This is a genomic window from Floridaenema flaviceps BLCC-F50, from assembly GCF_041929275.2.
Lineage (GTDB): Bacteria > Cyanobacteriota > Cyanobacteriia > Cyanobacteriales > Aerosakkonemataceae > Floridanema > Floridanema flaviceps.
In genome coordinates this window covers 1284784-1342454 of record NZ_JBHFNR020000002.1, presented here as the reverse complement: position 1 = coordinate 1342454, position 57671 = coordinate 1284784, and the positions used below count along the sequence as shown (strand labels likewise).

At 42.0% G+C, this 57671-nt stretch carries 49 protein-coding genes, 1 tRNA gene and 1 pseudogene (2 of these 51 only partly in view); 22 read left to right on the top strand and 29 right to left on the bottom strand.

From position 1 onward, the window contains the following. Positions 1-152, bottom strand: the 5' end (the start) of a protein-coding gene (gene murG / locus ACE1CI_RS26085; RefSeq protein ID WP_413263009.1) for an undecaprenyldiphospho-muramoylpentapeptide beta-N-acetylglucosaminyltransferase. 961 nt of this gene lie to the left of the window's left edge; only the first 152 of its 1113 coding nucleotides appear in the window; it begins with the start codon at positions 150-152; the stop codon falls past the left edge of the window. A gap of 45 nt (positions 153-197) precedes the next feature. Between murG and ACE1CI_RS26080 the strand changes: the two genes are divergently transcribed. Together ACE1CI_RS26080 and ACE1CI_RS26075 are read left to right on the top strand one after the other, a co-directional pair. Continuing rightward, complete coding sequence (locus tag ACE1CI_RS26080) at positions 198-1064, top strand: DUF8623 domain-containing protein (RefSeq protein ID WP_413263010.1); 867 nt, start codon at positions 198-200, stop codon at positions 1062-1064. 164 nt (positions 1065-1228) lie between these two features. Beyond that, entirely contained in the window at positions 1229-2002 is a 774-nt protein-coding gene (locus ACE1CI_RS26075; protein ID WP_413263011.1) for an SDR family oxidoreductase, read from the top strand. A 190-nt stretch (positions 2003-2192) separates the two neighbouring features. Here ACE1CI_RS26075 and ACE1CI_RS26070 read toward each other — a convergent pair whose 3' ends face one another. Beyond that, complete coding sequence (locus ACE1CI_RS26070; RefSeq protein WP_413263012.1) at positions 2193-2573, bottom strand: hypothetical protein; 381 nt, start codon at positions 2571-2573, stop codon at positions 2193-2195. Positions 2574-2793: 220 nt separating this feature from the next. On the opposite strand from ACE1CI_RS26070, the gene ACE1CI_RS26065 reads away from it, so the two are divergent. Further along, on the top strand, positions 2794-3294 hold the full coding sequence (locus ACE1CI_RS26065) for a CAP family protein (RefSeq protein ID WP_413263013.1): 501 nt from the start codon (positions 2794-2796) through the stop codon (positions 3292-3294). A gap of 98 nt (positions 3295-3392) precedes the next feature. Here the strand turns inward: ACE1CI_RS26065 and ACE1CI_RS26060 are convergent. The 6 genes and pseudogenes from ACE1CI_RS26060 to ACE1CI_RS26035 all read right to left on the bottom strand — a co-directional run. Then, positions 3393-3947 (bottom strand): annotated as a pseudogene (locus ACE1CI_RS26060) (group II intron maturase-specific domain-containing protein); the annotation flags it as partial. Between the two features lie 103 nt (positions 3948-4050). Further along, a complete protein-coding gene (ltrA, locus tag ACE1CI_RS26055; RefSeq protein WP_496615825.1) occupies positions 4051-5691 on the bottom strand; it encodes a group II intron reverse transcriptase/maturase in 1641 nt (546 codons plus the stop codon). A gap of 1344 nt (positions 5692-7035) precedes the next feature. Then, positions 7036-8673 (bottom strand): group II intron reverse transcriptase/maturase, encoded by a 1638-nt coding sequence (gene ltrA, locus ACE1CI_RS26050; protein ID WP_496615352.1) that lies wholly within the window; start codon positions 8671-8673, stop codon positions 7036-7038. Positions 8674-9393: 720 nt separating this feature from the next. Then, positions 9394-10518, bottom strand: coding sequence for a glycosyltransferase (locus tag ACE1CI_RS26045; protein ID WP_413268309.1), 1125 nt, complete (start codon positions 10516-10518; stop codon positions 9394-9396). Between the two features lie 271 nt (positions 10519-10789). Beyond that, entirely contained in the window at positions 10790-11779 is a 990-nt protein-coding gene (locus ACE1CI_RS26040) for a GDP-mannose 4,6-dehydratase (RefSeq protein WP_413268310.1), read from the bottom strand. A gap of 161 nt (positions 11780-11940) precedes the next feature. Next, positions 11941-13572 (bottom strand): serine/threonine-protein kinase, encoded by a 1632-nt coding sequence (locus ACE1CI_RS26035; RefSeq protein ID WP_413268311.1) that lies wholly within the window; start codon positions 13570-13572, stop codon positions 11941-11943. A 599-nt stretch (positions 13573-14171) separates the two neighbouring features. Between ACE1CI_RS26035 and pheT the strand changes: the two genes are divergently transcribed. After that, positions 14172-16613: a phenylalanine--tRNA ligase subunit beta gene (gene pheT / locus ACE1CI_RS26030; RefSeq protein ID WP_413268312.1), complete on the top strand. Its 2442-nt coding sequence runs from the start codon at positions 14172-14174 to the stop codon at positions 16611-16613. 81 nt (positions 16614-16694) lie between these two features. Beyond that, positions 16695-16964: a YciI family protein gene (locus ACE1CI_RS26025; protein WP_413268313.1), complete on the top strand. Its 270-nt coding sequence runs from the start codon at positions 16695-16697 to the stop codon at positions 16962-16964. 286 nt (positions 16965-17250) lie between these two features. Here ACE1CI_RS26025 and ACE1CI_RS26020 read toward each other — a convergent pair whose 3' ends face one another. Both ACE1CI_RS26020 and ACE1CI_RS26015 read right to left on the bottom strand, forming a co-directional pair. Further along, positions 17251-17811: a single-stranded DNA-binding protein gene (locus ACE1CI_RS26020; RefSeq protein ID WP_413268314.1), complete on the bottom strand. Its 561-nt coding sequence runs from the start codon at positions 17809-17811 to the stop codon at positions 17251-17253. Positions 17812-17952: 141 nt separating this feature from the next. Beyond that, the gene (locus tag ACE1CI_RS26015) at positions 17953-20493 is read right to left on the bottom strand and encodes a sugar phosphate nucleotidyltransferase (protein WP_413268315.1); all 2541 of its coding nucleotides are present in this window, start codon (positions 20491-20493) and stop codon (positions 17953-17955) included. 923 nt (positions 20494-21416) lie between these two features. Between ACE1CI_RS26015 and ACE1CI_RS26010 the strand changes: the two genes are divergently transcribed. The 3 genes from ACE1CI_RS26010 to ACE1CI_RS26000 are packed head-to-tail and all read left to right on the top strand — an operon-like array spanning position 21417 to position 22873. Further along, positions 21417-21605 carry a hypothetical protein gene (locus ACE1CI_RS26010; protein WP_413268316.1) on the top strand — a complete coding sequence of 63 codons (189 nt, stop codon included), beginning with the start codon at positions 21417-21419 and terminating at the stop codon, positions 21603-21605. A 14-nt stretch (positions 21606-21619) separates the two neighbouring features. Further along, positions 21620-22438 (top strand): cobalt-precorrin-6A reductase, encoded by an 819-nt coding sequence (locus ACE1CI_RS26005; RefSeq protein WP_413268317.1) that lies wholly within the window; start codon positions 21620-21622, stop codon positions 22436-22438. Positions 22439-22450: 12 nt separating this feature from the next. Beyond that, a complete protein-coding gene (locus ACE1CI_RS26000) occupies positions 22451-22873 on the top strand; it encodes a DUF29 family protein (protein WP_413268318.1) in 423 nt (140 codons plus the stop codon). Positions 22874-22965: 92 nt separating this feature from the next. Here the strand turns inward: ACE1CI_RS26000 and ACE1CI_RS25995 are convergent, their stop codons facing one another. The 4 genes from ACE1CI_RS25995 to ACE1CI_RS25980 all read right to left on the bottom strand — a co-directional run bounded on the left by ACE1CI_RS25995 (position 22966) and on the right by ACE1CI_RS25980 (position 25490). After that, positions 22966-23193: a type II toxin-antitoxin system HicA family toxin gene (locus ACE1CI_RS25995; protein ID WP_413268319.1), complete on the bottom strand. Its 228-nt coding sequence runs from the start codon at positions 23191-23193 to the stop codon at positions 22966-22968. After that, positions 23186-23413 carry a type II toxin-antitoxin system HicB family antitoxin gene (locus ACE1CI_RS25990; RefSeq protein ID WP_496615824.1) on the bottom strand — a complete coding sequence of 76 codons (228 nt, stop codon included), beginning with the start codon at positions 23411-23413 and terminating at the stop codon, positions 23186-23188. The genes ACE1CI_RS25995 and ACE1CI_RS25990 overlap by 8 nt, the downstream gene beginning before the upstream one ends. A 59-nt stretch (positions 23414-23472) precedes the next feature. Then, positions 23473-25065, bottom strand: coding sequence for a gamma-glutamyltransferase family protein (locus ACE1CI_RS25985; protein WP_413268321.1), 1593 nt, complete (start codon positions 25063-25065; stop codon positions 23473-23475). Between the two features lie 119 nt (positions 25066-25184). Next, positions 25185-25490 (bottom strand): small RNA NsiR4-regulated ssr1528 family protein, encoded by a 306-nt coding sequence (locus ACE1CI_RS25980; RefSeq protein WP_413268322.1) that lies wholly within the window; start codon positions 25488-25490, stop codon positions 25185-25187. A 126-nt stretch (positions 25491-25616) separates the two neighbouring features. On the opposite strand from ACE1CI_RS25980, the gene ACE1CI_RS25975 reads away from it, so the two are divergent. The 4 genes from ACE1CI_RS25975 to uvsE are packed head-to-tail and all read left to right on the top strand — an operon-like array spanning position 25617 to position 27490. Further along, on the top strand, positions 25617-25832 hold the full coding sequence (locus ACE1CI_RS25975; protein ID WP_413268323.1) for a hypervirulence associated TUDOR domain-containing protein: 216 nt from the start codon (positions 25617-25619) through the stop codon (positions 25830-25832). Positions 25833-25834: 2 nt separating this feature from the next. Beyond that, positions 25835-26164 (top strand): DUF3140 domain-containing protein, encoded by a 330-nt coding sequence (locus ACE1CI_RS25970; protein WP_413268324.1) that lies wholly within the window; start codon positions 25835-25837, stop codon positions 26162-26164. 19 nt (positions 26165-26183) lie between these two features. Continuing rightward, positions 26184-26570 carry a nuclear transport factor 2 family protein gene (locus ACE1CI_RS25965; protein WP_413268325.1) on the top strand — a complete coding sequence of 129 codons (387 nt, stop codon included), beginning with the start codon at positions 26184-26186 and terminating at the stop codon, positions 26568-26570. After that, on the top strand, positions 26567-27490 hold the full coding sequence (gene uvsE / locus ACE1CI_RS25960; RefSeq protein ID WP_413268326.1) for a UV DNA damage repair endonuclease UvsE: 924 nt from the start codon (positions 26567-26569) through the stop codon (positions 27488-27490). The genes ACE1CI_RS25965 and uvsE overlap by 4 nt, the downstream gene beginning before the upstream one ends. 135 nt (positions 27491-27625) lie before the next feature. On the opposite strand, the gene ACE1CI_RS25955 is transcribed toward uvsE, so the two are convergent. Beyond that, complete coding sequence (locus ACE1CI_RS25955) at positions 27626-28405, bottom strand: class II glutamine amidotransferase (RefSeq protein WP_413268327.1); 780 nt, start codon at positions 28403-28405, stop codon at positions 27626-27628. 84 nt (positions 28406-28489) lie between these two features. Further along, positions 28490-29719, bottom strand: a complete 1230-nt coding sequence (locus ACE1CI_RS25950; protein WP_496615823.1) for an aminotransferase class I/II-fold pyridoxal phosphate-dependent enzyme — start codon at positions 29717-29719, stop codon at positions 28490-28492. An 80-nt stretch (positions 29720-29799) separates the two neighbouring features. On the opposite strand from ACE1CI_RS25950, the gene ACE1CI_RS25945 reads away from it, so the two are divergent. Continuing rightward, a complete protein-coding gene (locus ACE1CI_RS25945; RefSeq protein WP_413268329.1) occupies positions 29800-30612 on the top strand; it encodes an acyl-CoA desaturase in 813 nt (270 codons plus the stop codon). 127 nt (positions 30613-30739) lie between these two features. On the opposite strand, the gene ACE1CI_RS25940 is transcribed toward ACE1CI_RS25945, so the two are convergent. The 6 genes from ACE1CI_RS25940 to psbZ all read right to left on the bottom strand — a co-directional run bounded on the left by ACE1CI_RS25940 (position 30740) and on the right by psbZ (position 34478). Next, positions 30740-32011, bottom strand: coding sequence for a glutamate-5-semialdehyde dehydrogenase (locus ACE1CI_RS25940; protein WP_413268330.1), 1272 nt, complete (start codon positions 32009-32011; stop codon positions 30740-30742). 4 nt (positions 32012-32015) lie between these two features. Continuing rightward, the gene (locus ACE1CI_RS25935) at positions 32016-32426 is read right to left on the bottom strand and encodes a hypothetical protein (RefSeq protein ID WP_413268331.1); all 411 of its coding nucleotides are present in this window, start codon (positions 32424-32426) and stop codon (positions 32016-32018) included. Positions 32427-32594: 168 nt separating this feature from the next. Then, on the bottom strand, positions 32595-33398 hold the full coding sequence (locus ACE1CI_RS25930; RefSeq protein ID WP_413268332.1) for a thioesterase II family protein: 804 nt from the start codon (positions 33396-33398) through the stop codon (positions 32595-32597). Between the two features lie 26 nt (positions 33399-33424). Next, positions 33425-33496: transfer RNA gene (locus ACE1CI_RS25925), tRNA-Gly, on the bottom strand. A gap of 90 nt (positions 33497-33586) precedes the next feature. Then, a complete protein-coding gene (gene ribH / locus ACE1CI_RS25920) occupies positions 33587-34174 on the bottom strand; it encodes a 6,7-dimethyl-8-ribityllumazine synthase (protein ID WP_413268334.1) in 588 nt (195 codons plus the stop codon). A gap of 115 nt (positions 34175-34289) precedes the next feature. Then, the gene (gene psbZ / locus ACE1CI_RS25915; RefSeq protein WP_496615822.1) at positions 34290-34478 is read right to left on the bottom strand and encodes a photosystem II reaction center protein PsbZ; all 189 of its coding nucleotides are present in this window, start codon (positions 34476-34478) and stop codon (positions 34290-34292) included. Positions 34479-34893: 415 nt separating this feature from the next. Here psbZ and ACE1CI_RS25910 point away from each other — a divergent pair, with 415 nt between their 5' ends. The 4 genes from ACE1CI_RS25910 (at position 34894) to ACE1CI_RS25895 (ending at position 44361) form a co-directional block, all read left to right on the top strand. After that, positions 34894-37632 (top strand): CBS domain-containing protein, encoded by a 2739-nt coding sequence (locus ACE1CI_RS25910; protein WP_413261224.1) that lies wholly within the window; start codon positions 34894-34896, stop codon positions 37630-37632. A 125-nt stretch (positions 37633-37757) separates the two neighbouring features. Then, positions 37758-38657 carry a DUF928 domain-containing protein gene (locus ACE1CI_RS25905; RefSeq protein ID WP_413261223.1) on the top strand — a complete coding sequence of 300 codons (900 nt, stop codon included), beginning with the start codon at positions 37758-37760 and terminating at the stop codon, positions 38655-38657. Positions 38658-38754: 97 nt separating this feature from the next. Further along, the gene (locus ACE1CI_RS25900; RefSeq protein WP_496615821.1) at positions 38755-41499 is read left to right on the top strand and encodes a two-partner secretion domain-containing protein; all 2745 of its coding nucleotides are present in this window, start codon (positions 38755-38757) and stop codon (positions 41497-41499) included. Between the two features lie 108 nt (positions 41500-41607). After that, positions 41608-44361 (top strand): CHAT domain-containing protein, encoded by a 2754-nt coding sequence (locus ACE1CI_RS25895; protein ID WP_496615820.1) that lies wholly within the window; start codon positions 41608-41610, stop codon positions 44359-44361. 47 nt (positions 44362-44408) lie between these two features. Here the strand turns inward: ACE1CI_RS25895 and ACE1CI_RS25890 are convergent, their stop codons facing one another. Then, the gene (locus ACE1CI_RS25890; RefSeq protein WP_413261220.1) at positions 44409-44555 is read right to left on the bottom strand and encodes a hypothetical protein; all 147 of its coding nucleotides are present in this window, start codon (positions 44553-44555) and stop codon (positions 44409-44411) included. A 156-nt stretch (positions 44556-44711) separates the two neighbouring features. Here ACE1CI_RS25890 and ACE1CI_RS25885 point away from each other — a divergent pair, with 156 nt between their 5' ends. Next, on the top strand, positions 44712-47684 hold the full coding sequence (locus tag ACE1CI_RS25885) for a lamin tail domain-containing protein (protein ID WP_496615819.1): 2973 nt from the start codon (positions 44712-44714) through the stop codon (positions 47682-47684). 62 nt (positions 47685-47746) lie between these two features. Here the strand turns inward: ACE1CI_RS25885 and ACE1CI_RS25880 are convergent, their stop codons facing one another. Together ACE1CI_RS25880 and ACE1CI_RS25875 are read right to left on the bottom strand one after the other, a co-directional pair. Beyond that, complete coding sequence (locus ACE1CI_RS25880) at positions 47747-48643, bottom strand: alpha/beta fold hydrolase (RefSeq protein WP_413261218.1); 897 nt, start codon at positions 48641-48643, stop codon at positions 47747-47749. Between the two features lie 426 nt (positions 48644-49069). Beyond that, complete coding sequence (locus tag ACE1CI_RS25875; RefSeq protein ID WP_413261217.1) at positions 49070-49753, bottom strand: phosphoribosyltransferase; 684 nt, start codon at positions 49751-49753, stop codon at positions 49070-49072. A 501-nt stretch (positions 49754-50254) separates the two neighbouring features. Here ACE1CI_RS25875 and ACE1CI_RS25870 point away from each other — a divergent pair. Next, positions 50255-50956, top strand: a complete 702-nt coding sequence (locus tag ACE1CI_RS25870) for a uracil-DNA glycosylase (RefSeq protein ID WP_413261216.1) — start codon at positions 50255-50257, stop codon at positions 50954-50956. A 63-nt stretch (positions 50957-51019) separates the two neighbouring features. On the opposite strand, the gene ACE1CI_RS25865 is transcribed toward ACE1CI_RS25870, so the two are convergent. From ACE1CI_RS25865 to tyrS, 3 genes are all read right to left on the bottom strand, one after another. Beyond that, positions 51020-51586, bottom strand: a complete 567-nt coding sequence (locus ACE1CI_RS25865; protein WP_413264122.1) for a hypothetical protein — start codon at positions 51584-51586, stop codon at positions 51020-51022. 186 nt (positions 51587-51772) lie between these two features. Continuing rightward, positions 51773-52492, bottom strand: a complete 720-nt coding sequence (gene pyrF / locus ACE1CI_RS25860; protein ID WP_413264121.1) for an orotidine-5'-phosphate decarboxylase — start codon at positions 52490-52492, stop codon at positions 51773-51775. Between the two features lie 2 nt (positions 52493-52494). Continuing rightward, positions 52495-53727: a tyrosine--tRNA ligase gene (gene tyrS, locus ACE1CI_RS25855; RefSeq protein ID WP_413264123.1), complete on the bottom strand. Its 1233-nt coding sequence runs from the start codon at positions 53725-53727 to the stop codon at positions 52495-52497. Positions 53728-54067: 340 nt separating this feature from the next. Between tyrS and ACE1CI_RS25850 the strand changes: the two genes are divergently transcribed. Then, on the top strand, positions 54068-55984 hold the full coding sequence (locus tag ACE1CI_RS25850; protein WP_413264120.1) for a transglycosylase domain-containing protein: 1917 nt from the start codon (positions 54068-54070) through the stop codon (positions 55982-55984). Between the two features lie 124 nt (positions 55985-56108). Here ACE1CI_RS25850 and ACE1CI_RS25845 read toward each other — a convergent pair whose 3' ends face one another. Continuing rightward, positions 56109-56432 (bottom strand): DUF1825 family protein, encoded by a 324-nt coding sequence (locus ACE1CI_RS25845; protein WP_413264119.1) that lies wholly within the window; start codon positions 56430-56432, stop codon positions 56109-56111. Between the two features lie 348 nt (positions 56433-56780). Here ACE1CI_RS25845 and ACE1CI_RS25840 point away from each other — a divergent pair, with 348 nt between their 5' ends. Together ACE1CI_RS25840 and ACE1CI_RS25835 are read left to right on the top strand one after the other, a co-directional pair. Further along, the gene (locus tag ACE1CI_RS25840; RefSeq protein ID WP_413264118.1) at positions 56781-57152 is read left to right on the top strand and encodes an NINE protein; all 372 of its coding nucleotides are present in this window, start codon (positions 56781-56783) and stop codon (positions 57150-57152) included. Between the two features lie 180 nt (positions 57153-57332). Continuing rightward, positions 57333-57671, top strand: the 5' portion of a protein-coding gene (locus ACE1CI_RS25835; RefSeq protein ID WP_413264117.1) for a ComEA family DNA-binding protein. Its footprint extends 222 nt past the window's final position; only the first 339 of its 561 coding nucleotides appear in the window; it begins with the start codon at positions 57333-57335; the stop codon falls past the right edge of the window.

The window sequence follows — 57671 nt, the reverse complement described above, 5'->3', positions numbered from 1 at the left end:
ATTTGGTAATCTGGCAATTGTTCTGCCAAAGCAAGCGCCGGAAACAAATGTCCCCCAGTACCACTAGCAGCAATTAACAGTCGTCGTGGTGCTGAAGCATTACCTTCTAGGGAAGCAGCTTGGCGATCTAAATTCTGTTTCTCAGTTAACATCTAAACAAATCTGGTGTTTTAGGCTGATTCTCAAAATATCAAAATATGCCACATCCTCTGAAATTTCGACCCACCTCTTTACCCATAGCATTCCTGTTAACATTGGGATTATCCTCTGGGTGGACAACTGCTAAAGCTGCTACTCCTGACACCGCGCCACCGGAATTGAAAAACACCATAGCGCAAATCGATGCCGCAGCAAATAGCCGCAATGTTCAAGCAGTAATGCAGTTTTATGGTGCTAATTTTAGCAACAGCGACGGCTTAAATCGCGCTGGAATGGAAAAAACCCTCACTCAACTTTGGCAACGTTATCCTCAGTTGAAATACCGCACCGAATTAAAATCTTGGCAAAATCAAGGTAATGGCATAGTCGCCGAAACAGTCACAAATATCACAGGAACTCAGCCAGTAGATGGCAGAACTTGGAGTTTTAACGCCACAATTAATTCCAAACAACGCTGGGAAAATCAAAAAATTGTTAACCAAGAGATTTTGAGTGAAAAAACTCAATTAACCTCTGGAGAAAAACCCCCCACAGTTGATTTTAAATTACCCGAACAAGTAGGCACAGGTCAGGAATTTAATTTCGATGTAGTAGTCAAAGAACCACTAAAAGATAACTTGTTAGTAGGTACAGCTTTACTCGAACAAATCAACCCAAATAACTATCTTAATTCGCCAAAAATTCAATTAGAACCACTAAATGCAGGAGGCATTTTTAAAGTAGGTCGTGCCCCAAATGATCCTGGTAAATATTGGATTTCCGCAGTCTTAGTTCGGTCAGATGGTATTACTATTGTTTCCCAAAGATTACCAGTAGTTCCTGGTGGAAGAAACAATTCTAGACCAACTCGTTCTAATTCCCCTGCACCTGCACGTCCCTCTCGTCCCGGCAGAACTTCAGGTTAATTGTTTGCAGAGTATAGATATTTCAATCTGGCAACAGAGGAGGTAGAACCTCCTTTCATCTCGTCATCTCGTTCCCAGGTTCAACCTGGGAACGAAAATAGAGGCTGGAGCCTCTTTTAATTGCTGAGAAAAAAGCTAAGATTACATCTAAAATTGCTTAAATTATGATTTCAATTGAAAACGAAATTGTTTTAATTACTGGCGCAAGTAGTGGAATTGGTGCATCCTGCGCTAAAGTGTTTGCTCAAGCTGGTGCCAAGCTAATTTTAGCAGCGAGACGCAAAGAAAAACTGCAAGAAATTGCCGATCGACTCAACAAAGAGTTTGCTACTGAAATTTACTTGATAGAATTAGATGTGCGCGATCGCCAAGCCGTAGAAACAGCCATAAACTCTCTCCCAGAACCTTGGCAAAACATCGATATTTTAATCAATAACGCTGGCTTAAGTCGCGGTTTAAGCAAACTTCACGAAGGCGACTTCCAAGACTGGGAGGAAATGATTGATACTAACGTCAAAGGTTTACTTTATCTTACCCGTTATGTAGTTCCCGGAATGATCGATCGTGGTAAAGGTCATGTAGTAAATATTGGTTCAATTGCAGGTCGGCAAACTTATCCAGGTGGTAATGTATATTGTGGTTCCAAAGCAGCAGTGAGAGCAATTTCTGAAGGCTTAAAACAAGACCTTTTAGGAACACCAATTCGCGTTAGTTGTATCGATCCTGGGTTAGTCGAAACCGAATTTAGTCAAGTAAGATTTCATGGTAATACAGAACGCGCCGAAAAAGTTTACCAAGGACTCACACCTTTAACTGGAGATGATGTTGCAGATGTGGTTTTTTTCTGCGTCACTCGCCCATCTCACGTTAATATTAGTGAAATCTTACTAGTACCAGTAGACCAAGCAACTACAACTCTCGTTCACCGTCGAAATTAAGGTTCGTTGTAAGGACTTCAGTCCTTCATTTGACAGAAGAACGACTCAAGTCGTTACAACGAACAACGACTCAAGTCGTTACAACGAACTACGACTCAAGTCGTTACAACGAACTACGACTCAAGTCGTTACAACGAACTACGACTCAAGTCGTTACAACGAACTACGACTCAAGTCGTTACAACGAACTTTAATCTTCTATTTGTTGAGTCGAAACTTCGATCGCTTGGACATCAATTGTCCCTGGTGGTGTCACCCGTTTAAAATGACCTTCTTCTATTAAGAGAGGTTCGCTACAACTAGGACAGCGCATTTGAGTTTTATTCAACCCAGTGAATTCATATCCGCAAACGGGACAATTATCTTCTACCAAATTGCGCTTTAACCACCAGCGAAACACAAAAAATGCGATCGCAGGTAGTGTCACCAAACACACCATTAGAATTAACACAGATTTCGCCAACCAGCCAAGTCCGATCGCACTTAACAGCCAAAACGACAAGAAAATACTGAGGGCGCAGCCTAAACCTGGAACATTAAACTGAAAATTTTTGATGCTCATTTCCTGCATCTCGATCTTGGTCTGAATCTAGCATAGCGAGTTCAGAGATAGTAGGTCACATCTGTTCCGATTGCCTGAGAGTAGCGTTGGGCGATCGCATCTGCGTCAAAATTGCCACCCTTATCCCTAATGTACAATCAGACTTCCTGGGCTGTTATTGAAAAATTTACTGTAACTTTTGTCACTTTATATTGTTAATATACTTATATAGTTGATTTTGGGTAACAAAATGCAGCAGACATCGATAGATTTACCCGCCTTCCGTAGTAGTGCTTTGTCTAATCACAACACATATCGAGCCACGCATCATAGCCCTAGCATGACCATCAGTGAGTCTCTCAACAGCACCGCTCAAACTTGGGCAGAACACCTAGCAGCCAATGCGGTGTTTGAACACAGTGACAGCAGTCAAAGGAACGACGCAGGAGAAAACATCTACGTTTCCTACACTACCGAAAGCTCAATCGACTCAGCCGAACTGGGCAAATCAGCGGTAGAGGATTGGTACAAGGAAGTTTCCGCCTACGACTACAACAATCCAGAGTCTTCTTCGGGTACTGGGCATTTTACACAGGTTGTCTGGAAGAATAGTACTGAATTAGGCTGTGGTGCAGCACAAGGCATCGCCACGATTGACGGTACTAAGTTTAACGCCTTCTATGTGGTTTGTCAGTATGCCCCAGCGGGTAACATGGAAGGGGAGTATGCCAGTAACGTGCTCGAACCCTAGTACAGCCTGGAACTAGATCCCGACTTCTCCCAGAAATCGGGGATCTCTTTATCTGTACTTCCCCGACGCTTAGGACTTGGTTGAGTCGAGGGAGGGAATTACCCCTCGCCCCTCTCAGTTAGATCCGGGCGTGCAGGTTTCCCAGCACCCGGCTCCCGACAATCTTGTTTGCTCATGTGGATGTAGTCGTGGCAACTTTCGTGTACAACCATCAGGTTATTGTCTTTCCAGTTGTTATGGTTGCCATCTTTGTGGTGTAAATGTACCTTTTCTTCTCCAATAAAGAAAAGTCCACAGTATCCACATTTATGGTTTTGCTTTTTCAGCATCTTAGAGGTTGTACCGTCATATAGATTGCTGTTACGTTTTGACCAGTACGTGATATCTCCATCGAAAGGCGACTTATTCCCTTTGACATTTACGAATTTATTTTCGTGGTAAGGGACAGTCGGGAAGGCTTTATTGACCAGGTTTGTAACTTGGTGTCGGTTAAGCTTCCTTTCTTTGTTGAATACCTTCCAAGTTCTTTTTTCGATGCGCCATAAACTAAACCTTGAGCCATCTAACTTACAGAACTGGTGGTAGTTTCTCCAACCTCTGACAATGGGTGCCAGCTTCTCAGCTTTGGCTTTTGTCCCATAATTCGAGTTGTTAGCTTTTGTAGTGACTTAGCTTTGTCGGGTAAGGATTGGGTATTACTACCCGCACCTCCCCTAAGAACCGTGCTTGTCAGTTTCCCAACACACGGCTCAAGCCTTACTTCAAGCCTTTCAACTTGGGTTTTGAATGTACCTGTTTGTGGCACGCTGCGTGTAAGTGCTGTAGGTTGTCTGTGTCGTCTAGACCGCCTTTAGCTACAGGTACTATGTGGTGGGTTTCGACCTCTTCCCCATTGATTAATGGTTCACCGCAGATGGGACATTTCCAATTTTGGAGAAGGGCTACTTCGTAATATTTTGAGCCTTTCTCCCAGTATGATTTTCCGTTCTTTTGGTGACGTTTATCCCAATACTCTCTCAGGGAGGGGTCGTCTGGTGATGCGCTACCTTTGACCTTTATGTGCCTTTCAATGGGTGTTTTTGCAATAGGATATAGGGTGATAACTACCCTTTTCCTACGGCGTTCACTTTCACAGGTGAACGTCCATCGATTATTTTGGATGGTCTTAAAGTAACGATTCTTGACCCACTTTTTGCCTTTGTTGGGGTGTCTACGCTTTGCCCAACGCCAAAGGTATTGCCATACTCGATATGAGATATAGCTGAAAGTTTCTTTGCTAACTCCACCTTTATAATAGTTAGCAAAACCCCTGAGAATAGGATTCAGTTTTCTAATGACTACCTCTTGCTCTTGACCATTCAGACGTTTGATTTCCTCTCCTATCCGTTTACAGAAAGCTAATACTTTCTTTTTGGATGGTTTGGTTAGCAGTTTACCGCTATAGTGTCTTAGATTAAAGCCAAGGAAGTCGAAACCATCTGACATTGACGTAATTACCGTCTTCTGGGAACTGAGTTCTAAGCCTCTTGAATTCATCCATTGCTGAATCTGGATTTGTGCTTTTTCGAGACTTCCTTTATCCCTAGCTGTGACTATGAAATCATCAGCATATCTCACCACGCCAAGTTTCGGGTTGGTGGATTTTATGTATGTTTCTAATCCATGCAATCCTATGTTGGCTAGGAGCGGAGATATTACTCCTCCTTGTGGCGTGCCTTGTTCTGTTGGGTTGATTTTCCCTTGGAACATGAATCCAGCTTTTAACCATCCTCTTATCAGTTCTTTCTGTGGAAAGTGACTAATCTGGTTGAGGATGGCTTCATGGGCAATGTTGTCGAAGAAGCCTTTGATATCAGCTTCTAAAACCCAGTTGTCCCTGCCTTTTTGCAACCTTAAGAAGGATTGCTCTATTGCGTCTTGACAACTTCTACCAGGTCTGAAGCCATAGGAATTGTCTTCAAACACGGCCTCCCATTCGGGTAAGAGTGCGTTTTTCACTACTGCCTGCATGACTCTATCCTTAATGGTTGGGATACCAAGAGGACGCTTTTTGCCGTTTGGTTTTGGAATCATCACCCGTCTTGTGGGACTGGGCTTTGTTTCCTTCCAGTTGCGTACAAATTTCACTCTCTGTGCTGGGGTGTTTATTACCTCCTTATCAATCCCTGCGGTCTTTTTACCATCATTGGTTTGAGTGATTTGTCTGACTGCTAACAGTAGGTTTGCGTAATTTCTAAGCATCAACTTTTGTAGGCTTCGTAGCTTACGAAAGTCACCAAGTTGTCTGGCACGAAAGATTCTTTGACGTAGATTTCTCACAGCTTTTCGGACTTGTCTCCAATTGATTTGGCTCCAATCCTCTAGCTGTTTCCTTTGTCCGTTTACTGTCATAAACATGGCGGTATCTAACTTGTCATCGGATTCGATTTCTTAGTCAGTTTGTCTTTCGTATAAGACCCAGATGAAGTCTGCTTTCCTTTCGGTCAGAGGCAAATTTTGTAGCCGAAGGCTTCCCGAAGGGTACCTCTATCTGATTCATTACAAACCAGCATTCGCTTTTTCATCCATCCTTTGCCCTTCAAGGGTTTCATCATTGTTACCTTTGACCTACTAGGGATTTCTCCCTAGACCTTGTAGGGTTTACCCTGTTGTATCGTCTAGTTTTCTTTTCTTGTTAGGTGCTGTCTATACTGCGATGAGGTTTGGTTGTTCACACGGTTAAAGAACTGCGAAATCTTTAACCCCCTCATAGGAACCTATCAGCCTTATTTGGTTCCTCCAATGGTCACGTAGCTTGGGACAGTTCACTTTCGTTCACCATTCAAGAATTTCCCTCTTGCTCCTAACCAGCTTAGGCTGCTAGTTTTGGCTACTTTCGTGGTCTGCATTCCGGTTGTTTCATTACTTACTGAACCGTGACCGGACTCTTACGAGTCTTTTACGTGAGGGTAGGAGGTGTGAATCTCCTAGAGGACTGGGTTCCTCATACTAGATGACCAGTTCAGGTCGCGCACGCAGGTCATTGGCTCGAATAGCTTTGAACACTCGCACTTGTAGGCGGAATAGGTTACGTCGGAATTGCTTCGAGGGTAACTTTCTCCAGAATTCACTAGCGCTAAGACTGTGCCTAATCATGCTCTACTCCTTTAAGTGTTTTCTGATTGCCTTGCGAAAGTTACTTCGCATCCTACCCGAATCTAGGGGTTTCCGCGTCTCGTCACGCCTACCTGGGGTTCGACCTTTCCCAAGACCTTAGATTCGTTTTTCTTCGTTCCCTCAAGTGATTGTCTCGTTCCTTTAGATGTAGCCAATTCAACTACTAGATACCCTTGGTAAGGCTAGTCTTTCGGGCAAAAGCTAGCGGGTATTGTCTCTAGTGAAGTCCGGGGGGTTATTCTTTTCCGTCCGGCTTTACCTTAAGTTGCTTTTCTAGGCTATGTTTCATCTTGGGAACTCCCCTAGCGCCAGTGTGCTTTCGGAACAAGCTCTGATTGCGCCCTACTGCCAGCTTCAGTCTCTAGAGTTCCGAGTCTAGTCGCTGTGGCTAGATTGGGAGTCACACCCTTACCCGGTGGAGGGGGCTTGCACCCCTATCATCTTGAGAGTTTCACATCCTTTAATGGACATGAGTCACGGTATTTCGTGGTTTTATCCACTGATTGTCGGGTAAGGTTTGGGTATTACTACCCGCACCTCCCCTAAGAACCGTGCTTGTCAGTTTCCCAACACACGGCTCAAGCCTTACTTCAAGCCTTTCAACTTGGGTTTTGAATGTACCTGTTTGTGGCACGCTGCGTGTAAGTGCTGTAGGTTGTCTGTGTCGTCTAGACCGCCTTTAGCTACAGGTACTATGTGGTGGGTTTCGACCTCTTCCCCATTGATTAATGGTTCACCGCAGATGGGACATTTCCAATTTTGGAGAAGGGCTACTTCGTAATATTTTGAGCCTTTCTCCCAGTATGATTTTCCGTTCTTTTGGTGACGTTTATCCCAGTACTCTTTTAGGGACGGGTCATCTGGTGATGCGCTACCTTTAACCTTTATGTGCCTTTCAATGGGTGTTTTTGCGATAGGATACAGGGTGATTTCTGCCTTTTTCCTACGGCGTTCACTTTCACAGGTGAACGTCCATTGATTATTTTGGATGGTCTTAAAGTAACGGTTTTTCACCCACTTTTTGCTTTTGTTGGGGTGTCTACGCTTTGCCCAACGCCAAAGGTATTGCCATACTCGGTGTGAGATATAGCTGAAAGTTTCTTTGCTAACTCCACCTTTGTAATAGTTAGCAAAACCTCTGAGAATAGGATTCAGTTTTCTAATAACTGTCTCTTGTTCTTGACCATTCAGACGTTTGATTTCCTTTCCTATCCGCTTACAGAAAGCTAATACTTTCTTTTTGGATGGTTTGGTTAGTAGTTTACCGCTATAGTGTCTTAGGTTGAAGCCAAGGAAGTCGAAACCATCTTCCATTGACGTTATTAGCGTCTTCTCAGTGCTGAGTTCTAAGCCTCTTTCTCTCATCCATTGCTGAATCTGGATTTGTGCTTTTTCGAGACTTCCTTTGTCCCTAGCTGTAACTATGAAATCATCAGCGTATCTCACCACGCCAAGTTTCGGATTGGTGGATTTTATGTATGTTTCTAACCCATGCAGTCCTATGTTGGCTAGAAGCGGAGATATCACCCCTCCTTGTGGTGTGCCTTGTTCTGTCGGGTTAATTTTCCCTTGGAACATGAATCCAGCTTTTAACCATCCTCTTATTAGTTCCCTTTGTGGGAAATTACTAATACTGTCGAGAATGGCTTCATGAGCAATGTTGTCGAAGAAGCCTTTGATATCAGCTTCTAGAACCCAGTTATGCCATCTTGATAGTTGATTAAACCCTTGTTCTATGGCATCTTGACAACTTCTGCCCGGTCTGAATCCGTATGAATTGGCTTCAAACTGTGCTTCCCATTCGGGTTCTAGTGCGTTTTTCACTACTGATTGCATGACTCTATCCTTAATGGTTGGGATACCAAGAGGACGCTTTTTGCCGTTTGGCTTGGGAATCATGACTCGTCTTGTGGGACTGGGTTTTGTTCCTTTCCAATTACGTACAAATTCCACTCTTTGTGCAGGGGTGTTTATAACCTCTTTGTCAATCCCTGCCGTCTTTTTACCGTCGTTGGTTTGAGTGATTTGTCTGACTGCTAACAGTAGGTTTGCTCCGCTTTTAAGCATTAACTTTTGTAGGCTTCGTAGCTTACGATAGTCACCAAGTTGTCTGGCACGAAAGATTCTTTGACGTAGATTTCTCACAGCTTTTCGAGTTTGCCGCCAATTAATTTGGCTCCAATCTTCTAGCTGTTTCCTTTGTCCGTTTACTGTCATAAACATGGCGGTATCTAACTTGTCATTGGATTCGATTTCTTAATCATTTCGTCTTTCGTATAAGACCCAGATGAAGTCTGCTTTCCTTTCGGTCAGAGGCAAAATTTGAACCTCTATCTGATTCATTACAAATCAGCATTTGCTTTTTCATCCATCCTCTACCCTCCAAGGGTTTACGTCATCGTTACCTTTGACCTACTAGGGTTTTCGACCTTTCCCTAGACCTTGTTGGGTTTACCCTGTTGATACATCTGTTGTTCTGTTCTCTTTTAGGTGTTATCTATTCTGCGGTGAGTTTGGTTATTCACAGGTTTTGATGATCACCGAGCATCAAAACTACCCACTTATGCCTATCAGCCTGATTTGGACATCCTTCGTATAGCGCAGTTTATCGATAATTCACGTCCGTTCACCATCAGAGAACTCCCTCTTGCTCCTAACCAGCTTAGGCTACCAGTTTTGGCTACTTTTGTGACCTGCATTCCACCTTTTCCATTACTGTACTGAGGTGTGGTCGGACTCTGTTGAGTCTTTTACATGAGGGTAAGGGCTGTGAATCCCTTAGCAGAGTTGGCTCTGCGAAACAGATGACCCTTTTACAGGTCGCGCCGGTGACAACGAATCGCACGCCCGATCCTATTAAGTCATCACCTACAAGCGTTCATCTGGCGTAGCTGAGTACTCCGAATCTCTGCGTTTCCCTCCCTTATTACTCCGGTTCGTTAGCTACTCTGTACTATCCAATAATTCTTTGAGTCTTTGGCGAAAAGCATTTCGACCAAATTTGGCTAAAGACTCCTGTCGTAACCATTTCCCGTCACAACGTTGATCTTCCCCTTGGAGAATTTCTTGACAAGCTGCTGCTACTGCTTCTGGGTTACGGTGTGGGACTCGCCAACCCAAACGCCCATCCTGTAAAGGGTCAGCTGAACCGTCAGCGTCACCAGACAACACGGGAACACCGCAAGCCATAGCTTCTAAATAGACAATGCCAAATCCTTCTTGAGAAGGCATGATATAAGCATCAGCGAGGCGGTAATGTTCTACTAATTGTTCTGTGGGTACGAAACCTGCAAAAACTACTCTGTCAGCGACACCTAAATCTTTGGCTAATTGCGCTAATCTTGGTTGGTCGTCACCACGACCGATGACTAAGTATTTTACGTTGGGGAAGGTTTGCGCGATCGCACTTAGCGCCCGAATCGTCACATCTACACCTTTATAAATATCCCCAGACCACAGTCGCGCCACAGTCATCAACACCCTAGCACCCGCCAAATTATACTTTTCCACCAAAGCTGGATTCTTCTCTCCTGGCGTAAAGGTTTCCCCATCTACACAACAAGGAAGAAATTCCACCAATTTGGGATTAATTTGATTAGCTTGACAAGCTTGGTCACGACTATAACGGCTAATTGTCCAAATTCCCGACGCTTGTTGCAAAGCTTGTTTATATTTTGGCCCTAACGGTTCCCAAACTTCTTTACCATAAGTCAAAACTGTATAGGGAATTCCCCTAATTTGGCAAAGTGTTTGAATTAAAGGTGCTAAATTAATGTGACCGCAAAATACATGATCTGGACGATATTGCCAAAGATAAATTACTAAAGCAGCAATCATCCAAACTCGCCCTAACATCGGATTTATGGTTTTAAAATAATGAAATCTCAGCTTTTCGGTAGCAAAAGGATTGTTTTTTACTGGTGCATCACGGAGTAAAAATACATCCGCAACAGTTTGTTCAGACAATCCCACATAAGCTCGCCAAATATCCTTAATATAGGATTGAATCCCACCTTCAACACCAACGATTTCTAAGAAAACAAATAAGTACCTCTGTTCGCTGTTCATTTCCTTCTTATCCTTAAATTTATATTCAACTCAGATCTTGCACCAAGGCTTATTCCGGGAGGTGAGCCAATAACTAAACCTGAAAGCCTTGATTTTCCGTGAAGAAACCCGGTTTTTCAAGTCTTGTTGAGAGTGGTGCTCTTATCTCAGTTCAAGCTAGGTGCAGATCAACTCACCTACTTAATAGAGTTCCCAAATCTGAAGCTTTTTCCTCAAACTAACTCCTAATTTTTCTCTTGTGCACCTCTGCACAGAGAGTTTCCCTGCTTAACTAAGGTTTAGCGCTAGTCGCAATTGTGCCATTCTGCAATCGCTCTAAATCTTTGAGTACCATTTTTTCTACTAGGTTCTCAAAGCTCATTTGCGGTTGCCATTGCAGTTTTTGTTTAGCTTTTTTGGCGTTAGCTACTAACAGAAAATGTTCGTCTGAGCGGACTAAATTGGGATTCACTACCACATAGCGAGTCCAATCTAATCCCACGCATTCAAAAGCAGTAGCTACTAATTCCTTGACACTGTGCAGTTTTCCGGTGCCAATCACATAATCTTCTGGTTGGTTCTGTTGCAACATTCGCCACATGGCTTGGACGTAATCTTCCGCATAGCCCCAATCGCGTTTCGCATCCAAGTTGCCAAGTTCTAAGCGATCGCTAATTCCCAATTTAATCGCTGCTGCTGCCAAACACACTTTCCGAGTCACAAACTGCGTTGGTCGGCGGGGAGATTCATGATTGTATAAAATGCCACTACAAGCAAACAAATTATAACGCTGACGATAATGCACCATTGTCCAATGGGCGTGTAATTTGGCTGTAGCGTAAGGATTCATCGGTCGAAAGGGCGTATTTTCCTCTTGAGGTGAAGGGTCTACTTGCCCAAACATTTCCGAACTGCTAGCCTGATAAAATCGAGCTTTCACACCTGCTTGACGAACCGCCATTAACAGTCGAGTTGTTGTTCGAGCGATTACATCTAAGGTTTCGAGTGGGTTATTCCAAGAATCTGGAATAAAACTAGGAGCAGCTAAATTATAAATTTCTTGAGGATGTACTTGTTCAAGTAAGCCAGAAAGCACTCTACTATCAGTCAGATCGACGGCATAAATCTCTAGTTTGTTAACCAAAGAACCCAACTTAGCCAGACTACTTTGCCTCTGAGGTAATACCAAGCCTACCACTCGATAACCCTTTTGCAAAAGGAATCGGCTTAAGTAATAGCCGTCTTGACCTGTAACCCCTGTAATTAGTGCTGTCTTAGTCATTAGTCATTAGTCATTAGTCATTAGTCATTAGTCATTAATCATTAGTCATGAGAACTTTTTTTTCCCAGTCCCCTTGTCCCCTTGTCCCCTTGTCGCCTTGTCCCCTTGTCCCCTTGTCCCCTTGTCAAGAGTCAAGACTCAAGAGTCAAGAGTCCCCAAACTTACCAAATCCCGCGTTTTCCGGTGGGGCGTACTGTCATCCAGTTAGTTTTAGCCATTGCTAACTGTTCTTCTGTAATTCTGGCACCAGTAAGGTTAGCACCACAGAGATTTGCCCCTCTCAAATTGGCATTCATCAGATGGGCATAACTCAAATCTGCCCCACGCAAATCTGCTCCTTCTAAATCAGCATAACTCAGATAAGCTCTACCTAAGTTAGCATCCCGGAGAATTGCTTGATTTAAACTGGCTCTGCCAAAATCGGCATGAAATAAATTTGCGCCTTGAAGATTGGTACGATTTAATCTAGCTTGATGGAAAATAGCTTCTGATAAATCAACTTTTTGTAAATTAAGTAAGCTGAGATTTTGTTGAGCAAAATCTCTTCTACCTTTGCTGTAGGAAGTTTGTACTTCTTGCGCGTCTAATTTGCGCTTAATATTTCTATTCTTACTTCCAGTAAAGTTATCACTACTAGGTAAATTTCCGCTATTTCTGTTAACATTAGCTCGATAGCCACTAATTCCCGAATGGATATCTGTTCCTTCTAGCCTAGTGCGTCTGGCACGAATTGCCATTGCTGCTTTCACCACAGAATTGGCAGCGCCAGCTCCTTTTGAACCAGTGCCACTATTCAGGGAATTAGGGCCAAACTTACTACCTGATGATGGAGTAGATCCCGGTGGTGGCCCAGCAATCATGCCTTGGGCTAAACTATCAAGGTATGGTTCTAGGTCTAAGGCTCTGAGGACATCGTTGGCGGATTGGTAGCGATCGCGCACCGATACTTCTAACATTTTTCGCAGCACATTGGCAAAATGGTCACTCAAACTGTTGACCATGCGAACGTGCTTTTCCCACAGCATTTCCCCAGTTGAGGGGTTGTAATCTAAATCTTTGGGAGATTTGCCACTTAGTAAATAAATACAAGTGACTCCCAAAGCATAAATATCACTAGCATAAACCGGGCGCATCGCCATTTGTTCTGGGGGTGCGAACCCTGGTGTACCAATAGCATAAGCTGTTAAAGCTGTTTGGTCTGAGTTATTTGCCGCTGCTGGGTTGACTTGGTTTTTCACTGCCCCAAAGTCAATTAAAACTAGCTTGCGGTCTTGGTTGCGGCGAATTAAGTTGGCTGGTTTAATATCCCGGTGAATTACCTTTTGACCGTGAATATACTGTAGTACTGGTAGGATCTCGCTCAAGAATTGTTTGACTCCTTCTTCGCTAAAGGGGCCACTTTGTTTCACTTCTCTTTGTAGAGTATCCCCAGATACGTATTCCTGCACCAAATAAAATTGCTGATGGTCTTCAAAGTAGTCCAACAGTCGCGGTACTTGGGGATGATTACCAATTTGTCCTAATGTTCTGGCCTCTCGTTCAAATAACTCGCGGGCCATTTGAAAAACGTGAGGTGCGGTAGCCGTTGGACGGAGTTGCTTAATTACGCAACTTGGTTCTCCCGGCAATAATTGATCGTTAGCCAAAAATGTAGCTCCGAAACCACCCTGACCCAGAGGTTTGATTACACGATAGCGATCGCGCAGCATGAGATGTGAACCACAAGCTTGGCAACTTTCTTCGTGGTCTGGGTTTTCTGGATTAGGACAGGCTGGATTTAAGCAATAGCTCATTCAGCGTCACTCGCGCATAGGATCATTTCAGTATTCTTTGAGCGCCCTATTTTTATTATCCGGGCTAAAACCAACAATTACGGTACTATGTATGCAACAAATCAATTAAAGATTTGATTAAGCAACCTCTAAATCTGTCAACTGTTCTTAGTTTCTTCTACATTCACCTCCATTGAAATTACATAAAATTCAACCTATCCATAGTTAGATTACCCGTTGTCACTGGAAAACTAACAAATAAATTACTTAATGATTCGACAATAAAGCTAAAAATGATACTTCCATCTTAACTAAAATGGATGATTCTCTGGTAGAGCGTTCAATCTGAGCTTATCACATACAGAGATATTATCATGGTGGTCTAGAGAGATTAAATCCGAGATATTACTAATGATAAGCATTGCAGATATATTGTAATTGGTTATCTAAATACGTATTTTTACGCAATATTTTTGGCGTTGCCAGTAAAGAAGGGAAATTTTATCCGGTTCAGGAGTTCCCTTTCTTTGCCTTCGGCATTCTTATACTAGTAAAGAAGCCGGGATTGTTGATACTTTAGGTACAATAGACAGTCTGACAACAGTAAAGGCATTTTAGCAATGCGGATCTCTCTGAACTGGTTGCGGGAACTGGTAGATTTCACTATCACCCCGGAAGAATTAGCCCACAAGCTGACTATGGCTGGGTTTGAAGTAGAAGACATTGAAGACCGTCGCACTTGGGCTGATGGTGTGGTAGTGGGTAAGGTGCTGAGTTGTCAACCGCACCCCAACGCCGATAAGCTGAGAGTTTGCGAGGTAGATGTTGGCTCAGGTACTCCTTTAAATATTGTCTGTGGAGCGGCTAATGTCAAGGCAGATCTCTTTGTGCCAGTTGCGACTATTGGTACCTATCTGCCAAAAATTGATTTGAAATTGCGATCGACTAAACTGCGCGGTGTGCGATCGGAAGGGATGATTTGCTCTTTGGCAGAATTAGGGCTAGAAAAGGAATCATCGGGAATTCATAGCTTTGACCCGGAAAATATCAATTTAGGCAGCGATGTTCGCCCACTTTTAGGTTTAGATGATGTGATTTTAGACTTGACAGCAACGGCTAATCGTGCTGATGCTTTAAGTATGATTGGAATTGCGCGAGAAGTGGCGGCTTTAACTGGGGCAACTTTGAAATTACCAGAAGTTCCTGAAGTTAAAATTCCAGTGGGAAACAAAGAGGTTTTAAGTTTAAAGATTGAAGAAACCCAAGCTTGTCCTGCTTATATTGGTACGGTAATTGAAAATATCAAAATTAATCCTTCCCCAGTTTGGTTACAACAAAGATTGCAAGGGGCGGGAATTAGACCAATTAATAATGTGGTAGATATTACCAATTACGTACTTTTAGAATGGGGACAACCTCTACACGCTTTCGATCGCCAAAGTTTGCTATCTGTCACGGGTAAAAATTCTCTAACTATCGGTGTTCGCTTGGCTAAAAATGGCGAATCTTTAAAAACATTAGACGGACAAACTCGCAATTTACAACCCCAAGCTTTGTTAATTACTGCTAACGATCGACCAGTTGCTTTAGCCGGGGTAATGGGTGGTGAAGAAACAGAAGTTTCCGAGCAAACTCAAAGTATCATGCTAGAAGCAGCATTATTCGATCCTACAGCAATTCGCCGTTCGGCACGCAGTTTGGGAATCAGAACTGAGGCTTCTGGACGTTATGAAAGAGGCGTGAATCAGGCAGAATTAGAGTTAGCTTGTCGGCGTGCGATCGCCTTAATTTCCGAATTAGCTGGTGGAGTTCCAGTCACACAGGAAATATCCGATAATCGTCCTAATCAATCTGCTTGGACAAGATCGATCGAACTACGTCTCGATCGCGTCAATCAAATTTTAGGGCCTATAGATTTAGACGAAGAAATTGGCGAGTTAGAACCAAAAGATATTCGCCCCATTCTGACATCTTTGGGATGCAAAATTACTCCCACTGAAGATGAAGATGTTTGGTTAGTTACAGTACCTCCTTATCGTTATCGAGATTTAGAACGGGAAATCGATTTAATCGAAGAAATTGCCCGTCTTTATGGTTACGATAATTTCTGTGTAGAATTACCAGAAGAAACGGAACCTGGTTATCTTTCTATTGACCAATTGTTAACTCGTAAATTGCGCGAAGCTTTACGAGGTGCGGGTTTAACAGAGTTAGTACATTACTCTTTGGGGAAACCGGAAGGAGAAGCACAAATCAAACTGCGTAACCCAATGTTTAGCGAATATTCGGCTTTACGCACTGATTTAATTTCGGGATTAATCGACAGTTTCCAATATAACTTAGAACAAGGAAATGGCGCTTTAAATGGTTTTGAAATCGGGCGCATTTTCTGGAGTGAAGAAGATGGTTTAATGGAAGCTGATTCTTTAGCGGGAATTATCGGTGGCGATCCTACAGTAGGTCGTTGGGTAAATTCTGGAAAGGAAAAACCAATGACTTGGTATGAAGCTAAAGGCGTTTTAGAAAGCGTGTTTCAACGGTTAAGAATTACGGTAGAATATCAACCTGATTGCCGTGATTCTCGCTTACATCCGGGACGGACTGCTTCTTTGTGGGTACAAGGCGATCGCTTAGGAACATTCGGGCAACTCCATCCCCAGTTACGTCAAGAAAGAGGTCTTCCCGATGCAGTTTATGTGTTTGAATTAAACCTGGATGTGTTACTAGAACAGATGAATCAAGAGGAAATTTCCACTCCAGTTTTAAAACCCTATTCTAGTTATCCAGCATCCGATCGCGATATCGCTTTCTTTGCCTCCACTAAAGTTTCTGTGGCAGAAATTGAACGGGTAATGGCAAAAGCTGCTGGTACTTTATTAGAATCAGTGGAATTGTTCGATCAATATCTGGGTGAAAATGTACCCGAAGGACAACGTAGTTTAGCATTTCGGTTAATTTATCGGGCGGGCGATCGTACCCTCACAGAAGAGGATATCGAATCTGTACATCAACAAGTCCGGGAAGCTTTGTCCGAAAAATTCCAAGTCACTCTCAGAAGTTAAGTACACAGATCCCCGACTTCTTGAAGAAGTCGGGGATCTCGCTTGTGCTATATTACATTTGATTTCTGGAAAATTTACATTATGACAAAATACGTGATCTGGGGAAGTTATTGTGAGGATGTTCTGGAAAAAAGAGAACCCTATCGACAAGCACATTTAGATGGTTTAGCAACTCAAAAAGAGTCAGGTGTTTTAATTACGATCGGCCCAACTAAAGATTTAACAAAAGTTTTTGGTATTTACGAAGCAGATAATGAAACTACCGTTCGTCAGTTAGTTGAAGCCGATCCTTATTGGCAAAATGGGATTTGGACAGAATACGAAGTTAAGGAGTGGATTCAGGCGATTTAATCATTAGTCATTGGTAATTTGTCATTTAGAGAAAGAGGTATTTTACCCACTCCTGTTTAATCATCATGATTGTTCGTTGTAGCGACTTCAGTCGTAAAGTTCGTTGTAGCGACTTCAGTCGTAAAGTTCGTTGTAGCGACTTCAGTCGTAAAGTTCGTTGTAGCGACTTTAGTCGTACAGTTCGTTGTAGCGACTTCAGTCGTACAGTTTGTTGTAGCGACTTCAGTCGTACATTACCCTTCGGGGAACACTGAAGTGTTCACAACGAACAGTCATAAACAAACACCTAAAAAGGAATATCATCCACATCTGGTTGATTTACTGGTGTTGTTGGTTTTTGTGTTTTTGTAGTAGTAACAGTCGGAAGAGGTTCATCATCTACATCTACTTCGGGAATAGTAGCAGTATTTCTTGCAGTTGCAGTTGCTACAGATCTGTTAGTTGTAGTTGCTACATTGCCAGAATGATAAGAGTCTTGATGACTATTTGTAGCTTGGCTTCTAGCAGTTGTTGTTACTGGTGTAGTCGCTGCAAAACTGTCACTAGCACCTAAATAATGAACTTTTTGGGCAGTTAATTCGGCACGTTTTTCTTTAAAACCTTCTGGTTTACGTTCAAAGGTGATCATCCCCAAACGACCTTCAATAACTACGTGCAAACCTCGGTGACAGCGTTCGTGAATTTCTGTGGCTAAATTTCCCCATCCGATTACTTTTAAGTTAGCTGGAGGATCTTCAGGTTTGACACCGGGAAACTGTACTAACATCTCAGCAACGGCGAGGTTATCGGGTGTATATCGCAGTTGAGGATCTTGTACGACCTCAGCCATTAAAATGCAGCTGTTCATAAATAAAATTTGAGTGATGATTGTTTGTTTTTGTCGGCATTATTCCTATTTTACAACTTTTTCACTAATTAGTAATTAGTTATTGATAATTCCTGGAAAAAATCACCAATTACCAACTACTAATTACCGATTACCACACAACTATTTAATTGCTTGTTCTCGTTGTTCTAGTTCAACGAAGTTTTGCACTTTAAAGCGGTATTCTTTTAAGGTACGATCGACCCAAGTGCGATCGCTACTATTCACGAAAATATGCACCAATGGTTCGCCAGCATCGGGTAAAAGTAATACCCAACTATCATCAGTTAAAGAGCAAATTTTCACCCCATCAATTAATTCTAAAGAATCAGCGGGATGAGTTTCTACTAAATAGCGCATTAATGCTCCTTTCACTGTCCAAGGGCAACGTACTGTTTGGCTTTTATGGTAAACTGTGGGCAATTCTTCCCGAATTGAGCCGAGCGATCGCTCTTGAATTGTTAACATTTCAATCAACTTAGCAATGCAGAACATCGCATCAAATCCCGGATGCAATTGGGGGAAAATAAATCCCATTTCTGCTGAACCACCTAAGACTACATGAGAATTAGTTTGACAAGCTTCCATTAAAGCACTCGGATTAGCTTTCGTCCGAATTACTCTGCCGTCATGTCGTCGGGCAATTTGTTCTACAGCACTGGAAGTATCAACCGGAACTACTACTGTTCCTCGCGGATTAGCAGTCAGAATCATATCTACCATTAAAGCGGTTAGCATTTCCCCGCGAATTGGTGTGCCAGTTTCATCAACTAAAATTAACTGTTCACCATTGCCAGATACTTGGACACCAAAATTGGCTTTTAATGCTTCTACCACATGACCAAGTTGATGTAATAATGCTTCTCTTTCCACTGCGGAAACAGCTGTTTGATTGAGGGAAGCATTTAATACTACCGCATCGCAACCAAACTTAGCTAATAATTGCGGCAATACTGCTCCAGAAACCGCATAAACATAGTCAATTACTACTTTGGAATTACTATGGCGAATTGCTTGAGTTGTCAGGTGTTTTTCAAAACAAGTAATGTACAGTTCCATCACCTGACTCGGATAAGCCATAGTGCCAATTTCATCAATTTGGGCTCGGCGTAAATCTTCCTTAAAATACGCTCCTTCAATTTTCTTTTCTTGGGCTTTAGAAATGTTAATTCCTTTCAAATCTAAAAACTCAATCAAAATGTGATCGGGACGTTCAGGATGTATTCTAATATGAATGCCCCCGACTACTGACAAAGTAGAAATTACTGTGCGAGTAATCGGAATCGCTGTAGCTTCCAAGTTCTGCACATGAACTCCCACTGACATTAAACCCGCAATAAAGGAACGCGAAACCATGCGGGAGATGCTACGTTGATCGCGGGAAACAGCTACTTGCGATCCAGGTTTTAAAGTGGAACCGTAAGCGGCACCTAATTTGACGGCAAATTCAGGGGTAATATCAATATTTGCTAATCCTGAAACGCCTCTTTGAGCAAATAAATTCCGGGTGGCTCTTTGTCCCCAAATTAAGTTAATGTTTAAGGTTGCACCGGATTCAATTTGTTTGCTGGGCCAAACCCGGACACCTGGATTAACTAAGCTTTCTTCTCCGACTGTGGACAGGGAACCAACGACTGCGCCTTCTAAAACTTGGGCGCGACGATCGACTCTTGTACCTCTGGCAATCACACAAGCACTCAGTTGGGCTTCTTCACCGACGATCGCACCATTCCAAATTATCGGGCGTTTTAAGTTAGCTTCTGCGCCAATAGTTACTTTGTCGCCAATGACAGTTCCGGCTTCTATTTGTACTCTTGGCCCAATGCGGCTGTTGTCTCCGATTAAGACTGGTGCTTCGATTTCGGCTGTGGGGTCAATGTAGGTATTTTGTCCGATCCAAATTCCTGATTCTCCGACGTAGGGCGAGCGATCGCCGTAAGCTTTTTCTAATTTAACTTTGCCACATAATCCATCATATTGTGCTTCTCGATAAGCGTCTAAGTGACCAACATCGCACCAGTAACCTTCGGCAATATAGCCATACATTGGTATTCCTTTATCCAACAACAAAGGAAATAAATCTTTGGAAAAGTCACTTTCTTGGTTAGCTGGCAAAAAGTCTAAAACTTCTGGTTCTAGAATGTAGATGCCTGTGTTGACTGTATCGGAAAAAATTTCACTAGTAGAGGGTTTTTCTAAAAATCGTTTTATATGTCCATCTTCGTCTGTAATTACTACCCCAAATTCCACCGGATTCGGTACGCGAGTTAGCACTATTGTAGCTTTTGATTGATGCCGTTTATGAAAGTGAATGGCGGCGCTTAAGTCGAAGTCGGTAATACAATCACCGCTAATTACTAAAAATGTTTTGTCCAAAAGTTCGGCAATATTTTTGACGCATCCTGCTGTTCCTAAAGGTTGGTCTTCTTCCACAGCGTAGGTCATTTGTACGCCAAAATCACTACCATCATGAAAGTAATCACGAATCACATCTGGTAAATAATGTAATGTGGCAATTACTTCTGTAATTCTATGTCTTTTTAGTAAGTTGATGATGTGTTCTGCGATCGGTCTATTGAGTATCGGAACCATTGGCTTCGGGAGATCGCAAGTTAGCGGTCTTAATCTGGTTCCCGATCCGCCAGCCATCAGCACTGCCCGCATAAGTCCTCCTATTTTATCTTCTTAATTATTTGTTACAAATTAGGGCGGGTTGAGTGATAGTTAGGTTTCCCCACTAAAACTTTGATTCACTTTGCCCCTGATATTTTGTCTAGTGGTTATAGCTGGGTTAACCACTATAAAGTACTTATTCGTAATTATACGATTTTCCTGGTGACACTTAGTACCTGGGACTGCGATACCTATTTTTATTACACAGGTAATAGATAATTTGATTCACCTATCTTGGGATGTTTATTACTAACTCCTAAGATACATTTAATAATACTCTGGTATCAGTAAACCAATCTTAGGTTTGTTCAATAATTACATTTCGACTGTTAGATAAGCTTAACTAATTTTCTCGGAGTTGGTTCAACTCCTATCAAGTATTTTTGCTCATTCCTAACAACTTATTAAAATCACCTCTCTCTCTAGTTCTAATTTTTGGGCAGATAGCTTTTAATAATCTTGACGCACAAATATTACTAACTTTTAGGTTAGATGCTGAGCTTGGCTTTATAATTAGTAATTAACAGAAGTACTCTAATACAATTCTAAGTTATAGCCAGCGTCGCAATCTTTATTATCTCTCTGGTTTCCCGACTGAGAGTTTTTGTTAAACATTTTTTAGCAAATCAGTTAACTTGCCAGAATTATCATTAAACAAAACTAAATTAATAATTGATTGATTGTGCTGTTTTCAGCAACAAAATTGAGATCGTTCCTAAATATACTTGTTTTGCCGATGCAAAAAATTTGGGACAGAGTAAAGCTAAAATTTATTTAATCAGCTACATTTTATTTAAAGGCTGTGTTCTGATTATATCAAAGTCGCCAGCTAAATATCCATCTGCTATTCTGGGTAAAGAATGCTACTTTCAGATGCAGAAATTAAGATATAAGTAGGGTCGTTAGGAGATTTTATGGGTAAGTTAATTCTTTTAGTATTGGTGGTGGGTTACGTTGCAGGCGTTTGGAAGTTCTGGACTGGTTTTGAAAGGACGAACTTCCAACGCAGTTTGCCGACTCGCATCTCTTTAGCCTTATTGTGGCCTGCGTTAATGTGGAATAAATCTTTTCGCCGCAATTTTACGAAAGCCCTCAAAGGTTAATTGAGAGTCAACAGTTGCAGAAGGAATCAGAAACTCAAGATAGGATCTGGTTAATTGGCGGCACTGGGGAAAGTGCTAAATTAGCAACAGCGTTGCTTCAAATTGGGCTGCCTTTGGTAATTTCTGTAACTACCGAAAGTGCGCGATCGCTCTATCCAAATTCGCCTTTGCTGCAAGTTTGGGTAGGGCGTTTCAATTTATCCCAGATTGAGCAATTTTTAACTCAACAAAATATTATTGCCGTGTTGGATGCCTCTCATCCTTACGCAGTGGAAATTTCCCAAAATGCGATCGCCGCTTGCTCTCAAAAAGATATTCCTTATTTGCGTTTTGAACGCCCCAGGTGGGAGGTGGGGAGGTGGGGAGGTGGGGAGATGGGGGGAAGGTTGATTTGTTTGGATAGTTTTGAGAGGTTAGTAGCGGGGGAATATTTGGTAGGGAAAAGGGTGCTTTTAACGGTGGGTTATAAGGTTTTGCCTTTGTTTAGAGATTGGCATGAGCGATCGACTTTATTCGCCAGAGTTTTACCTGCTACTACTTCTATTGAAGCAGCTTTAGCAGCTGGTTTTACATCAGATAAATTATTTGCTATGCGTCCGCCAATTCCGATTAACTTAGAAAGAGAACTTTGGCGACATTGGCAAATTTCAATGGTAGTAACTAAAGCTTCTGGTGCGCCTGGGGGAGAAGATATTAAACGGCAATTAGCAGCAGAATTAGGAGTTAGTTTGGCGATCGTTGAACCGCCAATTATCGTATATCCTCACGTTACTAGTGATTTGGGGGAAGCGATCAAATTTTGTCAGCAACACTTTGGAAGTCAAAATGTTTAGGATTCACAAGCAATGGAAGAATTACTCACATTAAAAGAATTGTTGCATCAGGGCAAAATATCCGAAGCTCTGCTAATTGTAGAAGAATTAGAAGAAATGAGTAAATCTGATAAACTCAACAAAATTTTTAGTTATGGCATTATCTTATTATTGCATTTAATCAAACAATCTGCGGAAAAGCGTACTACTAAATCTTGGGATACTTCGATACTTAATTCAGTCAAGCAAATTCAACGTACTAATAAGCGACACAAAGCAAAGGGCAATTATTTGACTGAAGAAGAGTTATTAGAAACTTTAGAAGATGCTTATAATTCAGCTTTAAGAGATGCGGCACTAGAAGCTTTTGAAGGACGCTATGAAGCTGAAGAGATTGGGGAAATGGTGAATCGAGAAGAGATTATTAAAAAGGCAATGGATTTGATTTTAGAGTGAGTATAGATTTATTAAATAACAGCAAGCAGGAAACATAAGTAGAACAGCGAATACTTTCAGCAATTAATAACTTACCGCTCGCCTTATTTATATTACTCTTGTACTTCAAAAAGATAGCGAGGTAACATTGATTGGCGAATTATTGACTGTAAAGTACCAATCTTTATTTCTGAGTAATTTGGTACAGGAACAGTGACAGTTGTATCAGGTAATTTGCGTTGCATAATAATGTGGCTACCACGCTGTCGTACTTGTACAAAGCCATTTTCTGCCAAAATTTTACAAACTTCTGCTGCTGATAAAACCCGTAGTTTACCCAATACTCACCTCTACACGAGTTACAAAAACTTCTGTATGTAAACGACGCTGAACTTCCGAAGCATCAGCAGTTTCAAAAAATAATTCTAAGGTTTCAATAAGATTTTGCTGTGCTTCTTCTACGGTGCTACCTTGACTAGCAATATCTAATTCAGGGCAAAATGATACATATTCATTGCCTTCTCGTTCAATAATTGCAGTAAATTGCTGTGTTCTATTCATACTTTTTAGCTTAAAGGTCGGAGAAGCTTTCCAACTATAACCATTTTATTCTATTTTCTCTAAAGTGCGATCGCCATTCCATCAGCACGAGGTTCCGAACCTGCAATAAACACATCTTCTTGACGTAAAATAATTTGACCTTTGCCAAACAAAGATGTATTTCTCGTTACCCTAGCTTCATGACCTCTTGCTAATAGTAATTCTACTACTTTTGGCGAAACACTTTCTTCTAATAATACTCTATTTCCTGCTTCAAAAAACCAACGCGGAGCATCTAAAGCTGCTTGGGGATTCATCCCATAATCCACCATATTTAATATTACTTGTAAATGTCCTTGGGGTTGCATTGGCCCTCCCATAACTCCAAATGGGCCTAAAGGTCGATTATCTTTAGTTAAAAATCCGGGGATAATAGTATGAAAGGGGCGTTTTTCTGGGGCAAATTGGTTAGGATGTCCAGCTTCTAAGGTAAAACCTAATCCGCGATTATGCAAAGCAATTCCTGTTTCAGGTATCAATATTCCACTACCAAAACCCTCAAAATTCGATTGAATAAAGGAAACCATTAATTCCCCGTCTGCTGCTGCTAAATAAACAGTTCCACCTTTAGGAAGTCCGGGTTCAGCAATATAAATTGCCCTGTCATTAATTAAATTTCGGCGTTCAGCAGCATAGCTTTTATCTAAAAGATGTTCTGCTGCAACTGTCATAAATTTAATATCAGCAACGTGACGATGAACATCAGCAAATGCCAATTTCATCGCTTCAATTTGTAGATGATAACTTTCGACAGATTCGCGGGGATATTTTGCAATATCAAAACCTTCTAATATATTTAATGCTATTAAAGCGGCGATTCCTTGTCCGTTGGGGGGAATTTCCCAAACAGTTAAACCGCGATAATTTGTCGAAATTGGTTCTACCCAATCTGCTACATGACTCGCTAAATCTTCTGTGGTTAAAAACCCGCCTGTATCGGCAGCAAAGTTAGCAATTTTCTGGGCTATTTCTCCATTATAAAAGCTTTCGCCGCCAGAATTTGCGATCGCTCTCAAAGTCCTCCCATGCAACTCACTTCCCCAAATTTCCCCTGCTTTGGGTGCGCGGTTTTTGGGAAAAAACACTTGTTTAAAATGTTGAAATTCAGGAGGATTTAAAGGTAAAAATATCCTTTCCGCACGTTGCCAAGCTTGTGCAGTTACCGGAGAAACAGGAAACCCATTTTCAGCATAGCGAATTGCAGGAGAAAATAACTGTTCAAAAGGCAATTTTCCCCAACGTTCCCATAAGTTTCGCCAAGCAGAAACCGCGCCGGGAACTGTTACAGGCAACCATCCGTTTGAGGGGATTTCTGTTAAGTTTGTAAATGCTTCTAAAGGAAGAGATTTGGCGCTTTTTCCTGAAGCATTTAACCCATGTAATTTTCCATCCCAAACGATCGCAAAAGCATCAGAACCTATGCCATTAGATGTGGGTTCAACTACGGTGAGTGCGATCGCCATTGCTACAGCTGCATCTACCGCATTTCCCCCAGCTAATAACATTTCTATTCCTGCTAAACTTGCGAGGTTTTGACTTGTCGCCACTGCACCTCGCTTTCCCATAATTACTTTTCTTTGTGATGGGTAAGGATAATCTTTGTTATTTGTCATTTGTCATTTGTCATTTGTGATTGGAATAAGTTTTGATAATGAACCTTTGGCAAATGGCATCATTTGTCCTTTGTAATAACTAATGACTAATGACCAAGGACAAATGACAAATTATAATTTTATTTTCCACCGTAAAAGAAGGCAATTTCTTTGTCTTTTAAAGGCGCGAACCCTGCATCAATTAGCTTTTGATTGAGTTCATCTTGGGGAATGTGTTTTGCGCCAATTCTGACAATTCGCGATCGCATTGTATTGCTAACTCCGCTACGTTGTCTCCCCGCCTCCAATGCCATAACTTTATTGTAAAGATCTAATTTTTCAGCAGGAATGGGAGAACCATCAAAATCTATTCCTTTAGCAATAGCTTCATCGATCGCATCTGCACCTGTGGTGGTTTGTAGTTCTGGGGTGGTTTCTGGAGACATGAGAAAGTAGCAATTAACAACAAGAATATTTTACCAGAATGGCGATCTCTATATTTCGGTTGATGTTTAATTCGTCTTTGTTAACACAATGTAACAAATAGAGGGTTCGAGATTAGGAGCAAAACTTTGGCGGACGAATTTAAAAAAGGCGACAAAGTGGAATGGAAGACTTCCCAAGGCAAAACTCAAGGCGAAGTGAAAGAAAAACTGACTTCACCAACAGACATTAAAAGTCATCATGTTGCTGCTTCGGAAGATAACCCAGAGTACTTGGTGGAAAGCGATAAATCAGGGAAAGAAGCTGCACATAAACCAGAATCATTGCAGAAAATTGAGGAATAAAAATGAGTAAAGACTCGCAAGCTGTAATAGAAGAATTTCAGCATAATGTCAATATGACGGCGAAAGAAATTGAAAATTGGCTCAAAACAGATGAGTCAAAATCAGTCGGTCAAAAAGACGGTAATCAAGAGTCAATTGGTCATGAATCTGGTAGACATATTGTAGAGATTTTGCAGAAAAAAGAGGCAAATTACACAGACGACGACCTTTCCCAAATGCAGCGAGTTGTGAGTTACATTAAACGTCATTCCGCGCAAAAACCATCAAGTGACATTGAAGATTCTCGCTGGCGATATTCGCTGATGAATTGGGGACACGATCCGCTAAAATAAGTAAGGGAGTTGAACAAAAATGGCAAGTGAAACTGCTGAGAAATTTATGCAAACGCTTCAGCAAATAGAGGAAAATAAGAATGTTGAATCTTTGGTTTCTCTGTTTACTGAAGATGCTCAATTAAGTAATTTAGCAACTCCATCACCGCTACAAGGAAAAGATGGTGCTAGACAATTTTGGCAAAAATATTTGTCAGTTTTTCAACAAATACATTCTAAATTTACCAATGTGGTAGAAAGCAATGGTTCTGCTGTGTTAGAGTGGATTTCTGAAGGTACTTTAACATCAGGTGAACCGCTAAAATATCAAGGTGTGAGTATCATAGAAACAGTAGATGGAAAGGTACAGCGTTTTCGTACCTATTATGATTCAGCTGCTTTTTTACCCCAAGGCGCGAAACAATGAATTTAATCACAGAAAGCGATCGCACAACCACCCCCACAATCACTTTACCTCAGTTAGGTTTAGTCTGCATCACCGCATCTGACAAAGTGCGTTATCGCACTATTACTCGCAAAAGATTATTACAATTAATACCCACAGAACAAATCAGGGTGTTAAGAGAATTATATGCAGAAAACTTGCGGCGACTGGGTAGCGCGATCGCTTTTTGTGCAGCTAACAACTTTAAATTATATCGTCTTCCTTCTTCCTTATTTCCTTTTTCTGATGATGCCATTGGCGAAGATGTATTAACAGAATTTGCGGAAACTTTGCGGGAAATAGGCGGTCGCGCTCAAAATTTAGGGATGAGAATTGTGATTCATCCCGATCAATTTGTCGTCTTAAGTTCCGACAAACCAGAAGTTATTGAAAACAGCATTAAAATACTCAATAATCATGGGCGAATTTTAGATTTATTAGGTTTACCGCGTTCCCCTTGGACAGTCATGGAAATACATGGGGGAAAAAGCGATCGCGCCGAAAGACTAATTAATGTAATTGCCAATTTACCAGAAACAATTCGTTCTAGAATCGCCTTAGAAAATGACGAATATGCCTACAGCGCATCAGAAATATTCGACATTTGTCGCGCCGCAAATATCCCAATGGTTTTTGATGCACATCATCATATAATCCACGAAAAACTTGATAGTTACGACCATCCTAGTGTAGCCGAAATGTTAGCCAAAGCCCAGACAACCTGGCCTAAACCAGAATGGCAACTAGTTCATATTTCCAACGGCAAAGAATCTTTCAACGACCAACAACACAGCGATTTAATCACAGTAATGCCAACTTCTTATAAATCAGCACCTTGGATAGAAGTAGAAGCAAAATTCAAAGAACAAGCGATCGAAAAATTAAGAAATGAATGGTTATAATCATTGGTTCGTTGTAACGACTTCAGTCGTTGTTCGTTGTGACGACTTCAGTCGTTGTTCGTTGTAACGACTTCAGTCGTTGTTCGTTGTGACGACTTCAGTCGTCTCCAAGCTAAATTATGAACACTGAAGTGTTCACAACGAACCAATTTTTTTTAGCATTCCATCTTGAAAAACCAACAATTCTCCCGGTTTAATTTGCGTCCAAACCTCATTATCAGTTAAAGGAGTAGTCGCAATAATTGCTACTCGATCGTTCGGAGTAGTCAACTTTTGAAAATCCACCGTCACATCTTGATCGATTAAATGAGCAGCAGCAAAAGGCGCTTGCCTTACAATGTACCAAAGATTAGTCGAACAATGGGCAAAAAAGTCTGAACCATCAGAAAGTAAATAATTAAAAGTTCCCTTTTGGGCTAAACTTGCAGTTACTTCCTTTAACACCGGATAAAGTTCTGCCAAAGGTGGTTTAACTTTGGGAAAATGCGATCGCAAAGTATTCAAAATCAAACAAAAAGCTTTCTCACTATCAGTCTGTCCAACTGCGCGATAAAACCCCTCATTTTCGGGATTAAAATCTGGTAAATTTCCATTATGAGCAAAAACCCAATATCTCCCCCAAAGTTCGCGCCGGAAAGGATGACAATTTTCTAAAGCAACTTCCCCTTGAGTTGCTTTCCGAATATGAGCAATTACATGAGTAGAACGGATAGGATAACACCTTACCACATCAGCAATTGGGGAAGCGATCGCAGGTTTAGCATCTAAAAAAATCCGACATCCCAAACCTTCAAAAAAAGCAACTCCCCAACCATCTTGGTGAGTATCTGTTCTTCCCCCTCTAGCAGAAAAACCCTCAAAGGAAAAACAGATATCCGTCGGTACATTGCAATTCATTCCCAAAAGTTGACACATAGTAACTGGGGACTGGGGACTGGGTACTGGGTAAATTTTACCCTGTTCCTTTTACCGTTTTTCTTTCCTTAAGCTTTTTTGCCCTCAAGCAGGTCCGATCGCTTCAATCGCCGCCTCAAGTGCGATCGCAATGTGAGTCCAATGTGTCCCACCCTGACAATAAACAATGTAAGGTTCTCTTAATGGCCCATCTGCCGAAAATTCCAAAGTGCTACCTTCGATAAACGTACCACCAGCCATGACCACCTGACTTTCATAACCGGGCATATCCCAAGGTACAGGTTCCACGTAAGAATCGATCGGGGAATATTGCTGAATCACCTTACAAAAAGCAATTAACTTCTGGGCCGAACCCAATTTAATCGCTTGAATCACATCCCGTCTAGGTGCTAAAGCGGGAGGATTCACCGGATAACCCAACTTGTCAAACACATAACCAGTCAAATAAGTTCCCTTCATCGCCTCCCCAACCATTTGCGGCGCTAAAAACAAACCTTGGAACAGCAAACGGTTTTGGTCAAAAGTTGCGCCCCCCGCACTGCCAATTCCGGGGGCTGTGAGGCGACAAACCGCCGCTTCCACCAAATCAGCCCGCCCAGCGACGTAACCCCCCGCCGTGACCACCGTACCCCCCGGATTTTTAATCAATGACCCGGCTATTAAGTCAGCACCCACATGGGTAGGTTCTTGGGTTTCGATAAACTCCCCATAACAGTTATCCACAAAGCAAACCGTGTTAGGGTTTTGCTGCTTCACAAGGTAGATAATCTTCTCAATTTCCTCAATAGAGAGGCTAGAACGCCAAGAATAGCCACAGGAACGCTGGATCAAGACCAGGCGCGTTTTTTCACCTACCGCATGGGAGAGAGCTTCCCAATCCACATTTCCTTCTTTTGTCAGAGGTAATTCGCGGTATTTAATGCCAAATTCAATAAGTGATCCTTGACCCTCACCGCGCAAGCCAATGACTTCTTCGAGTGTGTCGTAGGGAGAACCGACGACAGCCAGCATTTCGTCACCGGGACGCAGGACACCGAACAAGGCGCAAGCGATCGCATGAGTACCGGAAACAAACTGCACTCTTACCGCAGCAGCTTCCGCACCCATAACATCCGCGAACACCTTGTCTAAAACTTCCCGCCCCAAATCATCATGTCCATAGCCGGAAACACCCGCAAAGTGATGGGCTCCGACGCGATGACGACGAAAAGCTGCTAAAACTCTTTTAAGATTTTGCTTGACCTGAGCGTCAATTCCAGAAAAAATCGGAAATAGTGCCTGTTCTGCTTCAAGCAGCTTAAATAAGCTGTTCATTAATTCCTCATTCACGATATAGGTATGCGGATTTTAAGATCGCGCAGATTGGGCTAGACAATTCGTTTTAAGGTTCCTGCATGACAATTGCAAGCTCAACTCAACTTCGTCCCAATACTTCCCATGCAATTGGTTTATTGGTAGTTCACTTTGGAGCATTATTTGCTCTACTTCCCAGTAATTTCAATTGGGCGGCGATCGGCTTGGCTGTCTTCCTCCACTGGGTTACAGGAGGCTTGGGTATTACTCTAGGGTGGCATCGTTTATTATCCCACCGTAGTTTTCAAACCCCAAAATGGTTGGAGTACTTTTTAGCTTTCTGCGGAGTACTTGCCTGCCAAGGAGGAATAATCGATTGGGTTGGGTTACACCGCCTGCATCATCTCCATTCCGATCAAGAACCCGATCCGCATGATTCAAATCGGGGTTTTTGGTGGAGTCATATCGGCTGGATGTTATTTGATAGTCCAGCTAACGCCGATATACCTAGATTCACGAAAGATCTTGCCGAAGACCCAGTTTATCAGTTTTTCCAAAAATACTTTGTGTTGTTACAAGTAATACTGGGAATTGGTCTCTACCTTTTAGGTGGCTGGCCTTTTGTAGTTTGGGCCGTTTTCGTCCGGTTGATGGCAGTATTTCATTGTACCTGGTTTGTTAACAGTGCTACCCACAAATTTGGGTATCGTACTTATGAATCAGGCGATCGCTCAACCAACTGCTGGTGGGTAGCATTAGTCACCTACGGCGAAGGTTGGCACAATAACCACCATGCCTTTCAATATTCTGCCCGTCACGGTTTACAGTGGTGGGAAATTGACATGACATGGATGACTATTCAAGTCCTGCAATTCCTTGGTTTAGCCCAGAATGTCAAACTCGCGCAGAAGTAGGCTCCAGGGGCAGAGGGGCAGAGGGGCAGAGGGGCAGAGGGGCAGAGGGGCAGAGGGGCAAGAAAACTCTTTAACTCAAAACTCTACCCAGTCCCCAGTCCCCAATCCCCAGTCCCCAGTCCCCACTCTAAAATCTGCCATTTCCCTGGACAATGTGTTTGAGCGTTGTCAGGGCTTCCATGCTGATTAAGCCTCGGCGCTGTCCTTTTTGGTTAGACATTCCCAGAAAGATAGCGTCTCCTCTTCCCGGATTTCGCGAAAATCTCGGACTAGCGTTAATGTAGGTTGAGGCACTGTTGACACCCAAGGCAAATTGGCGGCTTTCTTGGTAAGATTCGGTAACTATACAGTCAGCATGACCGCTGCTGTATTGGTTAATCCAAGCGATCGCACCTTCTAAACTATCCACCAGCTTAAAAGCTACAGTCTTAGTCAGGTAAGGTTCACTCCATTCCGAATCATTTGTGCTTCTCAACTCAGGAAACTCTGCCACTAAATTGGAATCACCTTTTAAAGTAAAGCCCTTTTCCTTCAAGCTGTTAAATAGGGTGACTAAGGAAGAGGGTTTTTGATTGGGATGAATTAAAACTTTTTCGATCGCATTTACCGGATCGGGCTCACTCTGATGACTATCCATAATCACCCAACGCGCTACTTCCAAGCTACCCGAAGGCGACCAAAATAGATAACAGTTACCCATTCCCGACTTCAAAACTGGTGCAGTTGATTGGCGTACTACCTGCTGCACTAAACTGGGCCGACCGTAAGGGATAATTAAATTAATGTAGCGGTCTTGTGTAATTAAATCTCGCAAAGAACCACCTTGATCGGTCGGCAAAAGTTCTAAGCTTCCCTCTGGTATTCCTACTCCCTGCAATGCTGACTGCAAAGCTTGAGCAATTACACTGTTGGAATGACTCGCTTCAGTTCCACCCCGCAGAATTAAAGTATTCCCCGTTTTCATACATAAGCCAGCTGCGATCGCACCCAATTCAGGAAACGCCTCATAAACTAAAGCTATTACCCCTAACGGCATCAGCTGACAGTAAGTTTGGGAATGTTCCAACTGATAAGCTGCTGTCATGACTCGCCGCATCGGATCTGGTAACTCCCCTAACCTTTGCAGCATTTGGATCGTAGTTTGCAGGCGTTCCGGTGTCAGTTTTAGCCACTCTAAAATTAATTCTGGAATTGCCATTTCCCGACTTGCTTCCAAGTCTAGGGTATTGGCTTCCAAAATTTCGTCGGAGGCGCTTTTTAGTGCTTGTGCCATTGCTTGCACGGCACGCGAGCGATCGACTCCTTTGATGGTACCCAGTGTAAAAGAAGCGTGATAGGCACGCTGAACTGTCGCCATCAAATTCGGATTCACTGAAGCATCAAACGTTTCGGTGGTCATAAAGCTAACGTCTGTAAGCTAGCCAGTACATTAGGACTATCAACATCAACGCCACCACTGCTCCCATGATAAACCCAATGATTATGTGAGGTTCTTTTGGTAATTTGGGAGCCAAAAACAGTCCTACCACAAACACTACCACAATGATTAGCAGCGCCACAGGTAGGTAACTGTCTCTGATCCGGGGATAGGCTTTACTCCACCTACTTCCTGTCCAGTGCCAGGATCTTTTGTAGGGATAGGTCGTCGAGAGTTGCTCGATCGCATGACCATTTTCCTCCACTACAAATATTTGCTGGCATTTATTGCAGCCGAAGGCTTCTGTCAGGACAATGGGCATCAGTCGCCCCCTTCGTCCACAGGGACAGGGATAATCACTATTTAAATCTATCTTCTGGGCTTTTGGAGATGGCACAAGCGGTCTTATATCAAACCGAGTTTATGCAAAGGTTTACTATAAACATTCGAGTCATGAACAATTTATTATATGGTATTTTCACCATTTTTTAACTGCTCTTGATTTAATAAAGCTTAAAAGCTAAATACTGTATTGCATTTTAGCACTCTCAACAGATTTTGTTTATTAATATAGAGGTTTCATTTCCTGAACAAGTTGTTGGGATGGGTTCTCGATAGTCTGATGCAATAATTGCGAAAGGCGTTCCAGCACAAGAGTTTGGGCTGAGTGTATGAAGAAATGATCTCCGGGAAACATCTCCAGAGAGAAAGCGGAGTTGGTTTGTTCTCGCCAAGGTTCTAGATCCAAGGCGTTAGCTTTCCAATCTTCTAATCCACCAAAAGCCGTAATCGGACAATCAAGAGGTGGTTCGGGTTTGTAGGAGTAAGTTTCCACTACTGAAAAATCGGCGCGGAGAGTAGGAAGCAACAGTTCCATCAATTCCGCATTTTCTAGTATGGCTTTTGGTGTACCGTTATAGCGTCGCAGTACCTCCAGAAATTCCGAGTCTGGTAGAGCGCGAATCGGTGGATGGCGATCGGGTTGTTGTGGCGCACGGTGTCCCGAAACAAACAGGTGTAATGGACTTCGGTTATACTCTTTACGCAGTACCCGCGCCAGTTCAAAGCTCACTAATGCTCCCAGACTATGACCGAAGAAAGCGAAGGGTTTACTCAGGTTGGGCAAGACGACTGGGGCGAGAGCCTCTATCAGCGGTTCTACTTGAGTAAAGGGAGTTTCTTGGACTCGAAAACTACGTCCGGGAAGTTCGATCGGACAAACCTCAACTGTTGATGGCAGATAATCCCACCAAGAGCGAAAGCTCACAGCCCCACCCCCAGCATAGTGGAAGCAGAATAGGCGTATTTTGGCTTCAGGATTCGCTTTGGGATATGTTACCCAAGATTTACCTCTTTGGCTGTAACTCATTATGATATTAAATCACTTCATTTCTAAGCGGGCAACGCGATTCGAACGCGCGACATTCACCTTGGCAAGGTGACGCTCTACCGCTGAGCTATGCCCGCAACCTCTTGACTTTTACTAGTATGTCAGAGAAATCTAGGTTTGTCAACTAAAAATTGGGAAAATTTTTGGCTGATGGTGGGATGAACTAATTATGGCTCAACTGAGGAGTCGGGGGCGATCGCATTTTTCAGCGCCGCAGGTAAAGGTTGGGTAGCGGCAGGCCCAACAACTTTACCGCTATAAGGTTCCATATCCCCACTACCCTTAATTTGACGCATCAAAGTAGCCATTTCGATCGCACTCATAGCATAATTCCAGCCATGATTACTTTTAATTCCGGCTCTTTCTAGAGCTTGCTGCATATTGTCTGCTGTAATAATGCCAAAAATTACCGGAACTCCGGTTTGAAATCCAGCAGCAGCAATCCCTTTTGCCACTTCCGCCGCAACATAATCAAAGTGAGGTGTTTGACCTCGAATCACAGCACCCAAGCAAATTACCGCATCATAGCGCCCGCTGAGTGCCATTTGGCGAGCAACTAAGGATACCTCAAAACTGCCTGGTACCCAAACGTAATCTACCTGAGTGCCGTGAAGATCAGTATCGATGCCGTGGCGTTTCAGACAATCTTGACATCCCTCTAAAAGCTTACTTGTCACTAAGTCATTGAAACGACCAATGACAATCCCAAACTTTAAAGTTTCTGTCTGAGTAAACGTTCCCTCAAAAACTGCCATGTCAATTTTTTCGTCATCTGTCAATTGTTCTTTGTCCATTGTCTCAAAGCCAATGACTTATGACCTACTGAGCAATGAATTTTTGACTAATGACTGAATGACTAACTGACTGAGCTTAAACCACGAAGGAACTTAACGCACCTACCACCAGTACTAAAACCACCCAAATCCCAGAGCCTAAAAACAGGAATCTCTTGGATTGATCCCAATTTTGGGGTGAGGCGTATGCAACTGGCACCCAAATCACTAATACGAAAGATAGTGCTACCAGAGCAAACAGCGCAAGTTGAAACAAGATTGTCATTTTTTGCTTCTCCCAAGACAGCAGACAGCTAATTAACTGATTAACCTTTTCACCCACAAGGGGCGAGATTTTAAATTCCTATCTTGCTAAACTACCATGAAGCGGTCATCTTTCAGCAAGAAAGGCAGGGCAGAGGGGCAGAGGGGCAGGGGGGCAGAGGGGCAGGGGGGCAGAGGGGCAGGGGGGCAGAGGGGCAGAGGGGCAGAGGGGCAGAGGGGCAGAGGGGCAGAGGGGCAGAGGGGCAGGGGGGCAGAGGGGCAGAGGGGCAGAGGGGCAGAGGGGCAGAGGGGCAGAGGGGCAGAGGGGCAGAGGGGCAGAGGGGCAGAATAAAGAATGGTGAAAGCTGAAAGAGAATAAGGTTAAGATTTTACCAGTCCCCAGTCCCCAGTCCCCAGTCCCTATCCCCCAGAAAGCAATGGATTTGATTTTGTGCCATACAACTGCTGATTTTGATGCTTTGGGAGCAGCTGTTGGGTTAACGCGGTTGCTTTCGGGCGCTAGAATTGTGCTGACTGGTGGTGCTCATCCAGCGGTGCGAGATTTTTTGGCGTTGCATCGGGATGAGTATGCTTTGATTGAAAGGCGATCGGTAAATCCGAAACTGATTCGATCGCTTACAGTAGTAGATACGCAACATCGCGATCGTTTGGGTAAAGCCGCCCAATGGTTAGATTTACCCGATTTAACTGAAATTACTTTATACGACCATCACTTAAATCAAATTTCTGACATCCCGGCAACGCAAGTCACAATTGAAGCTGTGGGTGCTACTACTACTTTGATAGTAGAACAGTTGCAAAAAATCGCCAGGGAACAGTTTTTAACGCCTGCGGAAGCAACGGTAATGGCGTTGGGTATCCATGTAGATACGGGTTCTTTAACTTTTGACCATTCTACAGCTAGAGATGCAGCGGCTTTAGCTTGGTTGATGGCTCAAGGTGCTTCTTTACCTGTGATTGCCGAGTATATCGATCCGGGTTTATCTCGTCAATTACAACAATTACTCACTGTCGCTTTAGATAATTTGCAAACTATCAATCAGTGGGGTTATACCTTAGCTTGGAGTTTAATTGATACTCCTGGTTTTGTGCCTGGTTTGTCTAGTTTAGCTTCTCGGTTAATTGATTTAACGGAAAGCGATCTTTTGTTGTTAGCAGCTAGATACAAAAGTGATGATTCAACTGAAAGTTTAACGGTAATTGGTCGATCGCGCATTGATGGCACGGACTTAAATCAATTATTTCAAGATTTGGGCGGTGGTGGACATTCGCAAGCGGCATCTTTAACTATGAAAACAGTTTCTTCGGAACTGATTTTACAAGAGTTAATCGATCGCTTAAAAGGACAAATTCCCCATCCTCCAACAGCGAGAGAGTTAATGTCTTCTCCTGTCCGAACAATTCGCCCAGAAACTACAATTAAACAAGCACAACGAATTTTATTAAGATATGGTCATTCGGGATTATCTGTTGTAGATGCCTTCGATCGATTAGTAGGAATTATTTCCCGTCGAGATATCGACATTGCTTTACATCATGGTTTTAGTCATGCCCCAGTTAAAGGTTACATGACTACTAATTTAAAGACTATTTCACCGGATACTCCTTTGCCAGAAATTGAGTTATTAATGGTAACTTATGATATTGGGAGGTTGCCAGTTTTACAAAATGGTCAATTAGTAGGAATTGTCACTCGGACTGATGTTTTACGACAGTTGCATCAGGAAAATCGTAGAGGAGAAAGAGACAAAAAAAACGGAAATAATACTGCTTATTGTCCTTTGCCAATTTCTCGGTTGCGCGATCGCTTAACTCCACCTTTATGGAAATTACTACAAAAAGCCTCCCAAGAAGCAGAAAAACGCGGTTGGCATCTTTATTTAGTTGGTGGCGCAGTGCGAGATTTACTATTAGCAGATAATCAAAAACAAGTATTGCTAGAAGATATCGATTTAGTAGTAGATGGATTTCATAAATCTGCTGATGTTGGTGCAGGTGTAGAGTTAGCTAAAGCCTTACAAAAAATCTATCCTGGTGTGCGTTTAGAAGTTCACGGACAATTCCAAACAGCTGCTTTATTGTGGCATAAAGACCCAGATTTAGGTTCACTTTGGGTAGATATTGCTACAGCAAGAACTGAGTTTTATCCTTATCCAGCAGCTAACCCCGAAGTAGAAGCAAGCTCGATTCGTCAAGACCTTTACAGAAGAGATTTTACCATAAATGCTTTAGCCATGAGACTAACAAAACCCCGTGCTGGTGAATTGTTAGATTTCTTTGGCGGTTTATTAGATTTACAATCTCGACAAATCCGGGTTTTACACGCTAATAGTTTTATTGAAGATCCGACGAGAATTTATCGCGCAGTTCGCTTTGCTGTGCGGTTAAATTTTGAAATAGAGCCGCAAACCGAAAGTTATATTAGGTATGCTATAGCAAGCGGAATTTACGAACAAATTCAAGGAAAAAATGGTAGAGCGCCAGCTTTGGAAACTCGGTTAAAATCAGAATTAAAATACATTTTACAAGCTCCCTACTGGAAACCTGCATTACAACTTTTGGCAAATTTAGAAGCTTTGCGCTGCATTCATCCGACGTTAGAGTTAGATGAAAAGTTGTGGTGGGAGGTGCGGTTGTTCGATCGCTGTTTACAAAAATTCGACCCAGAAAAAAGTTTAGAACATTGGCAAATGCGCCTCGAAGTTTTAATTGCTTATTTAGCCCCTGAATTTCGGGGTAAAGTAGCAAATAATCTTCAGTTACCAGTAGATAGTATTGAGCGATTACAAAATTTAGACAAAGCTGAAACTAACATTACTCAATCTTTGCAAAAATTGCAATTAAAGAGTGAAATTGTTCAATTACTACGTCAATACAATTTACCAACTTTGATTTTAATCGCCATCAGATGTAGAGACGTTGTATACAACGTCTCTACTCGCACAATACGACAAAAGATTTGGCGTTACCTCACGCAATGGAGTCACATCAAAGCACCTTTAAACGGCAATGATTTAAAAGCATTAGGATACAAACCAGGAAAGCAATTTAAAGAAATTTTAGATGCTTTGTTAACAGCAACATTGGATGAAAAAATTGATAATCGTGAATCTGCTGAAGCTTTTGTTGCAGAACATTTTCCTATGGATAAGTAAGCGATGATTCTGTTTTGTACTATACACCACTTTAAATAAGCAACCAAAAATTTATCAACTCATCTTGACAACATATTTTTACTTAGCTAGAATCTAAAAAATTTGAAAAATATTAAAAGTCAAAAATGTCTCGAAAGAAGCGGAATTCTTTGGTGTATCTGCTGACATTGTTATCTTTAGTCTCAGGGATAAATTTCATCTGCAATTTTTCTCTAGCATTTAAAACTTTAGCAGTTGTCCTTACACTTGAAAAACAACCTATCAAGCGAGAAAATATTAACGTTGGGGAATTTCAACCATCTCCAAATACAGGGGCACTTGGTAGGGTAACAAGAACAGCATCCACAGGAACGAGATACGTACCACCAGATAGAGGCGCACCCAGTAGCACAGGAGGAGGAGCCACTAGAGGATTACCCTGCGAACAAGATCAGAAGATTCCTTCGTTGCCATTAACAGCTTTAAGACCTGATAATAGCTTAGCTGGTGGTGTGGGATTAACATTAGAATCTCAACCACAATTTTTGGTATATATGCCTCAAACTTCAGCAGAAAGTGCAGAATTTACTTTACAAGATGAACAGAGAAATAATGTTTACCAAAGCAAATTTACTATTAAAGGTCAACCTGGTATTATCAGCATCAGTTTACCTAAAAACTCTATTCAGCTAGAAAACAACAAAAATTATACTTGGTACACTTCGATTATTTGCGATCGCAACAACCGAACAAAAGATGTTACTGTTGCTGGATGGATTAAGCGAGAAGTGCCGCCAACGAATTTAGCAAATCAATTGCAAAATGTAGCGGCAAGAGAACGTCCAAGAATATATGCTGAAAATAGCATTTGGCATGAAGCAATAGCAAATTTAGCAGAATTAATTAACCAGAATCCCAACGATCCAACGTTAATGAATGAGTGGAAAACGCTTCTGGAATCAGCGAAAATTCAAGGGATTGGAGAAAAGCCTTTTAGATTAACTAAAATCGAGTTACCACCAAACTTAGCTGTGGAAACTCGCTGATACTTGGCAAACGATCGCAATATGCAAAAAAGTTGACAACAACTATAATTTTGCCGGGAATAGGTCATAATTTTGATAATATTGTCTCTCAAAGTTTATGAAAATGTCCGATCGAGAAGCATCTACCAAGACAACTAACTTAGTTTTTGTTGTTCTGCTGAAAATCAGTTTATCAACCCATAAAGAAAGCCAAAAATTTGTTGTTTCAACTTTATTTTTCCTGTTGTCTTTAGGGTTATTAATCAGCAAAGTTCAGGCGCAAATAGTCCCGGATAATACGCTTCCGGTTAATTCTCAGGTAACACCTTCTGGCAATCTCCGCACTATTGATGGCGGAACTAGGGCGGGGGGCAATTTATTTCACAGTTTTCAAGAATTTTCTGTACCCCATGACATAGAAGCACATTTTAATAATGCTCTTGATGTGCAAAATATTTTCAGTCGAGTAACGGGGAGGTCAATTTCTAATATTGATGGATTGATTAGAGCTAATGGCACGGCTAATTTATTTTTACTCAATCCCAATGGCATTATTTTTGGGCCAAATGCGAGGCTAAATATTGGCGGCTCATTTTTGGGGAGTACCGCTAATAGTATTAAATTTGGAGATGGGTTGGAATTTAGTGCGACTAATCCCCAAGCTACAGCTTTGCTGAGTATTAATGTACCAATTGGGTTGCAATATGGCAATAATCCTGGAGAAATCCGCATCAAAGGTAACGGTCAGAATTTAAGTAGTGGTGCAAGGGAAAAGTTTAATAGTGAATTGAATCCCTTGGAAGTTGAAACTGGAAAAAGTTTAACTTTTGTCGGTGGCAACGTAATAGTTGATGGAGGAATTTTACAGGCTCCGGGTGGTCGTGTAGAGTTAGGAGGATTAGCAGGAGAAGGAACTGTAGGAATCAATGCTGATGGTAGCTTGAGTTTTCCTAATAATCCAAAAATACCTATTACTTTGGCAAATGTAACTATCAGTAATCAAGCTGGAATTAATGTACTAGCTGATGGTAGTGGGAGTATTACTATTAATGTTAATAGTTTAGATATTTCTGGGAAGAGTCTATTAACAGCCGGAATTAGAGAAAGTTCAGAATCTGTAGTAATTACTCCCGGAAATATTACTTTTAATTCTGCTCAAGGCATAACTATTACATCTAGTCGAGTCGAGAATAATGTTAATCTTGATGTTCAAGAAACAGATTCTCCGCTGAGTGGAAAGAGTGGAGATATTAAAATTACAACTGGCTTCCTTTACTTACGTGAAGGCGCTCAACTTAATGCCAGTACTTATGGTCAGGGTGATGCCGGAACAGTCATAATTTCTGCCACTGATACCGTCTCTTTTGATGGAGTGGGGAGCAATAATAGGTCTAGTGGGGCTTTCAGTAGAGTGCAAACAGGAGCTACAGGCAATGCAGGGGGAATTGAAATTTCCACAGGTTCTTTATCTGTGACTAATGGTGCTCAACTAAGCACTAGCACTTTTGGTAAAGGGAATGCTGGAAATGTGAAAATTTTTGCTAATGATACAGTCTCGTTTGATGGGGTGGAGAGCAATAATAGGTCTAGTGGGGCTTTCAGTAGAGTGCAAACAGGAGCCACAGGCGATGCAGGTGGGATTGAAATTTTCACTAAGTCACTGTCTTTGACTAATGGTGCTGAACTAAGCACTAGCACTTTTGGCAAAGGGAATGCTGGCTTTGTAATTGTGAAAGCTGAAAATGCTATTTCTCTTGACAATAGCGATATTTTCAACACTGTCGAGGAAGGGGGAGTGGGTAATGGTGGGAAAATAGAGATCTCTGGTCGATCGCTCTCCCTAAAAAATGGCTCTCAAATTCAAACTTTGATCCGCTCTGAAGAACCAGACCCTAACAGACAAAGATCCGCTGGTAACATCGTAATTCAAGTTAGTAAAGATGTTTCCTTTTCAGGATTTTCAATTGGCACCAATGCGGAAGGAAATCAACAAGTTTATTATAGTGCGGTGTTCAGTAATGTAGCAAAAGGTGCGATCGGAAATGCAGGCAATATTAGTATTTCTGCTCGCTCGATCTGGTTAAACGACGGAACTCGGATCACTGCTGCAACTCAAGCGGGAGAAGGGGGAAGTATTGAACTCAAAGCAGGCAGCATAGTTGTGCTACGTAATGGTCAAATTACCACTACGGCAAATAAAGCTGGTAAGGGTGGAAATATTACTATTAATACTGATGGATTAGTTGGGATTAAAAACAGCGACATTACGGCTAATGCCGGAACTGGATCTGGTGGTGTTATTAATATCAACGCTCGTTCTGGTTCTTTGGGAATACAACCACTAACCAGGGAAGAATTAGTAGCAAGATTAGGAAGAGAAGTGAGTACTGAAAACATTCCTTCTGCTACGCGAGATCTTCCTAGTAATGATGTGACAGCTATTTCTGCAAATCCCTTGTTGCAAGGTACGGTAACTTTTAATACTGTTGTTTTTCAGGTAATTCCTTTAAATCAGCAATTGGCTTTACCGCCTTTGGTTCCCCAAGCTTGTCGCAATAAAATTGCCGATGGTAGTGAATTTATTATTACTGGTAGGGGAGGGTTGCCAATTAATCCGATCGAAGCGATCGCAGATGAAGCCACCTGGATAGATCTTAGAGTAGCAACTGAGCCTTCTACCAAATCAGCGGGAAGAACGGAAGCACAAAGCAAAATTTCCCCATCATCAACTACTTCTGAAATTATTGAAGCACAAGGATGGAAAATTAATTCTCAAGGAAAAGTGGTGCTCGTTGCTGATACATCAACTGCTACGCCCCAAAGTCCTAGCTTTTTTCTGCCACAAGAATGTCAGGAACAATAAACTTAGGACTTACGCACTGACACCATATATGGTGGAACGGTGCGTTACGTTAACACTAACACACCCTACGAATAGAGCCAAGGCGTAAGTCATAAAACTTTAAGAACTATGAAATACCAACAAAAGTTAAAGGGTTTATTTCGCTTTTCCAAACAAGTCAAAAAGTCGTTAATTTTTTTGATTATTGTACTTTTGGCGGCGGTTCTTACTGCCAGCGTTGCTACTGCCTTTCCTAAATCTATCTCGACAGCTAATGTTGCAGCAAGTTCTTCATCAAATTTACTGCAACAAGGTGCGGAATTATTTCAGGCTGAACAATTTTCAGAAGCGGCGAAAGTTTGGCAACAAGCTGCTACTGCTTGGCAAAAATCTGGAGATAAACTGAATCAAGCGCAAGCTCTTAGTTATTTGTCTTTAGCTGAACAAAAGTTAGGGAACTGGCAAGCAGCAACTCAAGCAATTGATAGTAGTTTATCTTTAATTAGTAGCTCTCGTTCTCAGAAAAGTTATACTTTAATTTTAGCAAAAGCTTTGAATGCCCAAGCTCATTTACAGTTAACAACGGGAAAAACAGCAGAAGCTTTAAAAACTTGGCAGGAAGCAGCTGCTAATTACTTGCAAGCTGGTGATTTAGAAGGAGTAATTGGAAGTCAAATTAATCAAGCCCAAGCAATGCAAAGTTTGGGTTTATATCGGCGGGCTAAAACTACATTGGAACAGATAGAAGTTGAACTAATAAATAAACCCAATTCTTTAATTAAAGCTACAGGTTTACGCAGTTTAGGCAATGCTTTGCGCGTAACTGGAGAATTAGACAAATCCCGTGAATTGTTAGAAGAAAGTTTAAGAGTAGCTCAAGAAGTTAATTTGCAATCTGCGATCGCATCCGCTCATTTTAGCTTAGGAAACACTGCTAGAGCAATTGTTAATAGATCGAAGCAAGGAAACGAATCAAAAGCAATAATAGAAACGGAAAACCAACTTGCCTTAGCAGAGTATCAAAAAGTAATCGAAACTTCTACTTCGCCAATGCTGCCAACTATTGCTCAATTGAGTCAGTTTAGCTTATTAGTAGAAAATCGAGAATTACAGTCAGCTTTGGAATTGCGATCGCAAATTAAACTCAATGAATTACCCGCCAGTCGGCGCTCAGTTTATGCCCGAATTAACTTCGCAGAAAGTTTGATTCGTTACAATAAAATCATCCAAGCTGTCAATGCTGGAGAAACTGCTGAAACCGAGTGTGTAGATAATAGAATAACTTTAGGAGATAGCAAAATATTTCCTCATTTAGTACCAGATTTTATCGAGCAAATTGCTTGGTCAGATATTACTGAAATATTAACTACATCGCTGCAACAATCGAGGAGTTTAAAAGATCGCCAAGCAGAATCTTACTCATTGGGGAAATTAGCGGAACTTTATGCTTTAATTGGCAAAACTCTAGAAAGTTCTAACTTAACAAAACAAGCTTTAGCTTTATCTCAAGCAGTCAATGCTGCTGATATTTCCTATCGTTGGCAATGGAAATTAGGGCAACAATTAAAGACACAAGATGACGCTAAAGGTGCGATCGCAGCTTACAATTCAGCATTAGAAACCCTAAAATCTCTGCGGGGTGACTTAGTTGCTGTTAATCCTAATAATCCAGACGTACAATTCTCTTTTCGAGAAAGTGTAGAACCAGTTTATCGGGAATTAGTCGAATTACTAATCAGTGGAGAAGGAGAAGTTAGTCAAGAAAATTTACGGCAAGCACGTCAAGTAATTGAATCCTTACAACTAGCAGAATTAGATAACTTTTTCCAAGAAGCTTGTTTAGATGCCAAACCTGTAGAAATTGACCAAGTAGACAAAACTGCCGCCGTAATTTATCCAATTATTTTACCAGATAGATTAGCAGTCATTGTCGCCTTACCTGACAAAGAATTACCATTGCGCTATTATGCAACTTTAAAATCTCGCTGCGAAATCGAAACTCTCATCACTGATTTAAAAAATACAATAGGCACAGTTACAGGTGGTTATTCTACAGCTTTGCGTCTTTCTCAACAAGTATATGATTTGATAATTCGTCCTGCTGAAACAGATTTAAAAAATAGCAAAGTTCAAACTTTAGTATTTGTTTTAGATGGTGTATTGCGAAATATTCCGATGGCGGTGCTATATGACGGAAAGCAACATTTAATCGAAAAATACAGCATTGCTATAACTCCAGGTTTAAAATTACTTCCAGCACAACCTCTCAAACAAGGTAAAATCCAAGTCTTAGCAGCTGGTTTATCAGAAGCAAGACAGAATTTTTCAGCTTTGCCAAATGTGAAACCGGAATTGAACGAAATTAAACAACAAGTAAACTCTCCAGTGTTATTAATAGATGAACAATTTACTACAATTAACTTGGAACAACAAATTAAATCATCTCCTTTTCCAATAGTTCATATTGCTACTCACGGTCAATTTGGTTCTCAAGCAGAAAATACTTTTATTTTAGCTTGGGATGATAAGATAAATGTCAAACAATTAGACACTTTATTAGGTGGAAAAGATAAAAGAGGAAATCGCCCGATCGAACTATTAGTTTTGAGTGCTTGTGAAACTGCCCAAGGAGATAATCGCGCCGCATTAGGAATAGCTGGAGTAGCAGTCAGAGCAGGCGCACGCAGCACTATAGCAACTTTGTGGAAAGTTAATGATGAATCAACAGCTATTTTGATGGTACGATTTTACCAGGAATTACTCAAAGGTGACGTAACAAAAGCTGAAGCATTAAGACGCGCTCAACTTAGCCTTTTACAAAAAGATAAATATAAACTTCCTTACTTTTGGACACCTTATGTTTTAGTAGGAAATTGGCGATAAAGTCCGTTGTAAGCGCTGTCTTCGCTGAAGCGCTTACAACGAACCGATCAACAATTATTTGTTACCCATTTGTTGATGATGCTGTTTACTTGATCTGGTACTTCATCATGAGCGCAATGTCCGGCTTGGAGAAAATATTTGCTTAAATCAGGATAATGATGGTATAACTTTTTACCTTGTTCTTTACCAATCATCCAAGGTCAGCATTTCCGCAAATTAACAACAAAGGACAAGCTAATAGTTTGAGTAAAAAGTCAACTTTTTGCTATCATTTAGCAATGGAAAGTATAACTTAAAAAGTTAATATTTTTTTACATTACATAAAGTAGTTCGCAAAAAATCTTTAAATCATGAGTAATTCACAGGGCAAAATCGTAGTTAATGCAGACGAGTGGACGTTTAGCGATCGCGGCTTCCAAAAAGCACCTGATGCAGCCACACTCGCGATTAATCTTGCCAAATACTTTGTGGGAGACGAGAAAGGCAAATTTCATGTACTTTCTAATAATTGGAGTTTAACGGAATCGTCCTTAGAGGAAACGATGACCAAATCCGGTCATACTTGGACTAAGGGAATGAATATCCCGATTAATTTAGCAACCCTGAGTCAATATGATGGGATTTTTATCGGTGGCGATCCGATCGATAACCAAGTTTTAATTGAATATGTGAAAAATGGTGGCAAGGTTTATCTTTGCGCGGCTACAAGTGAAGTAGGATCGCAATTAGAAGCAAAAAATTGGAATACTTTCCTAACAGCATTTGGTCTGAAGCTGGAAAAATTAAATAATACTGTTAGGGAAAATGTGGCTGTGAATAAAAATCACCCACTATTTTCAGGAGTAAAAACTCTTTATCAAGATCAAGGTATCCAGATTATTGATTTACAACCCGATTCCCCACACAATCAGATCATCCTCACTAATAGTAATGGTCAAGGGTTAATGGCTACGGCTGAATTTATTAAAGTCCCTGTGCCTAAACCGTTGAATGGCAGAATTGTAGTTAATGCAGATGAATGGACTTTCAGCGATCGAGGGTTCCAAAATGCACCTGATACAGCCACATTTGCGAATAATCTTGCCAAATACTTTGTCGGAGACGAGAAAGGCAAATTTCATGTACTTTCTAATAATTGGGGTTTAACGGAATCGTCCTTAGAAGAAACTATGACCAAATCCGGTCATACTTGGACTAAGGGAATGGATATCCCCATTAATTTAGCAACCTTGGAACAATATGATGCAATTTTTATCGGTGGCGATCCGATCGATAACCAAGTTTTAATTGAATATGTGAAAAATGGTGGCAAGGTTTATCTCTGGGCTGGTACAGGTCAAGGAGGATCGCAATTAGAAGCAAACAATTGGAATACTTTCCTAGCAGAATTTGGTCTAAAGCTGCAAAAATCATCTAATACTGTTAGCGAAAATGTGGTTGTTAATAAAAATGATCCACTATTTTCAGGAGTAAAAACTCTTTATCAAGATCGGGGTATCCACATTATTGATTTACAACCCGATTCCTCACTTAATCAGATCATCCTCACTAATAATACTAGTGGTCAAGGGTTAATGGCTACGGCTGAATTTATTAAAACCCCCATCCGCCAAACCGCGACCCAAACAACACCCGCACTGGAAGTACTAGTTGATGTCACTCCGGCGCTAGAACCAGAGATCGCGCCGGAAGCACCAGTGGAAATAACTCCCGCGCTAGAACCAACACCCGCACTGGAAGTACTAGTTGATGTCACTCCCGCGCTAGAACCAGCGATCGCGCCCGAAGCACCAGTGGAAATAACTCCCGCGCCAGAACCAACACCCACACTGGAAGTACTAGTTGATGTCACTCCGGCGCTAGAACCAGCGATCGCGCCCGAAGCAGTAGTGGAAATAACTCCGGCGCTAGAACCAGAGATCGCGCCCGAAGCACCAGTGGAAATAACTCCCGCGCTAGAACCAATACCCACACTTGAAGTATTAGTTGATGTCACTCCGGCGCTAGAACCAGAGATCGCGCCCGAAGCAGTAGTGGAAATAACTCCGGCGCTAGAACCAGAGATCGCGCCCGAAGCAGTAGTGGAAATAACTCCGGCGCTAGAACCAGAGATCGCGCCCGAAGCAGTAGTGGAAATAACTCCGGCGCTAGAACCAGAGATCGCGCCCGAAGCAGTAGTGGAAATAACTCCCGCGCTAGAACCAACACCCGCACTTGAAGCAGTAGTGGAAATAACTCCCGCGCTAGAACCAACACCCGCACTTGAAGTACTAGTTGATGTCACTCCCGCGCTAGAACCAGAGATCGCGCCCGAAGCAGTAGTGGAAATAACTGCCGCGCTAGAACCAGCGATCGCACTTGAAGCACTAGTGGAAATAACTGCCGCGCTAGAACCAGCGATCGCATCTCTTCCACCAGTTGATGAAACTCCGGCGCTAGAACCAGCAGTTGATGAAACTCCGGCGCTAGAACCAGCAGTTGATGAAACTCCGGCGCTAGAACCAGCAGTTGATGAAACTCCCGCGCCAGAACCAACACCCGAACCTTCAGTAAGTGACACGGAAGAATTTACCATCACCGCAACTACAGATGTCACTATTTCCAAACTATTTTATAAAGGTGAAGTCAAACGTACTCAATCCGATGAATATATAGAGATTAGCAATCTCGGCAACAGTCCAGCTAATATCTCCGATTGGAAAATCACTTCTGGGGGTAGCCAGAAGCAATCGTTCACCTTCCCAGAAGGAACTATATTGGAAGGTGGCAAGAGTTTCCGCGTTTATACGAACGAAGTACATCCTGAAACTGGTGGTTTCTCTTATGGTAGTAAAAGTGCTATTTGGAATGATGCCGGGGATGAAGCTAAACTTTTTGATGCCGCAGGAAACAATGTTTCTACTTTAGCTTATGGAAAAAATACCGTAGCTGGCATCACACAAGAATTACAAGTTTCGCAATTAAAGTTTGTTGCTAGTTATGCTGTAATTAACAAACAAATGGCTTTAGGAGGAAAAGTCACATTTACCGAAGCTGTATCTTTAGCAATTAAGAGTTTTCTTGAGGATGATAGTAATGCTAACAGTCCTTTAGCATTAATTCGTAAAGATCCTGTTGCTTTTGGTTTATCGACTCGTGTTACTAAAGCAATGGCTATTGAAAGATTGCGTTATTTTATGAACGAGGAAGGAACATTGAGTTTACTTCCAACAGCTAAACGTAGCACTGGAGAAAACGGGGAAACAGTGGAGGAAAATTGGATTTTTGAGCTATCACTGGGAGCATTTGGTGAGACAACCTTCTATACAGTTGTGCCACGTTAATAACAATTAAAAATCAGGTTCGTTGTAAGCGCTTCAGCGCTGAAGCGCTTACAACGAACCAGTTAGCAATTAGTTGTTACCCATTGGTTGATGATGCTGTTTACTTGTTCTGGTACTTCATCATGAGGGCAATGTCCGGCTTGCAGAAAATATTCGGTTAAATCAGGATAATAATGGCGAAACTTTTTGCCTCTTTCTTTAGCATTCATCCAAGGATCGGCTTCTCCCCAAATTAATAATAAAGGACAAGCTAATTCTTTGAGTAAAATATCAACTTTTTCGCCTTGACGAGTGCTAAAAACCGAAGCAAAAACTTCAGGAGCACCAGGATCGCACGAAGCACGGTGAATTTCCTGAACTAATCTATCGGTAACTGCACTTCGATCGAGGTAAACTTTTTCCAAAGTTTGGCGAATTACCCAAGGTTGACGGATGTATTGAAATAGGAGAAAATTTGCCCAAGGTTGGCGGAGAATTGATAATACTAATTCACCCCAAATTTTTCTGACTAAATCAGGTTCGGGTTGTGGTTCAATTTCTGTAAATGGCCCTGCACTGTTGAGTAAAATTACGCCTTTTGCAGTGTTGGGACGTTGGGCGGCGACACATAAAGAAGCATAGCCTCCTAATGAGTTTCCGGCTAAAACTACGGGTTTACCAATTACTTGAGTGATAAAATCATGTAATTGATCGCGCCACAAATCGCCGCTGTAATCCCAATTTGGTTTAGCGGAACGACCAAATCCTAACAGATCGATCGCCCAAACCTCAAAATCTTTACTCAACCCATGAATATTTTTCCGCCAATGATCTGTGGAAGCACCAAATCCATGAATCAACAGCAGCGGAGGACGTTCTGGATGAGATTTTCCAGCCCGCACATAATATATTTGCTGTTGTCGCCATTGCCAATAAGCACCAGGAATAGAATCTTGTGAGGAAACGAGAGTTGCCGACATTTTTTCCAGAATTATGAGAACCTGGTTAAATATCGTAACAAGGTATGGGGACTGGGGACTGGGGACAAGGGGACAAGGGGGCAAGGGGACAAGGGGACAAGGGGACAAGGGGACAAGGGGATAAGGGGATAAGGGGATAAGGGGATAAGGGGATAAGGGGATAAGGGGGCATTATTGAATTTCAAAGAACCGTTAGCTCAACGGGGATTGCTTGTGGAGAGTTAAGTAAACTTAATGGTTCGACCATTAAGGATTCGATGAAGCAAGAAGAAAACATTGAATTTACTATGTTTCCAGCTTCGTTCTGTGACCAAAGTAAGTTTGAGTAAGTTTTTCGGAGCGGAAACTTAGCTTTTATCTTTTACCCTTTCCCCTTTAACCTTTACCCTTTCCCCTTCTTTTCCTTCTGCCTTCTGCCTTCTGCCCTCAGCCCTCAGCCTCTTTGCTACCATTGACTTGTTGTAAACAACTGATGGCTTCTTCTATTTCTAATTGGGGAAACTCGTTATAAAAACGGCTGACACTGGGGAAATTTTGGGGTTGAGCTAGGACGATCGCTTTATCACTCCATTCTTGTAACATTTTCATTAAAGCCAAAGGTGCGACTGGAGTGGCAATCCAAACCGCAGCAGGTCTTTTTAAGCGCAAAGAAAGAATCGCTACAGCAGTTGTCATGCCTGTGGCAATGCCATCATCGATTAAAATGGCGATCGCACCTTCTGCGCTAAGATTCGGGCAATAAGGCGCTAAGTGTTCCAATTGCGCTTGGGCTTTCGCTTTTGCTTCTTGAAAAGCTAACTGTAAACTAGCATCACTTTTAGCTTCGGGTAATCTACTTGACCAAATTACTAACCCATCTGCCGTTACAGCACCAATAGCCAATTCTGGATCTTCTGGACGAGCAATTTTTTTCGCGCTAATAATTTCTAAAGGACAACCTAGTTTTAAAGCGACTGGAGAGGCAACAGGCAAACCACCGCGAGGCAGCGCATAGACAATTGGTGAGACAGAAACCCCCGACGCTTTAACTAGGTTGATCTCTGCCTCAATTGCTTCGGCTAATTGTATTCCGGCACTGTTGCGATCGCAAAACAGTACACAATGTGGCATACTCTATCTCCGTCACTTGGCAGTAGGATTGCCTGCTACACAAAACTTGGTTAAACTTAATTCAAGTTTCACCATTCAACTAGAAATGGATCATTTCTAGAGGGTTTGCTTCCTGCTTCTGCCAAGGTAGACGGCTACTTCTTGTCCACAGGCGTAAATTCGGATGTAGCCCACCCTATTTGACTTTATGTGTTAACTAACAGTTAATTTTGAAGCTTTTAGCCATTGTTCATCCATTATTTTCCACCTATTTAACGAATCGTGGACTCCCGTTCGACCTTATGTACAGGCTGGTTAGTTTTGAATCGACTGTGGTTTACAAACCAGATGTTTTTTTAGCCTTGGTTTTCAGCTTTCAATTAATTTTAGCACCTTTTTTTCTGGGCAAACTTATCCAATTTGAGCAAGAATAGACAGTATTTAGATCATTATTTGGCTATTTAGTCAAACTCCATCTTGACCGATAGTATAATTTTGTGCTAATAAAATCTTTTTTTCGTGATGTCTGACGCAGAACAAGGTAATCTCTTTGACCTTTCCGACTTTAGTGCATCTCCCGCTAAACCAGATTTTTCCCCAAATCTGATTCCCACAGATGCCAAAATTCCCATTCCTCCCGGAACCTACCAAACTATGACTGAGATGGCAGAACATTGTAACCGTTGCCATCGCTGCGAATTAGGAAATCATCGCACCAATGCAGTTGTCGGCAGAGGCAACCCCCAAGCTGATTTAATGATAATTGGAGAAGCGCCGGGACAAACCGAAGACGAAACCGGATTACCATTTGTCGGTAAAGCAGGGCAACTATTAGAAAAAATCTTAGCTGCTGTTCAATTGGACAGTGAAAAAGACGTATATATTTCTAACATTAATAAATGCCGCCCTCCAGGAAATCGCGTTCCCACCAATGAAGAGATGAACGCTTGCAAACCTTATTTATTAGAACAAATTCGCATGGTAGATCCCAAAATTATTTTATTAGCTGGGGCAACTGCGGTTAAAGGTTTAACAGGCGAAAAAAAGGGAATCACTAAAATTCGTGGTGAATGGATGGAATGGGAAAATCGTTTCTGTATGCCAATTTTCCATCCTTCTTATTTATTAAGGAATCCCTCCAGAGAACAAGGAAGTCCCAAGTGGTTAATGTGGCAAGATATCCAAACAGTAAGAGCGAAATTCGACCAAATTCGTAACCAGTAATAGGTACGTTGTTGCGCTGTCTTCGCTAAAGAAAGGCGAAGACAGCGCAACAACGTACTTCAACTAAGGTTTAATTACGCCTGCACGACAATCTCTTAACCAAAGTTGCACCGCTTGTCCAATAATTCCCGTACTACTTTCTCTAGGAGCAGTAGGGACATTTTGTGTAGGAAAAGACCCTAATTGAGAATATAACATTACCGATCGCCACCCACTATCACTTCTTACCAAAAACAACCAATGATAATGCTGCAATAAATCCGCCCGATTACTCAAATACTGTTTTTCCAAAGTAGTAAAAAACACCTGTTTTGGCACACCTTCCCCCTCAACTGGTGCTGCTGGCGAATAAACACCAGGGCCAAGAGTTAACGGCGCAAATTCCGGCTTTCCAGCTAAAATAACATAAGTTCCGCTCGGAGAATCGATCGGATTACTTCTACTAGTTACCCGATTAGCATAACTGGGTAAATCTCGTAATAATAAATTAATTAAACTTTCCAAATCAGCAGGACAAACATAATTTTGGCTGTTAGCTGATGAATTTTCTAATAACACCGAAGTCAGGAAACAAAGGAAATAAAAGAAAAGTCGAAAAACTCCCTTCCTTGTTAAATTTTGACTTCTCATATCATTGCAAAGTTTGAAACTATAAATCTATAATACTCAACAAAAAATCTCTCTATACATCTGCGTTCATCTGCGTTTATCTGCTTTCATCTGCGTTCTAAAAAAAGATTTGCGGAAGAGTTAGATAATTTATGGAACCGCAGAGACGCAGAGAACACAGAGAGAAGAAAAGAGAAAATTTTTGACTTAAATATTCGCTAATTCATCGCCAATTTTTGCCCAAGCTTCTTGAGGATTGGTAGCAGCAGTAATGGGGCGACCAATTACTAAATAATCTGCCCCTGCTTTAATAGCTTCACTAGGCGTAAATGTGCGGCTTTGATCGCCTGTTTCTGCCCATTTGGGGCGCACTCCGGGACAAACTAAGAGAAATTCATCGCCGCAAACTTGACGCAGTTGTGCTGCTTCTTGGGGCGAACAAACTGCGCCATCTAAACCGGATTCTTTGGCTAAAACTGCCATTTGTAAAGCGTATTCTGGCAATTCAATTGGCACTTTTAAATCAAAAGCTAAATCCCTGGAATTCAAGCTAGTTAATAAGGTAATTGCGATGAGTTTCGGTGGCGGATAACCTGCTTCTGCTGCACCTTCGACTAATGCGGTTTTGGCAGCTTGTAAAGCTTTTCTGCCACAAGTAGCATGAATGGTGAGTAAGTCAATTCCGTATTTTCCGGCGGCGCGACAAGCACCAGCGACGGTGTTAGGAATGTCGTGTAATTTTAGGTCGAGGAAAATGCGTTTTTGGCGGTCTTTGAGAGTAGGGAGGATTTCGGCACCAGTGCTGACAAATAATTCTAATCCGACTTTCCAAAATTGTACTTCAGGAAGTTGGGAAAGAAGTGCGATCGCATCCTCCTCCCGCGAAACATCTAAAGGCACAATCACCTTTTCTGCTGCTAACACCATCTTTACTTCACCAGTCGGACAAACTTATTTTTTCCTAACTGCAATACCTTACCATACAACGACTCTGGAGAATCAAAAGTTAAATTTACATCCGTCTTTTGTTCCCCATCAATTCGCACCCCTCCCCCTTGAATTTGTTTTCGCGCCTCCGAACTACTTTTACACAAACCACAAGCACTCACAACATAAAAGAATTTTGCCGGAAAATTCACCCCTGCCAAAGAAAACTCAGGAACAGTATCAGCTTGGAAAGTTTTTCCACCCACCAAATTTTCCGCATCCTTTTGTGCCTTTTGCGCCTCTGACTCACCGTGATATTGCGACACAATATCTAAAGCTAAAAGCTTTTGCCTTTCCCTGGCATCACTTGGTAAATCATCCAAAGATTTATCACTCAACAATTCAAAATACTGTTTCACCAAACTATCTGGCGTTTTTTCCAACTTTGAGTACATTGTTAAGGCATCTTCCCTTAACCCCACATAATTACCCAAAGACTTAGACATTTTTTGTTTGCCATCAGTACCCAGCAAAATTGGCATCAACATTCCAAACTGCGGCGTTAAACCAAAATGTCGTTGTAAATCTCTTCCCACCGCAATATTAAACTTTTGATCGGTCCCGCCTAATTCTACATCCGCCTCAACCGCAACCGAATCATAACCCTGCATCAAAGGGTAAAGAAACTCATGCAGAAAAATCGGACTTTGCTGCTTGTAGCGTAAATCAAAACCTTCCTTTTCCAACATTTGCCCGACAGTCATGGTGGCGAGTAATTCTAGAATTTTCGCCAAATCCAGTGTAGACAACCACTCCGAGTTGTAGCGAATTTCCAACCGTCCGGGAGTGTCAAAATCTAAAATGGGGCGCACTTGTTCTAAGTAAGTTTGGGCATTTTGCGCCACTTCTTCGGGAGTTAACTGGCGACGTACTTCGGATTTTCCGGTCGGATCGCCAATTCGGGCGGTAAAATCACCTATGATCAACACCGCTGTATGTCCAGCATCTTGAAAGGCGCGTAACTTGCGAACTGGGATACTATGGCCTAAATGGATATCAGCGCCAGTGGGGTCGATTCCGAGTTTGACTCGCAAAGGGCGATCGCTTTGTGCTAACCTTTGTGCCAGATTCTCATTCACATCCTGAGAATCAGTCACATTGGGGAAAATCTCGCTGATACCCCGGTACAGCTTGTTTAGATCTTGGGTAAAATTAAAAGATTTATCAGAGGTCATACTTGCCAAATGTCCAGAGGGTGCTAAACTCACTGGTTGACATCAAAAATAAAATCATCAGCCAGGTAAATCTAACCGCAAAACTTGTCAGAATATCAATGCTAACTCAATCAGGCCGACCTCGAAAACTCATCCTTCTCCAGAAACAGGCGAATAAATGTTATTTGTGGTACAGTTTGACCTTGGCAGTTCATAATCAGATCCCATAACAAGATGTCCCCACTTTCCCGTAATCAAAATCAATCCTTAGAATAGAGCAGTTATAAGTACTCAATTATCTAAACCCAGACAAATTATCCAGTTTTATTCACTACAGTCGCGTTGAGGAAGTCAAATCGCCGTGTCGTCTAATACACTCCGACAAAAGCCATCCGGCACTAACGCATCTAGCTTTCAATTTGTACAGACCATTGCTAAAGTTACTGGTGGCACGCTTTTGAGTGTTACCATGCTAACCACTTCCGTTGTTGCAGGAGGATTGGTTGGCCTTGCGATTAGCTTCCGCAATTTGCCAGATGTGAGAGTTTTACGCACTTACGCCCCCACAGAAACTTCTCACATTTATGACATTAAAGGTAAATGGCTGGCTAGTATTCACGGGGAAGCTAATCGGGAAGTTGTCCTCCTGGATAAAATTTCTCCCGAACTGAAGCGAGCAGTATTAGCCATTGAAGATAGCCATTTCTATCTGCATCACGGCATTAACCCCAGCAGTATTGGTCGGGCGCTTAAAGCTAACTGGGAAAGGGGTAATGTGGTAGAGGGTGGTTCTACTCTCACTATGCAGTTGGTGAAAAACGTTTTTCTCTCCCACAAAAGGGCTTTTAGCCGCAAAGTGGCAGAAGCGGTAATGGCAATTCGCTTAGAACAAATTCTCACCAAAGACCAAATTTTAGAGTTGTACTTAAATCAGGTTTATTGGGGACACAACAATTACGGGATACAAACTGCGGCAGAAAGTTATTTTAATAAGACTGCTTCTGAGTTAAATTTGGCAGAATCAGCAATGTTGGCGGGTATTATCCAAGCGCCAGAAGAATACAGCCCCTTTGTCAACTATAAGTTAGCCAAACAGCGTCAGGCTTTAGTTTTATCCCGGATGCGGGAGTTAAACTGGATTACACCGCAGGAAGAAGCCGCTGCGAGAAAGCAACCTTTAAAAATGGGTAAGGTGACATCTTTCCAAGGCAGTCAGTTACCTTATGTTACTGACGCGGTGAAGCAAGAGTTAATTCAGAAGTTCGGGCGGGAAACGGTGCAAAAGGGTGGAATGCGGGTGCAAACCACGATCGATGTTGGCTTCCAGCGCATGGCGGAAGATTTTATCGCCAACGAACATCGGAGATTACAACGTCGCGGTCTTTGGAGGACGGAACTGGCATTGGCAGCTGTTGACCCGCGCACCCATTTTATTAAGGCGATGGTCGGGGGTTCTGATTACGAAAAGAGTCAGTTTAACCGTGCTATCCAAGCTATCAGGCAGCCCGGTTCTGCTTTTAAGCCGTTTGTTTACTACGCGGGTTTTGCTTCCGGTAGATTTACCCCTGACTCAACTGTTTACGATACTCCAGTACGCTATCGTGATGGGATTCGGGGTTATTATCCCAGAAACTACGATAATACTTTTGCCGGACCAATGAGTATTCGGCAGGCATTGGCGATATCGCGCAACGTTCCAGCTGTAAAAATGGGACGTGCTGTGGGATTGGATAAGGTAATTGAAATTTGCCGCACTTTGGGAATTAAAAGCCCAATGGAACCTGTGATTTCTTTGCCTTTGGGTGCTATTGGTTTGACACCAATGGAAATGGCTTCTGCTTATGCGACTTTTGCTAATAATGGTTGGCAGTCGGATACTACTTTAATTGTGCAGGTGACTGATACTCAGAATAATGTCATCCTAGATAATACGCCGAAACCTAAGTTGGTTCTCGATCCTTGGGCTGCTGCTTCTACTACCAGTATTATGCAATCGGTAATTAATGGCGGCACCGGAAAATTGGCGAGTATTGGTCGTCCCGCTGCGGGAAAAACTGGTACTACTTCTTCGGAAAAGGATGTTTGGTTTGTGGGTTATGTTCCCCAGTTATCTGTGGCGATTTGGATCGGTCGAGATGATAACCGACGTTTAGCTTCTGGTGTTACGGGTGGTCACTATGCGGCACCGATTTGGCGGAATTTTATGAATCGGGCTTTGGATGGTGTACCTGTGGAGTACTTTGCCCCACCTTCTAAATTTAAGCGTCCTCGTCCTTAGTTGAATTGATGCGGACAAGGGGAAAGGGTAAAGGGTAAAGAACAAAGGAGTTTTTTACCCTTTACTCTTTTTTGCCATTAAGCTAATCATTGAGTTAACTTCATTGCCAGAGTGACAAAATTGGTTAGGGCTGTTTGTCTAATTCGGATTTCATCCGTTCTAGGGTGAGGTGCATTTGGTCGAACATTTGCTGAGGTGTGATCCCAAATTGATTTAGCTGGGTTTTTAGTTGCTGTATGGTCATTTGAGCCATGAAATCCTCAGATAGTTCAAAGCGTTTCATAAATATACGGTAGCGCTCCATGAGCGATTCCCATTGTTCTATGAATAGCTTTTTGCCCTCGCGATCGAATTTCCCGTAGTTTCCCCCGATTTGAATCAGGGATTGATATTCTTCGGATAGTTGTTTTAGTTCCTGTTGAACGATCTCAGAGTCAAAAAATCCCATTTTGTTTTAATTAATCTGAACTTTTTAATTCAGTAGGTCTTGTATTAGTTGTGTTCTTATTTTAGTCCAGGCAGGATTGCTTCTTCAAATGATAAGCTGGGCTATTTCTCTGTAATGTAAGCCCTTCGCATTCCCCTGTCCATCAATTATCCGGTAATTTGTAATTAGCAAGTGGGAAATCCCGAACAGTTGAGGCTTTGATGGTTGAAGAAATCTCTATCATAGATACAGATGAGTGTTGTTGCGGTGACAAAATACTTAGTTACTGTTGTGGCTAAGTTTGGCAAAACGACGCTAAATTAATGGGTTAACTACAATTTTTTACTCTTTGAGGGTTGACGCAATATTATGTTAACTAAGCCGAAAAATCGAAGGGTAGCGGCAATGCTGGCATTTAGTGGAACTTTAGTTCCAGTTGCGGGACTGCATAAGTTTTATTTGGGACAGCCGCTATGGGGTGTTTGTTATTTGTTGCTATCCTGGACTCCGATACCGCGTGTGGCGAGTGCGATCGAAGGTTTTTGGTATTTAGTCCAAGACTCACAAGAGTTCGATCGCAATTTTAATGTCGAGGCTGGTGCCGCTTTCCCATCTACTATCGATCCGCAAAATGTCAATGCTCTGGCTGATGCTTTGCGCCAATTGGAAAGTCTCCGTCAAGAGGGACTAATTTCTGAGTACGAATTTGAACAAAAACGCCGACAATTACTTAATGTTTAAGTAGGGGTAATTCATGAATTGCCAACACTTTGTAGGGGTAATTCATGAATTGCCAACACTGAGTTTTGCGTTATTAATTCAAAATTCAAAACTCATTACTTATAACTTTTGCCAGAAAATATTCGCTCCCCATCTGAAATCTAAAATCTAAAACTTAAAATCAATTAGAGGTAAGGGATAATGGCTCCTGAAAATTGGTTGAGCTCTTTTACTCCTGGGTGGCAGAATTTAAGTTTACCACAAATGGCGATTCGCAATCGTTTATTAAAAGACCCTTATTATCGATTTGGGTCGATCGAAGAAGTTGTTATAGCAGCAAGTTTAGGAATTAAAATTGATGTGAATCAAGCGACTGTTGATGATTGGTTGAGATTACCAGGGTTGTCGATTCATCAGGCGCGATCGCTTGTGGAACTTAGCCGCAATGGCATCCAATTTCATTGCTTGGAAGATATTGCTGCTGCTTTAAGTTTGTCAGTGCAACGATTACAACCTTTAGCACCTATTCTACAATTTTGT

What these genes read in the sequence shown, in the direction of transcription:
- ACE1CI_RS26080 (WP_413263010.1), top strand. Translation starts at nt 198, where the DNA reads ATGCCACATCCTCTGAAATTTCGACCCACCTCTTTACCCATAGCATTC.
- ACE1CI_RS26075 (WP_413263011.1), top strand. Translation starts at nt 1,229, where the DNA reads ATGATTTCAATTGAAAACGAAATTGTTTTAATTACTGGCGCAAGTAGT.
- ACE1CI_RS26070 (WP_413263012.1), bottom strand. Translation starts at nt 2,573, where the DNA reads ATGCAGGAAATGAGCATCAAAAATTTTCAGTTTAATGTTCCAGGTTTA.
- ACE1CI_RS26065 (WP_413263013.1), top strand. Translation starts at nt 2,794, where the DNA reads ATGCAGCAGACATCGATAGATTTACCCGCCTTCCGTAGTAGTGCTTTG.
- ltrA (WP_496615825.1), bottom strand. Translation starts at nt 5,691, where the DNA reads ATGTTTATGACAGTAAACGGACAAAGGAAACAGCTAGAGGATTGGAGC.
- ltrA (WP_496615352.1), bottom strand. Translation starts at nt 8,673, where the DNA reads ATGTTTATGACAGTAAACGGACAAAGGAAACAGCTAGAAGATTGGAGC.
- ACE1CI_RS26045 (WP_413268309.1), bottom strand. Translation starts at nt 10,518, where the DNA reads ATGAACAGCGAACAGAGGTACTTATTTGTTTTCTTAGAAATCGTTGGT.
- ACE1CI_RS26040 (WP_413268310.1), bottom strand. Translation starts at nt 11,779, where the DNA reads ATGACTAAGACAGCACTAATTACAGGGGTTACAGGTCAAGACGGCTAT.
- ACE1CI_RS26035 (WP_413268311.1), bottom strand. Translation starts at nt 13,572, where the DNA reads ATGAGCTATTGCTTAAATCCAGCCTGTCCTAATCCAGAAAACCCAGAC.
- pheT (WP_413268312.1), top strand. Translation starts at nt 14,172, where the DNA reads ATGCGGATCTCTCTGAACTGGTTGCGGGAACTGGTAGATTTCACTATC.
- ACE1CI_RS26025 (WP_413268313.1), top strand. Translation starts at nt 16,695, where the DNA reads ATGACAAAATACGTGATCTGGGGAAGTTATTGTGAGGATGTTCTGGAA.
- ACE1CI_RS26020 (WP_413268314.1), bottom strand. Translation starts at nt 17,811, where the DNA reads ATGAACAGCTGCATTTTAATGGCTGAGGTCGTACAAGATCCTCAACTG.
- ACE1CI_RS26015 (WP_413268315.1), bottom strand. Translation starts at nt 20,493, where the DNA reads ATGCGGGCAGTGCTGATGGCTGGCGGATCGGGAACCAGATTAAGACCG.
- ACE1CI_RS26010 (WP_413268316.1), top strand. Translation starts at nt 21,417, where the DNA reads ATGGGTAAGTTAATTCTTTTAGTATTGGTGGTGGGTTACGTTGCAGGC.
- ACE1CI_RS26000 (WP_413268318.1), top strand. Translation starts at nt 22,451, where the DNA reads ATGGAAGAATTACTCACATTAAAAGAATTGTTGCATCAGGGCAAAATA.
- ACE1CI_RS25990 (WP_496615824.1), bottom strand. Translation starts at nt 23,413, where the DNA reads ATGAATAGAACACAGCAATTTACTGCAATTATTGAACGAGAAGGCAAT.
- ACE1CI_RS25985 (WP_413268321.1), bottom strand. Translation starts at nt 25,065, where the DNA reads ATGACAAATAACAAAGATTATCCTTACCCATCACAAAGAAAAGTAATT.
- ACE1CI_RS25980 (WP_413268322.1), bottom strand. Translation starts at nt 25,490, where the DNA reads ATGTCTCCAGAAACCACCCCAGAACTACAAACCACCACAGGTGCAGAT.
- ACE1CI_RS25970 (WP_413268324.1), top strand. Translation starts at nt 25,835, where the DNA reads ATGAGTAAAGACTCGCAAGCTGTAATAGAAGAATTTCAGCATAATGTC.
- ACE1CI_RS25965 (WP_413268325.1), top strand. Translation starts at nt 26,184, where the DNA reads ATGGCAAGTGAAACTGCTGAGAAATTTATGCAAACGCTTCAGCAAATA.
- uvsE (WP_413268326.1), top strand. Translation starts at nt 26,567, where the DNA reads ATGAATTTAATCACAGAAAGCGATCGCACAACCACCCCCACAATCACT.
- ACE1CI_RS25955 (WP_413268327.1), bottom strand. Translation starts at nt 28,405, where the DNA reads ATGTGTCAACTTTTGGGAATGAATTGCAATGTACCGACGGATATCTGT.
- ACE1CI_RS25950 (WP_496615823.1), bottom strand. Translation starts at nt 29,719, where the DNA reads ATGAACAGCTTATTTAAGCTGCTTGAAGCAGAACAGGCACTATTTCCG.
- ACE1CI_RS25945 (WP_413268329.1), top strand. Translation starts at nt 29,800, where the DNA reads ATGACAATTGCAAGCTCAACTCAACTTCGTCCCAATACTTCCCATGCA.
- ACE1CI_RS25940 (WP_413268330.1), bottom strand. Translation starts at nt 32,011, where the DNA reads ATGACCACCGAAACGTTTGATGCTTCAGTGAATCCGAATTTGATGGCG.
- ACE1CI_RS25930 (WP_413268332.1), bottom strand. Translation starts at nt 33,398, where the DNA reads ATGAGTTACAGCCAAAGAGGTAAATCTTGGGTAACATATCCCAAAGCG.
- ribH (WP_413268334.1), bottom strand. Translation starts at nt 34,174, where the DNA reads ATGGCAGTTTTTGAGGGAACGTTTACTCAGACAGAAACTTTAAAGTTT.
- psbZ (WP_496615822.1), bottom strand. Translation starts at nt 34,478, where the DNA reads ATGACAATCTTGTTTCAACTTGCGCTGTTTGCTCTGGTAGCACTATCT.
- ACE1CI_RS25910 (WP_413261224.1), top strand. Translation starts at nt 34,894, where the DNA reads ATGGATTTGATTTTGTGCCATACAACTGCTGATTTTGATGCTTTGGGA.
- ACE1CI_RS25905 (WP_413261223.1), top strand. Translation starts at nt 37,758, where the DNA reads ATGTCTCGAAAGAAGCGGAATTCTTTGGTGTATCTGCTGACATTGTTA.
- ACE1CI_RS25900 (WP_496615821.1), top strand. Translation starts at nt 38,755, where the DNA reads ATGAAAATGTCCGATCGAGAAGCATCTACCAAGACAACTAACTTAGTT.
- ACE1CI_RS25895 (WP_496615820.1), top strand. Translation starts at nt 41,608, where the DNA reads ATGAAATACCAACAAAAGTTAAAGGGTTTATTTCGCTTTTCCAAACAA.
- ACE1CI_RS25890 (WP_413261220.1), bottom strand. Translation starts at nt 44,555, where the DNA reads ATGATTGGTAAAGAACAAGGTAAAAAGTTATACCATCATTATCCTGAT.
- ACE1CI_RS25885 (WP_496615819.1), top strand. Translation starts at nt 44,712, where the DNA reads ATGAGTAATTCACAGGGCAAAATCGTAGTTAATGCAGACGAGTGGACG.
- ACE1CI_RS25880 (WP_413261218.1), bottom strand. Translation starts at nt 48,643, where the DNA reads ATGTCGGCAACTCTCGTTTCCTCACAAGATTCTATTCCTGGTGCTTAT.
- ACE1CI_RS25875 (WP_413261217.1), bottom strand. Translation starts at nt 49,753, where the DNA reads ATGCCACATTGTGTACTGTTTTGCGATCGCAACAGTGCCGGAATACAA.
- ACE1CI_RS25870 (WP_413261216.1), top strand. Translation starts at nt 50,255, where the DNA reads ATGTCTGACGCAGAACAAGGTAATCTCTTTGACCTTTCCGACTTTAGT.
- ACE1CI_RS25865 (WP_413264122.1), bottom strand. Translation starts at nt 51,586, where the DNA reads ATGAGAAGTCAAAATTTAACAAGGAAGGGAGTTTTTCGACTTTTCTTT.
- pyrF (WP_413264121.1), bottom strand. Translation starts at nt 52,492, where the DNA reads ATGGTGTTAGCAGCAGAAAAGGTGATTGTGCCTTTAGATGTTTCGCGG.
- tyrS (WP_413264123.1), bottom strand. Translation starts at nt 53,727, where the DNA reads ATGACCTCTGATAAATCTTTTAATTTTACCCAAGATCTAAACAAGCTG.
- ACE1CI_RS25845 (WP_413264119.1), bottom strand. Translation starts at nt 56,432, where the DNA reads ATGGGATTTTTTGACTCTGAGATCGTTCAACAGGAACTAAAACAACTA.
- ACE1CI_RS25840 (WP_413264118.1), top strand. Translation starts at nt 56,781, where the DNA reads ATGTTAACTAAGCCGAAAAATCGAAGGGTAGCGGCAATGCTGGCATTT.